We start from the raw sequence: 57,671 nt of genomic DNA, 5'->3' as shown, positions 1-57,671 counted from the left end.
TCCACAGTTTCTGCTCGATACCTTAAACCGTCTGGAACGTGCCTTGGGTAAACCACTCACCCAGGAAGGCCAGCATATTGAATCTCTGCTGGACTGTATTCACCCGGAATTCAAATTGCCGCAAGCACCCGGTCTGGAAAAATCAGGCTATGTACATCAGCTGTATAAACTGTCACTGTACAAGTTACTAAAGCAGGAAGAATCCGAGCTGGATCTGCAAGCCATGAAACTGGTCGGCACCTATTTAGCTGGTCTGTCTGCCCAGCATCCAAGCCAACAATACTGGAATCTGGTCTATGTGGCGTTAAACCAGATTGATAACCTGCTGCTGAATGAACCACGTTTACGCACCTTAATCAGTATTGAACTGAATATGCGTCAATACTTTGCCGCACCAGACAGCTTCCAGGCCCAGTTAAGTGATCTGGCCAACATCCTGAGCCTGTGCATTAGCCAGGAAGATCAGGTGGCCCAGCACATCCGCGAACAGCTGAATATTGGTGAAGACCTGCTGACTGACACCCAGTTACAGGTCTTCAGCCGTCATCTGTATGGTCCGGATTTTGAAACCATGCAGACCATCAGTGCTCTGGCGACCAGCGAAATGGCGCAGATTCGCAATGACATCGAATACAACTACCAGAACATGACCCCTGAAAAAACCCAGGAGTTGCAAGCCAAGCTCAAAGATCTGGCCAACATCTTTAAAGTACTGAACCTGAATGAAGCCCACCGTGATCTGCTGGTTCAGGCCGACGCCTTGAGTCAGGCCGAAGTGCTCAAAGAAGAAAGCTTTGCCCAGCAGCTGATGAACACCATTTTATCAGCGATGAACTCGATTGGGGTGCTGGAGCGTCATCATACCTCTAGCCGTTTACAGCTGCGCGTTAACAACATGCACATTTCGCTGGACCGTTTAGATGAAGCGCATGAAGTATTGCTGAGCGAAACCAAAACCTTAATTGATCTGGCCCAGCAGATTCTGGTGCAGCACGTTCAGGATCAGGATGTGCGTTTATTGGAAAACACCTGTACCCAGCTGCGTGAAGTGGCCGGTGCCCTGCTGTTCCTGAATGAAGAAAAAGGCCAGCAGGCCCTGCTGACTGCCGCTGACTTTATCTATCGTAAATGCGAAGCCAGTGAAACGCTCAGTAGTGACGAGCTGAATGCCGTGTTAGACACCTTGGCCGGTGCCGACATGCTGATTGACAATTTAAAAAACAAACAGCCTGTTTTACAGTCGATGTTTGATGTAGCATTGGCAAGTAGCGAAAAACTGAAAGCTGTAGCCTAATGTCTGAACTCTCACTTGCCTATATTTTTCACCAACAGCAACTGCTGGTCGATGAACAGTTTCAACTGCCCCGAGTTGAAAAATTAGCAAGTGACCTGTCTACGGGCAATCAGGTGATTGCCCGCGACTTACTCCCCGATGAGCCCATTCCTGAAGGCTATCAATTATTGCCAATTCGCCAGCTGTTACAGTTCTGGAACAGTGCCGAATTTGAACAGGCCAGCCGTGCAATCCAGTTGCTAGAATGGCGTCGTAATCACCGTTTTTGCAGCCACTGCGGCCATCCAACCGAAGCGCATGCCACCGAATATGCCATGGTTTGCCCGGTCTGCCAGTATCGCCAATATCCACGTGTACAACCCTGTGTCATTACCGTCATTACCCGCGGTGAAGATGAAATTCTGCTGGCCAAAAATGCGCGAAACACCACCAATATGTATGGCCTGATTGCCGGTTTTGTTGAGGTGGGAGAAACCTTGGAAGAAGCGGTACGCCGTGAAACCGCGGAAGAAGTCGGTATCCAGCTAAAGAATATTCAGTATCTGGCCAGTCAGCCCTGGCCTTTTCCAAGCAACCTGATGATTGCCTTTAAAGCCGAATATGCCGGTGGTGAACTGCAGTTACAGGAAGAAGAAATCAGCGATGCGCAATTCTTTAAATTTGATCAACTGCCGAATATTCCGTTCAAAGGCAGTATTGCCCATGCCATGATCAAACACGTGACCGAAGGCTCTGCCGTCGCCGACGACAGCAAAGCCTGGCTCTAAAGAGACGCTACTCAGGAACTTAGTGTTTCTTCCAGCGCCTGCATAATCGTGTGCTTGGTCTTAAAATAACGGCTAAACAGACTCGATACCGAGCCCATAATACTGACATGCCCGGTGCGTGGAATGGTGATCAGCTGACTATGATTGCCATGCTTGTTTAGCACATGATCAAAATCAACCGCATTACTCAAATGCACAATCTGGTCATTCTCAGCCACCAGCAAATAGTGACGAATGTGATTACTTTCCACAAAGTAATACGGCATCACATCATGATAAGGAATGGCCTGATCAAATGCATCGGCACAAAGCGGATCATCTTTATAGTCAAAATGATAGGGACCAGCCAAGCCAATCGCAGCCCGAATATTGTCTCGGCAGTTCAGCGCATAAGGCTGCGGATGATACAGCACCGACATGATATTAAATGCACCGGCCGAGTGCCCCATCAGGATAATCTGATCAGTGTTAATCCTTAACTCTGCCTGCTGATCATGCATATAGTTTAGTGCCAAAGTCAGGTCATCAATATAGACCGGAAAAATATTCTGCGGCGCCAGTTGATAATTAATGACGGCAACATCAAAACCCTGCTGGGCAAAAGCTTCGCCAACAAAGCGGTAGTCTTTTTTATCGCCCCGTGACCAGGCACCACCATGGACAAAAACAATTAACGGCTGCTGGGGACGTGGCTGGGCAGTCCGGTACAAATCCAGCTGATGGCGTTCATTCGCTCCATAAGCCAGATCGTTCTCTACCGTATAGCCCTGTCGTGGAGTCAAACGGTTCAGGGCATAACTGCCAAAATCATACAGGCGGAATTCCTGATATACACTTTTGGCCTGAACCAGACGATATTGCAGCTGCGTTTTAAACTGGAACAACTTAGAGCGCATTCGTTGGCTCGATCTGGTCCGGATCAATGGCGACCGGGGTTTGTACATCCGGCTGTACATTCATCATCGGGCTGGCAAAACCAGAAGATGTGGCCTGTGAGGCTTCAATATTGTCAATTAAGGTCACAATTTTGGTGACATTACCAACCTGCTGTAACACCTGATTTAAATCGGCGATTTCCGCATTATTCAAACGGCCCATCACATACAGCACGCCATCTTCGGTGTGAATTCGCACTTTACTGTCAGAAACCACCGGCGCTTTCATAATCAGGCCACGGGTATTGGCGGTCACGGTGGTGTCCTGCATGATGGTGCTATAACCAATCTGGTTGCCCACGGTAATATAGTTGTGTACGGTTTTAACATCGCTCATGGCGCGTACATTGTCTTCCGCCAACTGCTTCAGATGTGCATCTGGCACCTGACCGGTCAGCAATACATTGCCGTGGAAACTTTCAATATTAACGCGTGACTGTTTAAAACGGGCATCCAGCTTATATAAATTAATTTTTGCTGTACGTTCAATGGAGTTATCAATAAAGACCTGGCCAAGTGAGCGTGCGCCACTTTCCGTTCCTACAGGTGCAGAACCCGTACCACTGGAAATAAAGCTTGCACAGCCGGATAAACTTGCCACACACAGCACTGTGATTGCGATACGATTTAACACTCAGCAAGACTCCTCATTACTTATTCATTTCTGTTTTCAAGCATCTTTGCTTCAATTCTCTTCAAAGATTAATGAACTCTGAATCAAAAGTAAAAGCATTTTCAATCCATTGCAGATCATACGTGAAATTGGAAAAATCTTGCTGTACTGTTTTTGCAATTTGTTCAGTAAAATCAAAACAAATCACATCAAATCGACAATAAAAATCCTGTAATTGTGCAGAATTGCTCAAATAGGTCAGCGCAGTTTTAATCAGCTTTTGCTGCTTGGAGATAGAAACCACCTCCACCGCCCGGCCATAGTCGCTAAAAGATCGCGCCTTTACCTCCACAAACACCAGCTGCTGATCCTGCCGGACAATCAGGTCAATTTCACCATAACGGCAATGGTAATTGGCCGCCAGAATCTGATAACCTTGCTGCTCTAATAACACTGCGGCCTGCTGTTCGGCCCACTGCCCCAAACGCGCGCGCTGACTGGCCATTTACAGGATCTGTACCAGCTGTTTCTGCTGCACATAGCATTTCGGAATACGCTGAATCTGGTTGTCCTGAATCCGGATTAAACCAGTTCGCCCTTCAAACTCGATGCGGTTTAATTGCGGCTGCTTCAGATAATAATTGGCGATCTGCCAGGCATCTCCACCAAAGGCCACCAGCCGCTGAAAAGAAAAGTGTTCCGCCTTGGCCGCCTGAATCCCGGCCTGTACATCTGCCCATTGGGACTGATATAAAGCCGGCACATCACAAAACTGCAGGCCTTGCGGTAACTGCTGCTGTGACTCGACGGCATTGGCCAGACTGTATAAGCGCTTTTTGGGCAACCTGTTCTGGCGATTGATCCAGCCATTCGAACCCAGCAATAACACCCCCTGCTGACGTTTCAGCCACCTCGGCGGACTGTCTACCACCTCCACCGGATAATCCAGCTGCGACACCAGAGACATCAATAACAGCTCATGTTCAGCTTCGGTGCCGGGTTCACGCAGAATATACAAATGATTGATCTGATCTTTCTGGAACAGCTGTTTTAAGGTCTGCGCATCATCTTTTTTTGACAGGCTAAACTGTAACACCCGTGGATGCTGCTGGATCACCTCGTTTAAGGCCAGTGTACGCACTTTGGGCCGCAGTGCAACTAACTGTTCGACATCGGCACGTGCCAAAGGTCCAATCACCACCCGGGTCTTGGCATTGACATGCTGACGCAGCAAGGGACCAATTTTGCGCTGCTCGGAATTAATCAATTTAACCGGCATCTTCTCACCCGATGCCTGATAAGCGTGCATAAAACCCTGCTGAATACTGAAACCGGCTCGCGCCATAGGACCCGATTCAGGTAGAATGACCAGAATCTCGGCCTGGGCGACTGAAAGTCCCGCGCCCAACAGCGCCGTGGTGATAATTACTTTTTGAAGCTGTCTTTTATTGTTATTAATAATTTGCCTAAACATGGAGAAACCTAATGAGTGCTCAGTTATTTGTTGTAGCCACCCCAATTGGGCACTTAGACGACATGACCTATCGGGCGATTGATGTTCTAAAGTCTGTAAATATTATTGCGGCAGAGGATACTCGGACCTCCGCTCAATTATTAAAGCACTATAATATATCAACTCCGTTAACGGCGTGCCATGAACATAATGAAAGTAACAAAATTGATATATTGGTTCAGCGCCTGCTGAACGGCGAAAATATGGCCCTGATTAGTGATGCCGGTACTCCGCTAATTAGCGACCCCGGTTTTAAACTGGTCCGCGCCGCCCAAGAACACAATATCCGGGTGATTCCGGTTCCGGGAGCCTGTGCCGCAATTGCAGCGCTGAGTGCGGTTGGTTTACCGAGTGACCGCTTTAGCTTTGAAGGCTTTTTACCGTCAAAACAGTCACAGCGTATCTTGAGTCTGGAAAAACTTAAAGACCAGACTGCGACCCTGATTTTTTATGAAGCGCCACACCGGATTCTGGACAGCGTTAAAGATATGGCCAATATTTTCGGGGCCGAGCGCCCGGTCGGTTTTGCCCGTGAAATTACCAAAACCTTTGAAACCATCAAGAAGATGACGCTGGGTGAGCTGGTCAGTTTTATTGAAGCTGATCATCATCAGCAAAAAGGTGAAATTGTACTGGTGGTGGGTGGTGCAACCGCGGAAAAAGATCTGGAGCAGGAAAAGCTGGATCAGCTGCTAACCCGACTATTGCAGGATTTATCGGTGAAAGCAGCGTCACAGCTGGCCGCCGATTTAACCGGGATCAAGAAAAAAGTGGCTTATCAGCGTGCGCTGGAACTGAACCAGAACAATGATGACTGATTCTGGCTGTTGATTCGCAATAAAAAAAGCATCACCGGAGTGATGCTTTTTTCTTATTCGCGTGCAGCCTCATCTGGTGGGACTTCAGTAATTTTTCCCCCACGTGCCAAGAAGGCCGCAATTTCATCTTCTAACGCTTGGCGTTGCTTCTGTTTAGCGGTTACGGTTAAGGTTTCTGCTTCCGCCACATCACCATCGTTTACGGCATCTTCGCTGTCCAGTGCACCTTTTTCAGCCGCTTTTGCCTCATCGTCATCGACGGTGGTATCTTCTACATCATCATAATCGTTCATATCCGTCATTTTAATCTCCCCGCAAATGACCTCAATTGAGTCCTGGTGAACGTTGTCATGCAATTAGGAAGAAATTTATCAATCTCTGCGCCTTTCGCCTAGAGGTAAAGACGAAAAAATCGTGTCTTTTTTAACCAAATTCGTAATCATGTATTAATGAATGTTTAAAAAATAACTATTTCTAGCTAGACCGCATACCGCGTGTCTTTCAGCAGATGCAAACCATTGGCCTGCGCCATAAAAGCATCCTTTAACACCGGCAGCTGTTCAACCTGCTTCAAGCCAAAATTACGTCCCCAGACCAGCGGGAATAACTGGGTGGTTTCCAGCCAGCCAATTGCAGACATGCTGTGCATCATTGCGTCATTTTGACCTTTACGACGATGCTCATAACGCTTCAAGGTCTGCTCATGTGCCCAGACCCCACGTGCCCGGTCATGCAGCAAGACATCACACAAGACTGCGGCATCCAGACAGCCAATATTGACGCCCTGCCCGGCCAGCGGATGAATCACATGCGCTGCATCACCAATGAGTGCCAGTCCCGGCTCGACATAGTGCTGCGCAGCACGGGCTTTTAAAGGAAAACGGGCGCGTGGTGTAGCTTCCAGTACTTCACCCAACATATGATGGCTTTCACGGGTCAACAGCTGGGTAAATTCCTGATCGGATAACGCGGCATATTCTTCTGCATAATCCTCTGGTAGCGTCCAGACAATAGATTGCCAATGGCCATCCTGTTCAGGCTTGAGGCTGCTCATCGGCAGGTATGCCAGCGGACCGGTTTCCAGAAAAATCTGGCGCGCCACATGCTGATGCGGCTGGGCAGTTCGGATGGCACAACTGATGCCTGCCTGCTGATAATCCAGCACATCCAGATCAATAAAGGCCTGTTCGCGGACAAAGGAATTGGCCCCATCTGCGCCAATTAACAGTGTGGTCGTCAGTTTTGTGCCATCGGCCAGGAAAATATGCCAGACGCCAATGCCCTGCTCAATCCGGGTCACTTTGACCTGGGTACGATAATCCTGAATCTGCGTCAGCATGGTTTGCTGAATGGCCAGATTTAAAATACTCGGCTCCACCATTGAACCCAGCGCCTGATCCACTCCGGGTGTTTTTTCTGCCGGCTGACCAAAATTGATTTCGCCATAGCCATTTTTATTCCAGACCTGCATGCCGGTATAAGGTTGCTGACGCACCAGTTTATCCCAAACACCGACAGTTTTTAGCAGGTGGATGGTGGCTTGGCTTAAAGCCAGTACGCGCGGATTGGCCACGCTTAAGGTTTTTTCTGTATCCAGAATTGGTGCGGCATCCAGCACAGTGGCCTGTACCCCACCTTGGGCCAGTAATAATGCAGTTAAGCCACCGACCAAACCACCACCCACAATAACGGCATCTAATACGTGTGCTGTCTGGTTCATGCTTTTAGTCCCATGGCATAGTTGGCAACAAGTGGTTTAATTCCCGGAATGGTATCAAAGGCAATCAGACCGGTATTTCTGAGCAGTTTCAGCACCGGATTCTGGTTACTAAAGCCACGCACCACGCTATCACAGAATTTGATCACGCGCTGCTGATCGGTCAGACGGGATTTTTCATAATCTTGCAGCATGGCGGCATCGCCCAAATCGGCCTGTTGAGCCAGCTGTTCTTTTAAATAACGCACCAACACATAAGCATCGCGCATACACAGGTTAAAGCCCTGTCCGGCCACCGGGTGAATGGTATGTGCCGCATTACCCATCAGTACTACTCGGCCCACTGCCTGTTTTTCTGCCAGCACCTGCGAAAGCGGGAAGCTAAAACGGCGTCCGGTTTTCTGGAATTTTCCAGCCCGATCGCCATAAGTCTGCTGCAAGGCATTAAGGAAATGCTGGTCATTGTCTTCCCCCACCCATTCATGTTCCGTGCCTTTTTTCACCGGCCAGACCACCGAACGACGATATTCGCCCGGCAAAGGCAATAACGCCAGCGGACCTAAAGGACTGAAACGCTCAAAACCGACATGATTGTGTGGTTTAGAGGTTTGTACGGTGGTTACAATGGCGACCTGATCATAATCATGTTCATCCACCCCAATGCCTAGGGCTTTACGGCAGAATGAATCGCGGCCATCGGCAGCAATCACCAGTTTGGATTGCAGTTTTAAGACTTCACTTCCACGCTGCGCTTCCAGATAAGCCAGATCTGCATCTTGGTTCAGCGAGGTGACTTTTACCCCATCAATCAATTCAATGAGCGGTTCAGCACGTACCTGAGTCAGCAACACCCGGCCTAACCAGGCATTTTCAATCACCTGTCCAAAACTTTCGACTTTTTCCTGTTCGGCTTGTAGACGCGCCTTCCCAAAACTGCCCTGCTCGGTAATATGTACTTCCAGAATCGGGACAGCATGTTCCTGTAAGGCCTCCCATAGGCCCAGTTCCTGATAAATCTGTACGCTACGACGCGACAGCGCACTGTTTCGTGCATCAAAACTGGAGTGATACGGGGCAAGATTGGCATCATCATAATTCGGGTATTGAATTGCTTCGAGCAGTTTGACCGCAATATTGGCCTTGGCCAACATGAGCGCCAAACTCAGCCCCACCATACCGCCGCCCACGATGATGACTTCTTGTTGCATGCTTGAATCCTTATTTGTGGTATCTCAAAAGTTTAGATACATCTTAATCATGATTGATTTTATATTACATCAAGGGATTGGATTTTTATAATGATTCGTGTGGATGGCTGGAATTTCCGAGCTTCAACGCTTGCGTGTTCTGACCATAAATCCCGTTTAAAAGATGTTATTCCATAAGATGACACTGGAATGGTGTACAATATAACATCTATACAAAGCCCGGAGCGCCAGACTTAAGCTGACCAAGCGACAACCCTGACGTAGATAAAATAAATTAAAGAATTCGTATCAGCTGTATGCTATTCATTGTAGAAAATTTAAAACATGAAGAAATTAGAACTTATCTTTTTAGTCGTTTTAATCTTGGTTCTGTTGTGGGGCATACAATGGATGTTTCATGGTTTTCCGGCCGCACGTTAAATTTTCCATTATTCACTCTAAAAGCTATACTATAATTTCTTAAAATAATTAGAATGTTAGGATCATAAATGGATCATACTGAACGTTTTATTACAGCATTTTACTACGCTGTCGCCGGGATTTTTTTGGGGCTAGGGTTAGCAATTTTTTCATCCCTCTATCTCAGCCTTACAATAAGCTCAGCCCATATTGTAATTTTTACAGTCATTTGCTGTTTTGTTTTAGGCTATGTATTTCCTCATAGCGTTGGCAATATTTTTAAATGGGTTTGGCATATTTTCGTTCATTAGTCTGGATGTCTATCTCTATTTAACCCATTAACGCTAATTCAAAATCAAAAAAGCCGATCTTCTGACCGGCTTTTGAGCTGTACGGCTTTTATTGGGCCGCAGCCATCAACGCTTCAATCTCGTCTACAGTTTTCACTACTTTCGCAGTTAAGTTCAGTGGTCCATTTTTGGTCGCGACAATATCATCTTCAATCCGGATGCCAATGCCACGCCATTTTGGATCTACCGTTTCATCATCCGGGGCAATGTATAGACCCGGCTCAACCGTAACCACCATACCGGCTTCATAAGCACGCCATTCGCCATCAACCTTATAAGTTCCGACATCATGCACATCCATGCCCAGCCAGTGGCCTGTACCATGCATATAGAACTGACGATAGCTTTCTGACGCAATAATCTCGTCCAGATCACCCTGCATAATGCCTAAATCAAGCAGGCCCTGCACCAGAATACGTACCGCAACATAATGCGGTTCTTTGTAGGAGTTGCCAATCTGTACGGCATTAATTGCTGCAAGCTGAGCATCTAGTACAAGGTTATACAGCGCTTTTTGCTCGGGGCTGAATTTGCCATTCACCGGAAAGGTCCGGGTAATATCTGAAGCATAGAACTGATATTCACAGGCGGCATCAATTAACACCAAATCGCCATCTTTCAGTTCTTTGTCGTTCTCTACATAGTGCAGAATGCAGGCATTTTCACCACCACCGACAATACTGTTATAGGATGGAACACAGCCATTTCGGCCAAATACATAGTTCAGTTCGGCTTCCAGCGCATATTCCATCATACCTGGCTTAACCGTTTGCATGGCCCGGGTATGTGCTTCGGCAGAAATATCTGCGGCAATTTGCATCAGTTCCAGCTCGTTGGCGTCTTTGTGCAAACGCATTTCATCGACCAGCCGGTCGAGCTGCACCACCTGCGCTGGTGCCGAGGTACCACGGCGGCTTTCGCCATTGGCAGCTGCAATCCATTTGGCCACCCGCGCATCAAATTCGGCATTCTGTCCAATACGGTAAAAGAGCTGGTTTTTATCCAGCAGTTTTTCCAGAATTTCTTCATCGAGCAGGTCAATGGCATAGGCTTCATCGGCCTCATACTGTTCAATGGCGCCATCAATACCGGCGCGATAGCCATTCCAGATTTCCATCTCCCGGTTACGTTCGCGGCAAAACAGGCTATAGGTATAGCCTTCATCTATAGATTCATAGGTTTCAATGACCGCGACCGCTTCAGGTTCTGCAAAGCCGGTCAAGTAGAAGAAACTGCTGTCCGTTCGATATTTATAGTCAGCATCCCGGTTACGCATGGCCACCGGACTGGTGGCAATAATGGCAATACTGTGTGGTCCCATCAGTTCAGCCAGACGGTCACGACGTTCTTTAAATTCTACCTGGGTCAGTTTCTTCATTAATTTTTCTTCGCAGCCTAAATAAAGGGAGGATGGTATCGCCCGAATCAGCTCGGACGATGTGGGGTAAACATTTCAACAATACTGCCACTTTCTGGCGCAGCCACCTGACGTGACTTGGCATGTACGTTTTGTAACAAAGAACTTTCATCAACCGCTATTTTCTTGCGGCCAACCGACAGGCTGACCGGAATCAGGCGGACAAATTCATATAATTCCTGATAGCTTTCTTCGCCTTCTTCATCATTGTCCGAGTCTTCAAACTCGACTGCTGCCACATCTTGCAGATGTTCAATCAGCTCCAGCTCATCACTGCGGATATGTCCGGACGCCAGGCCAAAGCCCAGAACTACGCCGGCACACCAGTCGGCCAGCGCCTGTACCCGCTCCTGTAATATGTGTTCGTCATCCGGTAACAGGGGCAGATAATCCAGTTCATCTTCAGATAAAGCATGCGCTACATCTTCCGCTTCACCGGTTAAAATATCCAGCGCTTCCGGGCTAAGTTCGGGCACATTCAGGGTCGCCAGAATCTGTTGCCACTCGGTTTCAGTTGGTGCATTTGTCACACAAACTATACCGGTCAGTAAACCATGTAACTCACTTGGACTTGAAATTTCTTCAATCGTGAAAAAATTGCGGTACCATTCGGACCAACCTGAAATATCGTCTTGCATTCGCTTATCCAATCTCTATACTTCGTATATATTACCTTTGTTTGCAAGACTGTGCGACCACGATATGTTAGAAGAATTACAGCGTCTACAGGCGCATATTGGTGTTTTAAAAACACGACTTGCGCATTATGAGAGTGAAACTCAATCTTTAGCTGAAGCCAAGCAACAGGCTGAAGAGCAACATCATGCACAAATTGTGCAAAGAAATGGGGTGATTACCCAAAAACAAGAAGAAATTGAGTCTTTAAGTGAACAGCTCAGCACCAGTCAGGCCCAATTTCAGCAGTTAAATCAGGATGCGACCGCATTGGCGGACCGTTATAGCCGTCTGGAAAAAAGCTGCACCGATCTTAAAAACCGCTTTCAGGAATTGCTGGCCGAACGTAACGAGCTACGCGTCATTAAAGAAAAGTTGCAGAATGAACAGCGTCAGACTTTGCAGAATGTCCAATCTTTGCAGCAAGAACGTGAACGTTTATTGCAGAAGAATGAACATGCCAAAGCCAAAGTCGAGGCAATTATTCAGCGTCTGGCCATTTTAGGAACTGCACAAGACCAGAATGCCCAGGAAATTCAGCAATTGGCCCATCCAACTGATGTCAGCGAGGAAGCTTAAGCATGAGTGAACAAATTCCTGTAGATTTACGTGTTTTAGGACACAGTTTCAAGCTGGCCACGACTCTTGAAAAACGGGCGGATCTGGAACGTGCAGCAGAATTACTGAATGAAAAATATGATGAATTCCGTCGTAAAGCACCACGCATGGAACCAAGCAAGCTGATTATTATGGTGGCCTTAGAGCTGATGCAGGAAGTGCTGTCAATGAACAAGTCCCTGCAGGAATATGTCCATTGTGAACGCTTGCTGGCCACAATTCTGGAAGAAGTCGAAACACTGACCGAATAAGGCTTTGACTTGCATAAAGCCTGTGCAAATGACACTAAAATTTACAGTTCTGTAGGCCGATAGGTTTGCGTCTAAAGCTGAATCCTTTATACTGAGTCTAACTCTGAGGTGTTCGCCAGCAGGTCTATTCCCCTGCCGATACTTAAACTTATGGATTGCGTTCTGTATATTTAGAGTGCATGCCCACCCTGAGTGGGAAGCCCAGCAAGTATACGTCGCGTCCACCTTGAACTCATCGGGTTCAGGGTAACGACACATGCAGCGGCACCGTCGGAGGGTTTAGCTGATTTATCCTCTATTCAGTCCTCAGAATTTCTATATTTCCTCTTTTTTATAAGTAATGATTCTCTCGCTCTAATCTTTTAAAGCTTCCAACTAACCGTTAAGCCCTCTTGTAGATACAACCCATCTTAAAAGAACGCCATCCCGAATTAAATCAGTAAGATCGATTTGATTAACATCTTCACAAGATTGCAGTTCAGCAAAATTTTTAAGCAGACGACTTGACTGTAGAACGGATGCAATTCCGCCCACTATGTTTTGCTTCATAAAGTTTATTATCTGCAATTTTTAGTACTGCAGCCACATCGACGGCATCTTTTGGCCAGAACGCGATGCCAATAGAAATCGTGATTTGTCCCATCTGGTTAATCGTAGTTTCCTGCATGGTTTTTCTAAGCCGCTCTGCAGCTTTATACGCCACACTTGCATCTGCAGTCGTCATTAAAACCAGAAATTCTTCACCGCCACTACGACAGCAAATATCCTGTTCCCTAAAATTAGTTAGCATTAGTTGCGCGAGCGTTTTAAGTACCACATCACCCTGATCATGCCCGTACTGATCATTAATTTTCTTAAAAAAATCAATATCAATGGCTAATACTGCAAATTCGGTACGAGTCTCTAGCAGTTCATTTAAAAATAATTGCATACCACGACGGTTGTATAAACCTGTCAATGGGTCCGTATTGACATGATGTTTTAACTCCGCAATCCGATGACTAAAGGTTTCCGAACTCATTAATAATGAGGTTCTAAACTTTAAAACCTCGAAATACCATGGATCAACTTCTTTAATTTTATTTTCAATGTCCGCATGATTGAGCATACTTGCCATACGAGCTAAGCGGTTCAAAGGTGAAGAAATAAAGCTTGAGATATACCAAATCAATAAAAAAATAAAAAAGTAGAAAATGAAGATTCCAATCGATACTTTTGAAATCAGCGTATTCGCTTGTGCAAGTAAATCCTCTGTCGGTTGTTGAGAAACCACTATCCAATTTACACTTGGAATATGTGCAAAACCTGCCAAATTATCTATACCTAAACTATTTTTTAAACGGATTGAGCCATTTTTATGCTGATTAATAAAGTCTAAACCCGTATTGTTGATAATTTTTTCACCGATGCGATTTTTATCTGGATGGAAAATAATACGGTTATGTTGATCAATCACATACATATAACTTTTTTTATAGTCATATTGCGTATTAAGCATTGTATTTAATAAATTTATCCGTTGTAAATAAATCGAACCACTGATCATCCCTAAATAATTATCTTTGCCATTATAAATAGGCTGAGACATCATGACCAAAAGATTGTTTTTTACAGACCAGTAGGGTGTAGAAATATAAGTTTTCTTTTTTTCAATTGACTCTACTATACCCAATGAATTATAAGCTTGACCAAAATTAAAATTCAAACTACTGGGTGAAAATGCAAAAACATGCTTATTTTCCCCCACAAGTAAAACACTATTAAAGTTATCAGACTGATTCTTTAAACGCTCTACTTCTGATTTTCTTAAATCTATATTATAAAAATTTTTCTCTAATACTTTAGCGCTATATTCTAATTCTTTTAACATATCAGCAAAATGCTGATTAGTACTGGTGGCAATTTTCTCTGCATATCTTTCGTTCACAGAAAGTGAGTTTTGAATTAATTGTTGCTTAATTACATAATTTAAAATAAAAACACTTACGACAAATAAGCCGGATACACTTAAAATTGTAGAAATTAAAATAAGTTTACGCAGATCCAATCCGAGTCGTAGTAAAAAATGTTTCAACAGTTCCCACCCCAAAAAATTCAAAAAACTGCGACAAATTGTAATTTTAACACATAATTTTACAACTCAATCACATATTTGAAAGCAATACAGTTGAATTTTAGTTGTCTATTTTTGATGTTCAATTGCATAAATTAGATAGTTCGTTTGTTGCTGACCACCACCTAAATCAGAAATATATCCTCTAAATACAATTTCTAGCATACACTTCCTCAGAATGCACCGACTAATAACAAATAATGACAACTTGAGTTTTTTCGTACTTATTTTTTTGCTAAAAACCGTGTCTATTCGATAAATTTTTAGGGTCAATTACTCCTAAAATTACAAAAAATAAATATCTTTTCATGCTTAAAATTTATATAACCACTTAATAAATAGGTTTTTTTCATATATTAGACTTCTTGCGTTAGTCAAATTTTAAGCAGTAAAAAGCTATATTTTATAAGGTTTTAGCCAATTCAAAAATTAGATAAAACTATACTTTCGCAAGAGGTCTATTTAATCACTATTTTAATTTAAGCGGTTGCTCATTTTTTATTAGTCTTTCTTGTTGTGGACGCATTAGCATCAGGGCAGATTCCCATGATCATAACTCAACCTCAAACGGCTTTGTTGCACAAAGATTTCATAACTATATGATTTTAAAAGTTTTGATTATTTTTTGATCCAAAATTAAATTTATTTAAATCAGATGCTTACATATTTATGCAACAAAGCCACCTCAAACTCTACTCAGCACACCTGTAGAACGCGTTGCTCAACAAACCTTTATGTGCCAATATCTTGGTCTTATCCTACTAAAACATAGTAACAAAAAATTCAAAATTAAAACCTAAAATGGTATCTGCGTCGATTTTAGTTATAGAAATCAACGTAGCTTTCAGACTTCGCATTGTCATGATGCTACTCATCCGCATTTTATTTTCCATCCTGATCAAAACATTAGCGTGCAAGACAAATGTCTAGATGTAGCAGGAAAACAGAAACATGATGGTGCTGAAGTTATTGCTTATAACTTTAATGGACAAAGTAACCAAAATGGTATCTCGATAGTCAGTGTATTCGTAGTGCTGATACAGGCGAATGTTGAGACATTTATATCGAAAAATGAAAATGTATAGCTGCAATCTAAATCGTGGTCAGAAATTCAATTTTATTGCATCATAAAGGCTTTGTTGCACAAAGATTTCATAACTATATGATTTTAAAAGTTTTGATTATTTTTTGATCCAAAATTAAATTTATTTAAATCAGATGCTTACATATTTATGCAACAAAGCCCATCATAAATAAAAATCACTCATCCGATTAACCTAGTCTTTTCATTTAAAGATGGGGGAATTAGTGAATGATGATTTAAAAACAACTTTAAAAAAATTTAAACACAATTAATTAAGGATGCTGGCTAAACAAATCAAAAATCACTTTTCTTAACCACTGATGACAGGTTTGGTGATGACAAGACGTATGCCAATACTGTCGTACAGGATAAGTTGGAAAATTCAACGGCGCACTTACTACTTGTAAATTCCCACGTGCCAACAATACCTCACTTAAATAATAAGGTACTGTCGCAATCATATCGGTTTCTTGCACAATTAACCCAACGCCCAAATAACTTGGAATACTCATTAAAATATTACGTCTTAAACCGCGATTGCTTAATTCATTTTCAATATGGTAGTGACCTATACTGGTATCCACATCGACATGCGATTCACGAATATAAGCTTCAACATCTAAACTTTTTTCACAAATACGTGGATGATCTTTACGACTAATCACCACATAATATTGTAAAAATAATTGCTGCTGATAAAAACCCTGTTCTAATTCAGGTAAAAATCCAATCGCAAAATCAATTTCACCATTTGCCATTTGATAACTGGTTTCACGGGTAATAGGACGAATTTTAATCCGTACCGAAGGCGCATATTCTTTTAAAAACTTTGTCAGCTTTGGCAATAGAACCAAATGCGAAACATCGGTCATTGCCAAGGTAAATAATTGATCGGAATGGGTCGGATCAAAATCGACTTTAAAGTTATTAACCGTTTCAATTTTATTAAGAATTTCACTAATCGGTGAAAAAATCTGTTTCGCCAACTCTGTTGGCAACATTTCATTGCCCACCCTTAAAAATAATGGGTCATTAAAATGCTGACGAATCTTATTTAAACAGTTACTAACCGCAGGCTGACTCATGCCCAACGCATCTGCGGCAGCAGACACATTTTTTAATTTATACACATAATAAAAAATCTGTAGCAGTCTGCTATCTAACTTAAACATATCCATCTATCCTTAGAATCAGTTTCACTGCTCAGTTTTCATCCCTATTTAACGCCAACCTTTTAATTTTGAGCTATGTCCAATGCCCACATTAAAACAATTGGTCGGGTCCAATTTTTGATAATGCTGCTTCAGGGCAGGCTTCGCCACATATAAATGCCCAACATTATGTTCTGCAGGATACTCTGCCCCACGTGCATCTAGCAATGACCACATTTGATGTTCCATTGCCAATGGGTCTAGACCTTTTTTAATAATATAGTCCTGATGAAAGACATGACATAAAAAATGACCATAATACAACTTATGTATAATCGCCTGCTCCAACTCTTCGGGCAAAGTTTCAACCCATTGCTGATCATTACGTCTTAACGCAATATCTAAAGCAACAATGTCTTCCACTTCATTTCGATGTGTATCACGATAACGGATTGCAGCACCTGCCACTGCAAAGCGATGCAAAAAAGCCTTGCGACCTTCATCTTCATTACATAGAAAATAACTGCCGGAATTGCGCGTGATAAAATAATCCATTAAAAACTGCTGTACTGCCGGAACATCTTGCTGCTCAATGCGCAAAATTAAATGATGTTCATACAAATCACGAAATTGGTTCATGCGTTCAGGTAAATGATTTGGCAACAGTTTCGTGAACATTTGCAAAATTTTATCTGACAAGCCACGCATGCCCCAACGGGTCAGATAACCATCGACTTTGTCTTTCATGGCAAATGCGGCAGGTACTTTACTGGTGCCAAATTTCTCAATAAACAAGAAACTGTCTTTGCCGTATTCTGCACCAATGTCATAGGCATCTCGATGAATATACTCGCCTGCAATCGGTATACGCGGCAAACCACGCAATAAAAAACGGCGGATTGCGGTTAAATCATCCTGCTGATTGCTCCCGATATAAAACACCTGACTAGGGATTTTTTCAAAAGTATCCAAGCGCACGGCAAACACACGAACTTTTCCTGCAGAACCCGATGCTTCAAACAAACGGCTTGGATCAGCATTAAAACGTGCAGGGGTATCGGCATCAACTTGTGCAACATCATGCACATAACGCTGATCTGATGCACAGCAGTGTTCTGAGTATTCAATATCTTCTGCGGTATATTGTTGCTGTTCCAATCGGGTCAGAATTTCTTCTGGATTAGTCCCTAAATTTACCCCTAAATGATTAATCAGTACCAACTCGCCAGCAGCATTAACTTGAGCGTATAAGGCCAACTCGGTATAGGCAGGACCTCGTCTAACCAAAGCGCCCCCTGAATTGTTGCATATTCCACCCAAAACTGAAGCGCCAATACAAGATGAACCAATCACCGAATGTGGCTCACGTTGATGTGGTGCCAATTGCTGCTCCAATGCATCCAATGTTGCACCGGGTAAACAAATCACTTGCTTGGCATCATTAATCAGCTGAATGCCTTTTAAACGCTGAGTATTAATCAGAATAACAGGACGGTCATAATCATCACCAAAAGGGGTCGAACCACCGGTAAGTCCTGTATTGGCGGCCTGCATAATAATGATACAGTCTGCCACCACTGCCACTTGCAACACTTGCCACTGCTGCAACAGCGAACCTGGCGTGACTACAGCAAAAACCTTCCCCTCACCAAAACGTCGCCCTTGACGATATAAGCGGGTATCCAACTCATGGGTCAATACATTGGATTTCCCCACAATATCGACCAAGTTTTTGAGGGTTGCTGCAGCATCAAATTGTGTTGCAGAAGAAATTGTCTGTGGCATAGTGTACAAGTCCTGAAACAAGGTGAAAAATACAATTAAGCGATTCAGCCAAATGCATCGGTTGATGGATTGATCGCTCCTGTTGGCAATTTAGCCTTTCAGTTCACGCTCAAGTTGTACCAAGCAATCTGAGTTAATCGCTTGAATGTTTTTAGCACCCGTTAAGGTCATTGCGACTCGCATTTCTTTATCAATCAATTCGAGTAAATTACTCACACCCGCCCCACCTGCTGCACCTAGTGCATAAATAAAGGCACGTCCGAGCATACAAGTATCCGCACCCATCGCCAACATGCGCACCACATCTAGGCCATTACGAATACCTGAATCCACTAAAATTTTTAGATCCCCTTTCACTGCATCAGCAATTGATGGTAAAGCACGTGCAGTCGAGAGCACACCATCTAACTGACGGCCACCGTGGTTAGACACCACAATTCCGTCAGCCCCAAAACGAACAGCATCCTTAGCATCTTCTGGGTCTAAAATGCCTTTAATGACCATTGGGCCATCCCAGAATTCACGAATCCACTCCAAGTCTTTCCATGAAATAGATGGGTCAAAGTTATTGCCTAACCAACCAATATAATCTTCAAGTCCTGTTGGTTTGCCTAAGTATTTAGAGATATTGCCCAAGTCATGCGGACGACCAAGTAAGCCAACGTCCCATGCCCAGTTTGGATGCATCACTGCCTGCATATAGCGGCGCATAGCAGCATTTGGCCCACTCATGCCCGAATGTGCATCACGATAACGTGCGCCAGGCACAGGCATATCTACTGTAAAAACCAATGTTGAACAGCCAGCTGCTTTGGCACGTTCCAAAGCATTGCGCATAAAGCCACGGTCACGTAACACATAGAGCTGAAACCACATTGGGCGAGAAATGGCAGGTACCACTTCTTCAATTGGACACACCGACACAGTGGATAAAGTAAACGGAATACCTTTTTTATCAGCCGCAACTGCAGCCTGTACTTCACCACGGCGCGCGTACATGCCTGTTAAACCGACTGGCGCCAAAGCCACAGGCATCGACAAAGTTTCATTAAATAACGTGGTTTCTAAACTTAAAGCCGACATGTCATTTAATACACGTTGGCGCAAGGCAATTTGTGAAAGGTCTTCTACATTTCTTTTTAGCGTTTGTTCCGCATACGCACCTCCATCTATATAGTGAAATAAAAATGGCGGTAAACGGCGTTTAGCTGCTTCGCGGTAATCATTCGCAGAAGAAATAATCATGGCGCTATCCTGTTTAATCGACTCGCACGCTGACGACGCGCATCTTCCTCGTCTATCATGCGTACTTGTTGAACTACAAATTCAATATGTCCACACACTGCCGCACGGGCAGCTTCTGGATCCTGACGTTCAATTGCATCCATCACTTGAAAATGCTGATCATGCAACTGATCGAAACGGTGGGCTTCGGTATAAACTTTACGTCTGCCCAAAACTACGTTGTATTGCAACAAATCAAATAAGCCGCGCATCATTTGAATGAGCACCAAATTGTGCGATGCCTCGGCAATTGCCAAATGAAACTTGGCATCGGCAATTGCCGCCTGATCATCATCACCCAAAATTTGAAAATGGGCGATTTGCTCATAACAAGCACGGATTTTTTTCAAATCCTCAGCGGTTGCCCGCTGTGCGGCATACCATGCCGTACCACCTTCAAGCACCATTCGTGCTTCCTGCACATCAAAACGATAAGCAGGGTCTTCATCAATCAGGTTACTTAAAGGCTGCACAATTTGATATTGCGACCAATTGGTTGGCAGCTGTTGCAAAAAAGTACCCGCTCCAACTTTGCTGACCAGCATGCCCTGACTGGTCAATTGCTGAATAGCCTCACGCAAAGAGGAACGGGAAACCCCGAGTTGTTCACACAACTTTCTTTCGGCAGGCAATCGGTCTCCGACTTGCATCTGATTTTTTTCAACCAGTGTGCGCAGGTCTTGAACAACTTTGTCGGAAACTTTCATGCGGCTATCCTCTTGTGCATGTGGTTATGGAATCATCCATGGGAACACATAAGCTTGTAGAGTGATAATAATACCGATCATTACGGTGAACGTGATACTGTGTTTCACGGTAAAGCGGAATAAATCCGATTCTTTACCGACTAAACCGACTGCCGCACAGGCAATTGCAATCGATTGCGGCGAAATCATTTTGCCTGTAACACCACCACTGGTATTGGCAGCAACAAGTAACACTTCTGGCACACCAATTTGCTGTGCAGTTGTGGCTTGTAAGGCTGCGAATAACGCATTGGCTGATGTGTCTGAACCAGTCAGGAATACTCCAATCCAGCCTAAAAATGGCGAGAAGAAAGTAAATGCATTACCTGTATGAGCCAAAGCCAATGCCAAGGTCGCAGACATACCTGAATAATTGGCGATAAAAGCAAAGGCCAGCACCATACCAATGGAAAAAATCGGTGTTTTTAATTCATTGATGGTTTCTGCAAAGGTTTTGACAGCTTCACGTGGTTTCATTTTTAAATAAATGATGGTGATGAAAGCCGCAATCATAATTGCAGTACCCGTGGCACTCAGCCAGTCAAACTTAAAGATGGCATCGTAGTCTTTGACGTCTGCCACCACAGGCGGCATTTTTTGTACCAGTTGATGTAAAAATGGCACCTTGATGGAAATGACCCAATCATGCATTGCACCATCTTTAGCAAATAAATCTTTGAACGGTTTGATGCTCCAAATCGTAACCATCACCGTTAAAATTGCAAAGGGTGACCATGCTTTGACAATCTGCCCGATGCTGTATTTTTGCTGTTGTTCTGCAACTAAGTTGGCATCCACTTTTGTGTCTGCATCGCTAAAACGGAAAATGTGTTTTGGCTGCCAGAATTTAAACAGTACTGTTAAGCTCACCAACGATGCAATTGCAGCAGTAATATCTGGCAACTCTGGTCCAACAAAGTTAGAGGTCAGGTATTGTGCAATTGCAAAAGCACCACCACCCACCAATACCGCAGGCCAAGTTTCTTTCACACCACGCCAGCCATCCATAATTGCCATGATCCAGAACAGCACAATAGGCACCATAAATGGCAACTGACGTCCAACCATCTGGCTAATTTCCATGGTTTCTACACCCGAAACCTGACCCGCCACAATAATTGGAATCCCCATTGCGCCAAACGCAACAGGTGCGGTGTTCACAATCAGACATAAACCCGCAGCGTATAAAGGCTTAAAGCCCAAGCCCACCAATAAAGCTGCAGTAATTGCCACTGGCGCCCCAAAGCCCGCTGCACCTTCTAAAAATGTCCCAAACGCGAAGCCGACTAATAGCATCTGAAGACGCTGATCTTCTGTAATCGAAAGAATAGATGAGCGAATAATGTTAAATTGCCCTGTTTTTACAGAGATTTTATATAAAAATAATGCGCCAATAATAATCCATGCGATTGGCCACAAACCGTAGAAAAATCCATAGATCAATGAAGCAAAAGCCATTGGTGCAGGCATGCCATAGGCAAATAAAGACACTAATAACGCCAAAATCACCGTAATTGTTCCCGCAACACTTCCCTTTAAGCGAAATACAGCTAGTGCCAAAAAGAAAAAAATAATCGGGATTGATGCAATAAGACTCGAAATCCAAATATTTGCCATTGGATCATAGATCTGTTGCCAATGTTGAAGCATTGTCATCTCCTTGAAATGCTCACTCAAACGTAAACATAGGTCTAAGCGTAGAGGTAAAATTCTAATTTTGGTCTGACCAATATTGAAATAAAAATCAAAATACCCTCAATATTTGCAACAAATAATAGTTTTATACAAATAAATGTCAATATTGGTCTGATTATTTATTTAAATGGTCATACCAATTTAAATTAAGATGATCTATGTTTGCAGCATAAAAAATGCGGTGAAGAAAAATTTAAACTTTGTTTTTTCTGTAGTTTTTAAAAGGAGGGAAAAACCAAATTTATTTCGCACAGCTTTATACAACTTTAGTCCAATACAATGGAATCAGTGTGCTTTCTTCTAAGATGAATTGAACGCTTGATAAAATGAATCGTAGATAAATTCAGCTCAAGTGGCCGCTATTCGGTTTAGAAAACATGTTGGTTAAAGAATATTTTAGACAAAAAAATAACGCCATTGTTGACTGCAACAATGGCATTATCGTGTATTTATAACAGCAGATCATAAGCTTATCTGTGGGCTTAGCCTGTCACCCCACGTTTAGACGTTTTAAACGCGAAATATGCAAATCAATTTGCCCTGCAATTTCAGGTAAAATTTGCTTTAAGAACTGGCTATAGTTCATTGCATCTTCTGCTCTTAATACGCCTGCTTGTACCAATTGTTCCTGCTGTAGCAACATACTTTGTACACGGTTTAAATCAGGTTTTTGCCCTTGGCTTAACCCTGTACTAATTTGCTCAAAGCCTAAATACAACTGATCACGTTGCTGGATTAATTGCTGCATTTCAACTGCAGATACCGCAGCACGCTCTAGCATAGCGTTTGTTTCAATTACATTTTCAGATTCATCTGAAAATAGACTTTGCGTTGTTTCTATCTCTGTGGAAGCTGCGTTCGGTTTCACCCATACTGTTTCCGAAACAGTCTTATTCGGCGGTTGAAACATATACACCACGGTAAACAACACCGCGACAGCCAAAACAAAAAAGCCAATACCGAGCCATCGAGTCCCTTTCATGTGCATGCTCCATAGGTAAACCATTCTAAAATGCGCTCATTTCAAATATCGTCTTGAGCGCTTTAGTATGTTTTGCCTGTTATGATCGGCTTAAAAATTACGGCGTCGACCAATCGCTTGGTGCATAACCCAAACGTACTCGCTGTGGGTGATTCCCTACTGGCACACTGCGGACTTTTTCTCCTGTAGCGAAGTCAATCACCGTGACCACATCGGTTTCACTTTCTGAAATCACACAGCTTTTTCCATCTGGACTACGGGTTGCCCAATATGGTTTACCTGCAGGAATCAGTTTGCCAGCTTTTAAACTCTGACGGTCTACAATGGTCGCGTAATCATCCATCGTACCTGCCACACAGAGTTTTTCGCCATCGGCACTAATGGATAAACCATGATGACGTGAATCATTTACCCATTTGCTGCGGTCTTTTGGAATTGTACTGCTGCCCGGTAATTGTCCAATACGGGTGACTTTATCGGTTTTTAAGTCATATTCCACCAAACCATTAAAAAATGAAACCTGTGCATAAAGTTTGCTTTCATCTTTACTTAACACCATAGGACGTACTGAATTGGATAAATCTTTACGTCCAAAGGCATCTAAAGCAGGTCGGAAATCAATTTTTTTCAGCACCTTATAGGTATTGGCATCGGCGATGGTAATATAGCGTTTGCCCTTGGTGAAATCCTGCCATTGAGCATCCATGGAAGTTTCCACATTGCCAATTGCCGAGTTCAGAATTTTACTGCCATTAGCAAAATAGATATTTTCATGTGGCTTATCGCCCGTTGCAAAACGGCCCAGCTCTTTCCCGGTATGAATGTCCAAGACATGCACCACATTACCTGAAGATGCAGATACGGCCACACGCTGCCCATCTGGTGAAACCGCCATGTGGTCTGCACGGAAACCTTCGACTGGCGTACGCCAATTAATTTTGCCCGTTTTAATGTTGATGGATACCACATCGGCAAAACTTGGACGTGAAGCTACAATGGATTGTCCATCTGGGGTGGAATACATATCATCCACCAACTGGTCATTGCCCTCACCTGCAGTTTGTTGAATGTAAGTGTAGGCAATTAATTTCACTGGATTTAAATGAATTTCTAATAAGCGTTCTTTGCGGTCCGGAATCATATTCACCACCCCAATCTTGCCAAAATCACCGGAAGGACGAATCACTGTGACCGTTCCATCCCAGTTATTGCCCACAAAGAAAACCTGTTTGGAATTGGCCGGTGCAGGCATTTCTGTAGAGGCTGCCTGAGCAACGCTAGCGCTGAGTGCCGTGACAGCACAAACGGCCGGCAGCAGATATTTACGCAGGGTATTTTTATAGTCCATGTTATTGTTTTCCTAACCATGTGTTCATTTTTAATTTGTTCTTGTCATACTCACGTCTCAACACTGCATCAGCATAAAGACAACAGGCCCTAGAAATCTATCCGCTTGCTGTAAAATCCGACGGAAGTCCATCTGATCTTGCAAATTGAGCATCAATAAGCTCCGGTTTTTGCAATACATCTTATTAGTGCAAATCCGTAGCAGCCGTGTGCCCTTTGCAAGTTGTGCAGAAAGGATTAAACTGCGGGCACCACTTGCTTTTATGCCCTGTTCTGTGACCCACGACCTGATCCAGCTCCGTAAACAGCTGCGCAAACAACGCCGCCAGTTAAACCGCTTTCAGCAGCGTCAGACTGAACAGCAGGTATTGCAGCGGTTACGCGCCTGGCCGGCGTATCGACAGGCTCAGAAAATTGGCGTGTATTTACATGCCTTTGGTGAAATTCATACCACTAAAATCATTGAACTCTGTTTTGCCCAAGGTAAACAGGTGTATTTACCAATGATCTGTAATATGAATGACCGGCTGGTCTGGGTGCGTATTCAGCAGGGTCAATATCGCCATAAACGCTTTGCTCACCATCGTTTGGGTATGCAGGAACCGATGGCCAGTCGTGGCCGACATGTGTCCGAACTTGATCTGCTCTTGATGCCTTTACTGGCCTGTGACCGACGCGGCACCCGGATTGGGATGGGCGGCGGCTATTATGATAAAACGCTGGCCAGCGCCCCGACCACACCGCTGCGGGTCGGCCTGTGTCATGATTTCCAGATTGTGGATGTCCCTTTGGCGCGTGAAGCCTGGGATCAGCCGTTAGATGCCCTGATCAGTCCACATTTCCAGTATTCTTTTAAGCGCAAGTTTGCGATTTATAATCATTAACAATAAATTAAAATCATTAACTTAGCTAAATTTCCAACAATTTATAGACTTCGGCCCTTGTAATTTTTAAATTACCCATCACTATAAAAAACATGGCAACACCGTTGTCACTCATTAGGAGTGCCCATGTCTGAAATTATTATGAATGAACAAACCTTAGAGCCTCAGGTTCCAAGTGTATTACCGCTTTTAGCGCTACGTGACGTGGTGGTTTATCCGCACATGCAAATTGCGCTATTTGTAGGTCGTGAAAAATCGATCAATGCAGTTGATGTGGCTCGTAACAGTGACAATCTAGTATTTGTAGTTGCGCAAAAAGATTCGCTTACAGAAGAAATTGATCACGACAATTTATATCAATACGGTACTGTCGCGAAGATTGTGCAAGTTGTGAATCACGAAAATGATGAGAACTGCATCAAAGTCCTGATTGAAGGTCTGCATCGCTCGAAGCTGGTCGAAATTATCGAAGAAGAGGACCATCTAAAAGCAGAACATCAGTTAAGCCCAATGACAGTTGCGGTAGACAGTGAGGTTCAGGCCACACGTGTGCTCGAATTGCGTGCCCTGTTTGCACAATATGCCGAAGCAAAATTACGGAATGCACGTGAACTGATTGCCGCGGTCAACAAAATTGATGACCTGCTGCAATTGCTGTTTTTCGTGGCGACCCGCGTTCCACTGAATATCGAAGTGAAACAGAAATTCCTGGAACACGATGAGTTTGAAGCACATTTACAGGAACTCATGACCTATTTGCTGCAACAGTCTGAAGAACAGCAGATTGAGCAAACCCTGCATGATTCTGTCAAACGCCAGATGGAAAAAAACCAGCGCGAATACTTCCTAAATGAAAAAATGAAAGTCATTCAGCGCGAACTTTCCGATATGAATGGCGGTGCGGAAGATGACGTTGCGGAAATTGAAAAACGTTTGGCCGAAGCCGATTTACCGGAACACGTGCGTAAAAAAGCCGAGTCTGAACTGCGCAAGTTAAAAGCCATGCAACCGGCATCAAGTGAAGCGGCGGTGGTCCGCAACTATCTTGAAGTGATTCTGGATACGCCGTGGAACAAGGCCAGCAAAGTCAGCATCAACCTGAATAAAGCGCAGGAAATTCTGGATGCCGATCATTATGGTCTGGACGAAGTCAAAGAACGCATTGTGGAATATCTGGCTGTTCAATCACGCGTGAAAAAACTGCGTGGTCCTATTCTGTGTCTGGTAGGTCCTCCGGGTGTTGGTAAAACCTCTTTGGGTGAATCAATTGCTAAAGCCACTGGCCGTGAATTTGTACGTATGGCGCTGGGCGGCGTACGTGATGAAGCGGAAATCCGTGGTCACCGTCGTACCTATATTGGCGCGATGCCAGGTAAAATTGTACAGTCTTTAACCAAGGTTGGCGTCAAGAACCCGCTGTTCCTGCTCGACGAAATTGACAAGATGGCACAAGATTACCGTGGCGATCCTGCCTCGGCGATGCTGGAAGTACTCGATCCATCACAGAACAACAAGTTCAATGATCACTATTTAGATCTGGACCTGGACCTGTCTGAAGTGATGTTTATCTGTACTGCCAACAGCATGAATATTCCCGAAGCGCTTCTGGACCGTATGGAAGTGATTCGTCTTCCGGGTTATACCGAAGAAGAAAAAGTGAATATCGCCGATCGCTATCTGGTGCCAAAAGCCATCAAGAATAACGGTTTACGTGGCAAAGAACTGACCGTACATGAAGAAGCAATTCGTGACATCGTACGTCGTTATACCCGTGAAGCCGGTGTACGTAGCCTGGAACGTGAAGTCTCTAAAATTGCACGTAAAGTGGTCAAAGAAGCGGTCAGCAAAAAAGCCAAAAACCTGCAGGTTGAGGTCAACGCGGGCAACTTGCCAGACTACTTGGGTCCACACAAATTCGACTTCGGCATGGCGGAAGAAGAAGCAGAAGTGGGTCGCGTAAATGGTTTGGCCTGGACCTCTGTGGGCGGTGAATTACTGACCATTGAAGTGGCGACCATGAAAGGCAAAGGCACTTTCATTACCACCGGTTCACTCGGTGATGTCATGCAGGAGTCGATTAAAGCAGCCATGACTGTGGTGCGTACCCGTGCCGACTCTTTAGGCATTGAGTCTTCAGTCTTTGCTGAAACTGATGTACACGTGCATTTACCTGAAGGTGCTACACCAAAAGATGGTCCATCGGCAGGTCTGGCGCTGACTACCGCGCTGGTGTCGGCCTTTACCGGTATTCCAATCCGTCCGGATATTGCCATGACCGGTGAAACCAGCTTGCGTGGTCGTGCTATGCGCATTGGTGGCTTGAAAGAGAAACTGTTAGCCGCACACCGTGGTGGTATTAAACTGGTATTTATTCCACAGGAAAACGTCCGTGACCTGGCGGAAATTCCGGATAACGTCAAAGACGGTCTGGAAATTAAAGCAGTGAAATCCATTGATGAGATTTTACCGCTGGCATTAACCTCAATGCCAAAACCGCTGGTGAAAGCACCGATTGTAAAACCGGTAGAAGAGGGTAAGGCTGCACGTCACTAAGTGGTGCCTTCATATCTTCTCCACAAAAGAGAGCTTCCGCTCTCTTTTGTTGTTTTCGGGTGATGAAATGTTCCACTTGAAAAATTTCCGTTCATCTCCATCTATAATAATACAGAGCATATTGCTGTAAGTTTCTTTTTTTATTCCTGCTCATCGTATGGCCATTCAAACTCCAGATGAATGGCCTGTTTGACCGCAGTCCTACTCTATTTCAGGGCTGCGTTTTTTATGGCCGCTTATGGCGTCACCCCGAGCAGTTGATGAATCAGCCCATCAATCACCTGGCCCATTTTGGTGACATTTAAAGTATCCAGCGTATCCTTTTCGGTATGATAATTCGGATTACGATAATGCGAAGTATCGGTAATCAGCAGTGCTGGAATATCATGCTGCCAATAACTGCGATGATCCGAAAACCCGGCTGCACTGACAAACGCCGGCATCACCAGCCGTTCACACTGCAATTTATCTAACAGGCGCATCTGCTGACAGTATTGCTCACCCAGCGCATTGGACTGAAAATTACTGATCGCGGCAATATAATTGCCATGACTTGGATAAATCCATTTTAACCCCATCGGATACTGCTGGATTAAACGCGAATCATAGTAGCCAATCATTTCCAGCACATAGACTGCCTGAATATGCTCTTTTTCGGCCAGAATAGATTTGGCATGTACCTGACTGCCCATAAACTCGGTCTGATAATACGGTGCTTCTTGCAGGGTATAAAAAACAAACTCGACATTATGCGGCAGCTTGGTTTTTTCCTGGCTTAAGATACGCGCTATTTCAATTAATCCGGCCACACCGGAAGCATTGTCATCGGCGCCCTTCTGGTTGCCATGCACATCATAATGCGCACCTAAAATCACCCGATCTGAACGGCCCACCTTTAAATGACAGACCACATTGCGATAACTTTTTCCATTGACCGGATAAGTCTGGTACTGGCATGGAATGCCGAATAAACGCATCTGCTCTTTAATCCAGGCCGAAACCCGGTTCAATTCTTCAATATTTTTATGATTGCGGTACACACCCGGCGGCCCGATAATCTGCTGCAAATAGACTTTCAAGTTTTGTGGATCGGCCGGTTCATATAATGAAATGGCGGCGGATAGCGGCTGCATCCAGCCCAGCAGCAAAGTACAACCCAATATCCCTAAACCGTTTTTAATCTGTTGAAATAACCACATTTATTATTGTTCCATACAAAAGCAGGTTTTATTGTCCTGTGGCTCATTAAAGCAACAGCAGCATACAGATTACAATTTCAAATTGTGTCTTTTCTCCTGCACAAGCGGCTTTCAAGGTTATAATTACTTTTCATTTTCTTGCCTGTTTTATTATGAAAATCCGTATTCTGACCATTGGTCAAAAAATGCCGGCTTGGGTACTGACTGGTTTTGAAGATTATTTCAAACGTATACAGCCTTTTGTACAAACCCAGATTATTGAATTGCCGATGGCCAAACGTGGCAAAAATGATTCAGAAGCCGATATTTTAAAATACCGGCAGATTGAAGGTGATAGCATCTTAAATGCCCTGAAAGCCAATGAAACCCTGATTGCACTGGAAGTGGGTGGGCGTGAATTCAGCACCGAAAAACTGGCTGAAACCATGAAAGGCTGGATGCTGGAAGGCAATGATATTGCCCTGGCCATTGGCGGCCCGGATGGTCATTCGGAAGCAGTGCGTAAAGCTGCAGCATGGCACTGGTCCTTATCCAAACTGACCCTGCCGCATCCACTGGTGCGAGTGATGCTGATTGAACAGCTGTACCGGGCCATGAGCATTAACCATAATCATCCTTATCATCGGGCGGGTTAAGAAAACCCTACCCATTGTTTCGTATTTAGAACATTCTGTTGAACCCGACCCGGTTTAATAAAGCATGTCGCTTTGACATGATAGGACCAGAATCGTGACATAGGCTTTCATTATGAATTTACAGACCCTTCCCGGCTTATTTATATCGCATGGTTCGCCTATGCTCGCGCTCAATCCTGAACAGGTCGGGCCGGCACTTGCCCGTTTAAGCACCAATCTGCCGAAACCGCAGGCGATTGTGGTGATGTCGGCGCATTGGGAAAGTCGCAGTCTTGAAGTCAACACCGGTATTCGTCCAGAAACTTGGCATGATTTCCGCGGCTTCCCGGAAGAGCTGTACCAGATTCGCTATCCGGCGCCAGGACAACCGGAACTGGCCGAAGAAATATTACAGCTACTGGCCAATGCCGGTTTTAATGCGCATGCCAACAGCACCCGCCCGCGCGATCATGGGGTATGGATGCCATTGCTGCATATGTATCCTGAAGCCGACATTCCGGTAATTGAAGTGTCGTTGCCGATGCATCTGCAAGCTGCAGATCTGTACAAGATTGGCCAGACCTTGGCGGTGTTACGTGAACGCCAAATTCTGCTGATTGGTTCAGGCAGTATTACCCATAATTTAAGAGAGTTATCTTGGGACAACCAGCACAGCGCGGTGCCAGAATGGGCTTCGACCTTCCGTAATTATGTGGTCAGCAAACTGGCGCATCAGGACTATGATGCGGTACTGGACTGGCCGACCATTCCGTATGTCAATCGCAACCATCCAACCATCGAACATCTGGCCCCCCTGTTTTTTAGCATGGGCACCGGTTATCGTTTTAGTATTGTGCATAGCAGTTTTACCATGGGTGCACTGGGTATGGATATTTACCGTTTTGACTAAAATCTAGCGCGACCAAACATAACTTTTTATTATTTATTAACAAAAAATTATTTATGGATACATTTTGCAACCGGAAAGGGGCAAATGTATCCATTTTTTTAAATAGCAAATCGGTTATATTCTGATGAATTTCCGATAAGTGCTTTATTTATAAAATGAAACTCAAATATTTAGCTATTTTACTTTTCCCTTTAAGCTTGGCCGCTTGCCAGAGTAGTGATCTGCAACGTGCGGGAGATCTTGCAGTGTCTGTATTACAACAACAAAATACCGATAAGATTGTCAGCGCTTACCAATGGTCTTTAGATACCGGCACAGCCAAACCCTTGACCCTGAATTTTAATGACAATGGCCGTTTAAGTATTGGCACCAGCTGTAACCAGATGGGCGGTAACTGGCAGATTAACAACAACCAGTTGCAGGTCGGTATGTTAATCAGTACCGAAATGGCCTGTGAAGCCAGCGCCATGCAGCAGGAACGTTTTGCCGCTGCCCTGTTCCAGAAACCTGTCAGCGTGCAGCTGGACATGAAAGATACACAGCAACCGAGCTTGATCTTGACCGCTGCAGATGGCCAGCAACATACTTTTCAGGGCAAAATGACGCCGGAAACCAAATACCAGTCGGCCGGTGAAACCATCTTCCTGGAAATTTCCCCGGAAACCAAAGCCTGTACCGGCGTTGCTCCACAAACCTGCTTGCAGGTACGCGAAGTCAAATACAATGAACAGGGTCTGAAAACCCAAGTTGATCAGGACTGGACTTTATTCTATGACCAAATTGAAGGCTTTCAGCACAATCCGAATGAACGCCAGATTATTAGGGTCAAGCGTTATGAACTGAAAAACCCGGCGGCTGATCAATCCAAATATGCCTATGTACACGATATGACGGTTGAAACTGGCCGGATCAATTAACAGCAGATCTTAAAAAAATAACCCATAAAAAAACCGAGGTCAGTGCCTCGGTTTTTTTCAGCTTATACGCAGTTAAAACTTAGTATACGCCTTGAGCCAGCATTGCATCAGCAACTTTTACGAAGCCTGCAATGTTTGCGCCGTCTACGTAGTTAACAGTACCATCTTCCTGAGTACCGTATTTCACGCAGTTACGGTGAATTTCTTTCATGATTGCGTGTAAACGCTCATCTACTTCTTCAAACGTCCAGCCCAAACGTAATGCGTTTTGAGACATTTCCAGACCAGAAGTCGCTACACCACCAGCATTTGATGCTTTACCTGGTGCATACAGAATTTTCGCCTCAACGAATTTCTCAACTGCGTCTAAAGTAGACGGCATGTTGGCACCTTCAGCCACACAGATTGCACCGTTAGCCAGTAATACCTCAGCATCTTCACCGTTTAACTCGTTTTGAGTTGCACATGGCAGCGCGATGTCACACTTGATACCCCAAGGACGTTTGCCTTCCAAGTATTCAAAACCGTGTTTAGACGCAAATTCAGAGATACGGCCACGTTTGATGTTTTTCAGATCCATCACTTCTTTCAGCAATTCGTCTGTGAAACCATCTTTCACATACACAGTACCGTTAGAGTCAGACAGTGAAACCACTTTCGCGCCCAGGAACATGGCTTTTTCAGCAGCGTATTGCGCGACGTTACCTGAACCAGAGATTGCTACGACTTTGTCTTTGAAGCTGTCGCCACGAGTTTTCAGCATTTCCTCAGCGAAATAAACTGTACCGTAACCTGTTGCTTCTGGACGTGCCAAAGAACCACCAAATGTTAAGCCTTTGCCCGTGAACACACATGAAGTGTCATTGCTCAGCTTTTTCATCATACCGGCCATATAGCCAACTTCACGGCCACCTACACCAATATCACCCGCCGGGATATCTGTGTCTGAACCTAAATGACGATAAAGCTCGATCATTAACGCCTGGCAGAAACGCATGATTTCGCCTTCAGATTTACCTTTAGGGTCAAAGTCTGAACCGCCTTTACCGCCGCCCATTGGCAAAGTAGTTAAGGCATTTTTGAAAGTCTGTTCAAAACCTAAGAATTTCAGGATAGACAGGTTCACTGACGGGTGAAAACGCATACCACCTTTGAATGGACCAATTGCCGAGTTGTATTGAACACGGAACGCACGGTTCACATGAGTTTGACCCTGATCATCTACCCAGGAAACGCGGAACTGGATCGCACGTTCTGGCTCGACTAAACGCTCTAACAGACCATGTGCAGCGTATTGAGGATTCTTTTCAATGAATGGCCACAGGCTGGTCATCACCTCTTCTACTGCTTGTAGAAACTCTGGTTGATAGGCATCACGTGTTTTAACGTAATCTAGGAAATCGTTAAGGCTGTTATATTTCAACGCTTAATCCTCAGCAGAATGTTGGATCAAAATTGGGCAAAATTTCAATCAATGATTTATTTTGGCGCAAAATATTAAATATCTTTTGTTAACAATCTACAATAGTTTTTTTCAAAAAACTTTATTTAATCCATATTTTCAATAAATTAGATTGATCAAAATTGAAAAATTATTCCATTTTTTGTAAGCAAATATGTATTTAAAATTGGCCATTTTGCCCAAAAATAAAGCAGATTATGGTCCAACTTTGTACACAAGCTTAATGCTTGAAAACATGCTAGAATCTGCGGCTCAGGTTTATTGTTCGCTTTCTCTGCGCCCTTCGCAGCCGTGGTTTTTACATGAATTCGCAAATTGCTCTCATCCAGAATATTGATGCCTTGCTTCCTCAAACCCAATGCGGTTTATGTGGACATCGGGATGGATGTTTACCCTATGCAAAGTCGATTGCCGAAGGTGAAGCCGCCAATAAATGTGTACCGGGCGGTCAACCGGTTGCCGATGCGCTGGCCAAACTGCTAGGCAGAGAACGCTTAACTGCCGAAGCCAGTGTCTGGCCCATTCAGTCCGATGGCCGTCCGCAGCGTATGAAAGCGGTGATTCGTGAAGATGAATGTATTGGCTGTACCAAATGTATTAATGCCTGCCCGGTCGATGCCATTTTAGGTTCCGGCAAACTGATGCACAGCATTCTGACCGACCTGTGTACCGGCTGTGAACTGTGTATTCCACCCTGCCCGGTGGACTGTATTGATCTGGTTGAAGATGTCAAACCCGTACCCACAGACGCGGAACGGATGAGCGAGCAGAAGGATTTACGCCAGCGCTATTATGCGCACATTCAGCGTGAAGAGCTGCGCCGCCTGCACCGTAAAGGGCCCGTGGTGCGTGCTGAAATTGATACCGCGCTGTTTGCCCAGTTCTCGCAGCAGACCGATGCCGTACCGGAAATCCAGATGGTTGAAAAAGCCGATCATCCGGCTGTCACCCACGATGCCAAAACCACCATTGAGCTGGCCAAGCTCAGAACCCAGATCAAAAAATTAGAAAAACAGCTGAATGTGCGTGAAGACGCCAACAAGCGCGCGCAACTGGCGCAGCTTCAGCAACAATTACAGCACTTACAGGGAGAGGCCTAATTCATGAGCAGCGCAATCAAACCGGTAAAAAACTTGACCCGAAAGCAGGTCTATACCTTTTTTGAGCGCTTGCGTGAACAACGGCCGCATCCAACCACCGAACTGAATTTCTCCTCACCGTTTGAATTACTGGTGGCAGTGACCTTATCGGCGCAGGCCACCGACGTCAGCGTGAACAAAGCCACAGATAAGTTATTTCCAGTAGCGAATACTCCGGAAGCGATTTATGCACTGGGGGTTGATGGGCTAAAGGACTATATCAAGACCATTGGCCTATATAATTCCAAAGCGGAAAATGTGATTAAGGCCTGTAAAATCCTGATTGAAAAGCATAACAGCCAGGTACCGGAAAATCGGGCCGATCTGGAAGCCTTGCCGGGTGTGGGGCGTAAAACAGCCAATGTGGTGCTGAACACAGCGTTTGGTCAACCGACCATGGCAGTTGATACCCATATTTTCCGTGTCGGCAACCGGACCGGTTTAGCCGTGGGTAAAAATGTGCTGGAAGTGGAACACCGTCTGGTGAAAGTGATTCCGAAAGAATTTATCGTTGATGCACATCACTGGCTAATTCTGCATGGCCGCTATTGTTGCATTGCCCGCAAGCCTAAATGTCATGAATGTGTAGTGGCCGATGTCTGTAACTGGCCAGACCGGTTTGAGTTTGGAGCTGCGCGCCAGATTGCAGTCAAAAATATTGAAGCTGAATCCTGAATTCAGCTTTTTTTATACTTGAAGATGACCTGCGCTGCATATTCGAGGTAGATCATTCAATAATGCTGACCTAAGCCGGGCGACCAAAAGCCGCTTAGTCTTGTGCGTCTTTATCTTGCGCTTTTTTCTGCTGCTCTAATTGCGCCTGCAATTTAGGATGCAATTGACGTTGCTGTGGCTGGTTGGCATTTTCAGCACGTTCTTCCTGACGCACTTTCAGCAGCATTTTATAGCTGATATAAAACAGACCCACCAACATGGCCAGGAACAGCACCATTAAAATTAACACACCAATTTTCACCGAGGCAGTTTCCTTATACGCACGCAAATAAAAAAGGAGCCCTACTATGACCGAGGACTCCCTTAAAGTCAAAACAATCAGCGGGTGATTATTTTGCCTGATCTAAAATTGCGAACAGATCCGCTTGTACGTCTTCAATTGGACGCAGACCGTTAAGTTTGTCATACGTCGGTGCATTTTCACCTGTCGCTGCGCGGCCTTGGTAGAAACCAACCAGCTGCTCAGTTTCAGTGTGGTAAGACGCTAAACGCTTACGAATGGTTTCTTCCTGGTCATCTGGACGTTGTACCAGATCTTCACCCGTTTCATCATCTTTACCTTCCACTTTTGGCGGATTGTAAACGATGTGATAAACACGACCAGAAGCCGGGTGCTGACGGCGACCAGACAGACGCTGTACGATTTCTTCGTCCGGTACATCAATTTCAATCACGTGATCAATGTTGATACCTTCTTTTTCCAGCGCTTCCGCTTGTGGAATAGTACGCGGGAAACCATCAAAAATGCAGCCATTGGCACAATCAGGTTGAGCAATACGCTCTTTCACTAAACCGATGATCAATTCATCTGAAACCAGACCACCGCTTTCCATTACGTTTTTAGCCTGTAGACCTAATTCAGTACCTTCACGAATCGCAGCACGGAGCATATCACCGGTTGAAATTTGTGGGATATTGTAGCGCTTACAGATCAACTGAGCTTGTGTACCTTTACCTGCTCCAGGTGGTCCGAGTAAGATAATGCGCATAAAAAAACATCCTCATTTTTAACAATGTACATGACACTTTGTTCATGACGAACTCAGGTTCGACATGCTGTCCAGCATCCAATTATAAGAAAGCGACAAACAAATGTATTAAACCAGCAATAAAACCGGTTACCCCTCCCAATACAATCAAGATCCATTCATCTTCCTGAAAGGCAGGACGCAATAAATTTTGAAACTCTCTTGGTGTAAGTTCAAGAATACGTTCTCTAAACATTTGATAGATTTTCTGTGCACGGCTCGCATTAAAGGCTGGGTCGCATACAGGCACCATCGTAATTTCAATTGAGCGATCGATCAAGTCTGTCTTGAGTTTTGCGTATTCTTTTGGCCCTAAAGACAATTGTAAAGAGGTTCTGACCAGTGGGGTTTCCATAATTTCATTAATATGGCGTTTAACAATCCGACGGGTCTTGTCTTTTTTACTGCCATACATCATTTCGGTCATAATGGATTTTAAAGTAATTAAATCTTCGGTGACCACACTGGCAAATACATCAGACACCTCTTCCTGGCGCTTCATAAAGGCACCCTGAACATTATAGGTGCCAATGCGCGGAATAACAGGTTTAATCCACGGAAATTTGCGACTCTGTGTTCGCGTAAAAAATTGCGGATACTTCACATAATGCGGTTCAATCGGGTTGAATACCATCCAGATTGCAATCCAGTTGGTTAAAAAGCCCCAGATGGCGGCCCAGAATGGTACGGTCCAGTGCCATGGCACAATAAACCAGACAATCATCTGGAATATACCAAAGAACATCCCGATTAACGCACTGATATGCCAGATAAAGTTAATTTCTTTCTGGCCCACTTTCAGGAACATGCGCACCATTAAACGGCGGTCACCTTCCATCTGGCGTACCACCATTTCGCGCATATCGACCAGTGACTCGACATTCAAAGTCAGTTCAGTGACCAGTTCACGCAGCACCGCAGGCAGCTGTTTATGTGCCTGGGCATAAATGCGGCGTTTAATTGAATAGGGCAGGTTTTCCCACAGCACAGCATTGCGGTCGATCATCACCTCATCAATTAAATGCTCCAGCTCAAAACCGACCTGCTCGCCAATAATCCGTGCCATATCTTCCGGGTCCATGGCATCCAGAAATTCGCGCAATGAGCCCAGTTTAGACAAGGTATTGTCGGTAATAATGCCTGAAATACGCCCGGCCTTTCTCGGCACAATCCCCTGCCAGCCCACCGGCAACGGCCCCAGATGGAAGCCCCAGAAATTAATGGGATAGAACACCATTTTCAGTGCCATCCACACGTGGGCCCAGGTCACAAAAGCGGTGACAGGGATAATGCTGAGCACAGCCCAAAAATCCGGGCGATTCAAAAAGGTTTGCCACAACTGATTGATGTACTCAAGCATGCATATTTTCCATATTTATTTCTAATTACCGGATTCTAAAAGCATTTAACTCGCTATTCTGGCTATAAACCCACACTTAAAGTATAGGAAAATTGTAGTTTTGGCTCGGTTTCTGCAATCACCCGACCGGCCCGATCTTCCAGTTTTTCACCTGCACCAATCCCCACACTAAAGGTACTGATCCGTTCACGGCTCAGCAAGACATAAGCAAGATCTACACCAGCGCCCAGACGTGCTTTCTCTTTCTGGTCGACCACTTTGGATTCAAGATGACCCGCATAAGCTCCGATATAATAACCATTTTTATCTTTGCCGGTGAAATGATATGGCAAGCGAAAGCCAATTTGTCCACCCGGTTCATGATCCCCATTTAAAAATGCCCCGGCTTTGGCATAGGCAATGCCGTAGGGATTGACCCATTCTGCATTTAAATGAAGTAATTTTTGTGTAATTCCTGCCCCGACATTCCAGGTTTTTGTATCTTCCCCGGTCAATTTTGCCTGTGGGAAAAAAGAAGATTCTTCGGCATAGGCCACATTGCACAGCGCAATACATACCACTAAGGAATATACTTTTTTCATTATTTTCACCAAGTTCCTTAATTCTAATTGTAAAACAATCCTGTTTTATTTTTTTGACTGTAGCAGATTTACCCAGATTCTTATATACAGCAGCCGATCTTTTTATTGTCGCAAAAGTCAAAAACCTAAATCACATTATTTGTGTCGAATCGGTCATGCAGGCATACGCAAAGCACTGTGTTATCGGCTAGAATAACAGCCCTATTCTCATCTCCTTGATCTGTTTAAGCCGATTGCATATGAAACAGCACTTTCCTTTAAAAAACGTTCAGCAAGAAAAGCGCATTTTTCGCAATCGGGTATTCATCTCTATCGGGCTGGTCAGTTTCTTTTTACTGCTGCTGGTGGTACGTTATGCCTATCTGCAAATCAGTAGCTTTGATGAGTTTGCCACCGCATCTGACAAAAACCGGATTCGCCTGCAACCCTTAGCGCCCGCACGCGGTTATATCTATGACCGTAATGGGGTGTTGCTGGCCGATAACTATCCGGTCTTTACCGCGACCTTAAGCCGGGCCGATGTCGAAGATATTGATGCCACCATCGAACGGCTGACCCCGATTCTGGAACTGACTGAAGAAGATATTGAACGCTTCCAGAGCCGGATTAAAACCGCGCGTAAAACTGAACGGGTCTCCATTAAACTGAATCTGAACGAAACCGATATTGCCCGTTTCAGTGAAGTAAAATTCCAGTTTCCCGGGGTGAATATTGAAACCCAGATGACCCGTTACTATCCACATGGTGAGCTGTTTGCGCATGTGATTGGTTATGTGGGCCGGATCAATGACAAAGAGCTGAAAGAGATTGATAAAGATGCCTACGCCGGCACCAACCTGATTGGTAAAATTGGCGTAGAAAAATCATATGAGCATTTACTGCACGGCGTACCGGGTAATGAATCGGTCGAGGCCGATGCACACGGTAATGTACTGCGTCATTTGGGCCGTAAAGATCCGGTTCGCGGTAATGATCTATACCTGTCCTTAGATTATGGCCTGCAAGTGGTGGCCTCTGAACAGCTGGCCGGCCGCCGTGGTGCGATTGTCGCGCTTGATCCACGTACCGGGGAAATTCTGGCGCTGGTGTCAAGCCCCAGCTTTAACCCGAACCTCTTTGTCACCGGCATCAGCCATACCAACTATGCTGCCCTGCGCGACAATATTGACCAGCCGCTATATAACCGTGCCGTACAAGGGGTCTATCCGCCCGGCTCGACCATTAAGCCGATGTTTGGTTTAGGCGGAATTCATTATGGTCTGGTCGACTGGAGCACTGCGATTCAGGATTATGGCTATTTCACCTTACCAGGCGATAGCCACCGCTTCCGTGACCATAAAAAATCGGGGCATGGCATTGTCAATATGCACACTGCTCAGGTGGTGTCCTGTGATACCTATTTCTATGTACTATCCTACCGGATGGGCATTGAAAAGATGAATGACTGGATGCGCCAGTTTGGTTTTAGTGAGCGCACTGGTGTCGATTTACCAAGTGAAAGCACCGGCCTATATCCAAGTCCGGAATGGAAGATGCGTACCCGCAATGCCAAATGGATGCGCGGCGAAACCATTTCGGTCAGTATTGGTCAGGGCGCCTTTACCGCGACGCCATTACAACTGGCCATGGCCACTGCCATTACCGCCAACCAGGGCTTTAAAGTCACGCCACACGTGCTGCGTGAAAGCCGCGGTGCGCGTCCATTTAAGGTGCATAATGGTACCAATGGCCGCATTGAATTTAACGGGACCGACGAAGACTGGATTAAAATGCGCGATGCCATGGTGGATGTCATTCAATCAGGCACCGGTAAAGGTATTAAAGGCGGCCTGCAATATTCAATTGCCGGAAAAACCGGGACCGCGCAGGTCAAAAGTATTGCCCAGGGCAAACGCTATAATGAAGCACTGCTCACCGACCGCCAGCTTGACCATGGCTTATTTGTCGGCTTTGCCCCGGCAGAAAAACCTGAAATTGCCATTGCGGTGATTCTGGAAAATGGCCGTGGCGGGAGTGCTGCCACGGCCCTAGCCCGTCCAATTCTGGATTACTGGCTACTCAACAAAGACAAGAATCCGATTCGCCCATCTGCGGCCCAAATTAGTGGTGGCCTGATGACCGCCGGCCTGAAGCCAAGTGAACTGCCAAGTGCCGAAGGTGCACGTGGTACTACTAATTCCCCGGCTCAGGACGCTGCTGCATCTGCGCCAGCAACACCGGCTGCTGCCCCATCTGCCACAATAGAGAGTGACTAAACCATGAAAAACCAGCTACGAATTATTGGTGGAGACTGGAAACGTCGCCAGTTGGCCTTTGCCAGTATTGATGGTTTACGCCCGACGCCGGACCGGGTGCGTGAAACCCTGTTTAACTGGCTGATGTGGGATGTGCAAAATGCCAAAGTGCTGGACCTGTGTGCTGGCTCGGGTGCGCTTTCCTTTGAAGCGCTATCACGTGGTGCTGCACAGGTCACCATGATTGAACCGGACCGCACTCAAGCCCAGTTCCTGACCCAGAACCTAGAACTGTTAAAAGTCACCAAAGCCCGGGCCCAGTTAAAAATCAGTACTGCACAGCAGGCGCTGGCCAGTCTGAAAGACAGCTATGATCTGGTGTTTCTTGATCCGCCTTATAGCCTGGATTTATGGGAACAGCTGGCACAACTGGCTGATCCATTAATTCAGGATAAAGGCCTGATTTATGTCGAAGCCGACCGTGATCTAAAACAGCTAAAACTGCCGGCCTCCTGGCAGCAAATAAAGGAAACCAAAGCCGGTACGGTCCGCGCCGGACTGTATCAGAAATCACTTTAACGTTTGATTGAACGGTTATAAAAAAAGGATTCCAGATGGAATCCTTTTTGATTTATATGCCAGGTCGTAATGGACGCTGCACCCCAGAAGTCGGCGGCAAAGCCGTCACTGGTTTGGCCTTAGCGGGATTACTCGCCTGTGGTTTTTTCGCTGGCGGCTTGTTGGCCACCGGACGATTTGGCTTTACCGGTTTGCTTTGTGCAGGTTTACTCTGTGTCGGTTTATGTGCAGGACGGTTGGCCTGACCCGGTTTTTGCCCATGCGGACGTTGAGCATGTGGACGATTCACTGGCTTAACCGATGGGCGCTGCTGAATATACATCGGACGGCGTTCATGTTCCCAACGCGACACGGTATATGGATAAGTTGAATAGCCTCGATCATATCCGGTATAGACGCTATGTCGTGGACCATTCTCATACGGCGTGACCACACACCCGGTAAGCGCCACCGCCACCAGCGACACAAAAGCCAGCTTTTTCATGCAATTTATCCCCTGTTCAGATGGCTGCATTTTCAGCAATCAGCATGAATTTACTGGCAATTTTTTGTTGTGTTCCTGTATGTACAAGTTCACATTTCATCCATATCTTGGCTATTTTTCTGGTGGATAAAAGAAAAGACTGGCCGAGCTTCTGTCCAGTTAAGGTTTTATCTGCCCTGCCCAATCTAATATTTAAATATAGATATAGAAGTAACTTAGGATAGATGAGCTTTTGATTCGATATTCAAGCAGTGCAAACGTTAAATGCTCACAAGAAAAAAGACAGCCGTAGCCATCTTTTTAGAATTAGGGAAAATTGGTTATATTGCTTAGGCTATTTAGTTTTTAAACAGACCCTGTTTTTCAATAAACTCAATAATCTGCTCCAAACCATCTTTGGTTTTCATGTTAGAGAATAAAAATGGTTTATCACCACGCATGCGCTTGGCATCCTGATCCATTACTTCCAGGCTGGCGCCGACCATCGGGGCTAAATCGGTTTTGTTAATAATCAGCAAATCAGATTTGGTAATGCCCGGCCCACCTTTACGTGGAATTTTTTCACCACCGGCCACATCAATCACATATAAAGTCAGATCGGATAATTCCGGACTAAAGGTTGCCGCCAAGTTATCGCCACCACTTTCAATAATGATCAATTCCAAGCCATCGAACTTTTCACACAAGTCGTCAATCGCTGCCAGGTTAATCGAAGCATCTTCACGGATGGCAGTGTGCGGACAGCCACCTGTTTCGACACCGACAATCCGGTCTGGGCTCATGGCTTCGTTGCGGGTAAGAAAGTTGGAGTCTTCCTTGGTATAAATGTCATTGGTGACCACTGCCATATTGTATTTTTCACGCAATGCCTGACATAAATTTAAAGTGAGTGCAGTCTTGCCTGAACCGACTGGACCACCGATGCCGAGACGTAATGGAGAACGTTCTGTCATGTTGATTTTCCTTATAAATGCCCTCTCCTTCTAGGAGATGAGCAGTAATACTGTGCAAGGGTGAGGTAATTTCCCTCTCCCTTACCCTCTCCCATAGGGAGAGGGAATATTGATTAATTTTTTAATTCCTCTAAAAGAGAAATTAAGGATTTTTTAAGATCTAAATAATCGTGAATACTGAGTTTCATGCGCCATACTCAGCATGGCGTAATTGGGTAAAGCGCTACTGAGCTGCTCATCTTCCAGCATTAATGCTTTTTCGATGGCTGCCGGAACCTGCTCATGTAAATGCCATAAGATCCGTTGCCCACTCATCTGCCCGAGCGGAACGGTTTTCACAGCCGCCAGCACCTGATTTTCCAGCACAGTAAAGGTATAAGCAGTTAATACATCTGCTTCGTTTAAACCTAGCTGGCCGCAGAGCTGAGCATAAACCGGCACAAAACCCAGCTGTTTTTTCACCGTCACCGCCATTTTCAGTACATCTTTAATCCATGCATTGAGGGAAAATGCCAGCTGTTGTGATTCTGCCAGCAGCTCACGACTTTCCCGACTGGCACGATAAATCTGCGCCCAATAATCAAACTGTGCGTCATCATCATAAAATTGCATCAGCCGTTTTAAGACCGGTAATTCAAAACGTACCAGTAGCATCTCCAAGACTTCTTCAAAGTAGGCGATGCTACTGCTTTCATCTTGAATCAGGCCCTGATCAATCGCACTTTCTACCCCTTGCGAATAGCAATACGCTCCGACCGGTAACGCTGTCGAAGACAGAGTCAGCAGTTTGAGCAGTTGCGCTGCATTAGTAATGGGCATGGGCGTGAATGGCCTTGATCGGGCTTAAACGATGATCATGACTGTGCTGTGCGTATGCGCCGCTTTCCGGTTCAAAGGGATGCTCGACTTCATTCACAGTCAGGCCCAGCCCAATGACCATTTCAGCCAGCACATGATCTGGTTCAAAATACAGTGCAGTTGGCGTGAGCATCAGCGGTACATGGCGGTTGCCGAGGTGATACGCCGCTTTCAATAAATCAAAATCGGTTTGGGCGACCACTTGCATCAGGTGTTCAGGTTTTGCATCGACCCGGAGTAAATCGCCTTGTTCAGTGGCAATAAATGAGCCGCTACGCAAAATGCCGGTACGCGGCAGGTCTGCACCAATATCGGCACCAGATTTTAATGTTGCACGAAATCGGCTCTTTTGGCGGGTGTCAAAACTGAGTTCAACGGTTTCAAAAGTGCTTCCCTCTGAAATGTGTTCTATTCGTTGAGTGTAGATGTTCATGCTGTTCCTTTTGTCACGAAGATGTTCTGCTTTGATTTATGTTTTTCAATTTCAAAGCAAAATATCTGTAAATTTACGCATCAAAAGTAAGCAGTTTTTATGCCAATTATGAGTTTTCTTGGTGCATTTCCAGCTCTATAAAATATAATTCTCAAGCTTTTTTCACTTCTAGAAAATCATATCTTTTTAATTTACCTGTTTTAGTTTTAATAGGTATCACTGTAATTTCTAATTTTCCTTTATTAATATCCTTCAATGATTCATGTAATGACCATACCAATAGTTCTTGCTCATATTGGGTCAGTGCTTCAGAGTGAAAAGATTCCGTTTTATCTAATTCTTCATCATAGTAGCGCCCTATGTAACTAATATTACTAAATTTAGTAACATTACCTTTTCTTACTTCAATCTTTTGAGAGGTGCTAGATGAAATTTCTCTTAATGTATTTTTATCTAGTTTTATAACACCTTGTTTACGCCCCGAAGTTATTTCTATTTCTATCTCATCATCATTTACTATGGGACGATGAGCCTCTTGTAAAGGTGTTTCTAATGCTTGATGTAAATCATCTAAAATTGGTTCGATTCTATCCATTATTTTTTTAGGTGGTTTTGGTTGTATAACACCAAGTACACCACCAAATACGTACTTTATTCCATCCCATAAAGCCGAACCTGAAGCTCCCAATACAATTGTCGAAGCCGTTAAAGACGGATTATCAATAATAATTGTAATAAACTGCTCAAAACTGCCTTTTTTTGAGGTATCAAGATAAACTTTAAATCCACCACTCTGATTACCTTTAACTTTTACTTGCTTATTTAGAATAGCATTTACTGTGATATTGATAGCTTTAGCAAATCCTAAATATGAAATTGCTGCATCATACATATCAAGGTGATGGTCATCAGCTGTACCATTTTGATAAGAAAGCTTAAATTTAATAGATTGAGCATTATCAGTCATTAGTTTACTTCTTCATCATGTGTCATAAGGATTAATGTAATATAGTTATAATCTTACATATATTTTAATTTAAATTAACTCCCTTATCCTAATCTTCTCCCAAAGGGAGAAGGAGCAAAGCTGCAATTAAATTAATAACTTCTTTCCCTCTCCTTTTAGGAGAGGGTCTGGGAGAGGTCAATTAAAATAAGAAGTAACGCTGTGCCATTGGCAACACTTCCGCAGGCTCACAAGTCAGTAACGTCCCATCCGCCCGAACTTCATAAATTTCAGGATCAACTTCCATCACAGGACAGTAGGTATTCAGCTTCATATCTTTCTTCTGAATATCCCGTGTACCTTTACATGGACTAATCAACTTTTTCAGACCCAGCTGTTCATGCACACCTGCCTCGATTGCCACTTGCGACAAGAAAGTAATACAGGTGTTATGTACACCACGCGCATTGGCACCAAACATCGGACGATAGTGCACAGGCTGTGGGGTTGGAATTGAGGCATTAATATCGCCCATTGGCGCTGCCGCAATCATCCCGCCTTTAATAATCATCGATGGTTTTACACCAAAAAATGCAGGCTTCCACAACACTAAATCGGCCAGTTTACCGACTTCCACCGAGCCAATTTCATGACTTAAACCATGGGTAATCGCAGGGTTAATCGTATATTTGGCGATATAACGCTTCACACGATGATTGTCATGCGTGGCATTGTCACCTTCTAAAGGACCACGTTGCACTTTCATTTTGTGCGCCGTTTGCCATGTGCGAATCACGACCTCACCTACACGCCCCATCGCTTGCGAATCCGATGACATCATGGCAATTGCGCCTAAGTCTTGCAAAATATCTTCCGCAGCAATGGTTTCACGGCGAATACGACTTTCCGCAAACGCCACATCTTCCGAAATTGCAGGATCTAAATGGTGACAGACCATCAACATATCCAAATGTTCATCAATGGTGTTGATGGTATAAGGACGGGTTGGATTGGTCGACGAGGGCAACACATTCGGCTGACCAATGGCTCTTAAAATATCAGGCGCATGTCCACCACCGGCACCTTCGGTATGATAAGTGTGAATGGTACGGTTTTTAAATGCCGCCAACGTTTCTTCCAAGAAACCACTTTCATTTAAAGTGTCGGTATGAATTGCGACTTGCACGTCAAATTCATCTGCCACAGTCAAACAGTTATCAATCGCTGCAGGTGTCGAGCCCCAATCTTCATGCAGTTTTAAACCCACTACACCTGCACGAATTTGCTCGGCAATCGGTTCAGGCTGACTGAGGTTACCTTTACCCAATAAACCAATATTCATGGGTAAATCGTCAATGGCTTGCAGCATGGTGGAAATATGCCAAGGACCCGGAGTCACCGTCGTTGCCGATGTGCCTGCTGCAGGACCTGTACCGCCACCAATCATGGTGGTGACGCCTGACATGAGTGCAGTTTCCACTTGTTGTGGGCAAATCCAATGAATATGGGTATCGACACCACCTGCCGTTAAAATTTGTCCTTCACCTGCAATCACTTCAGTAGCAGCACCAAGTGGAATGGTAATATCCGGCTGAATATCAGGGTTGCCGGCTTTACCAATTTTCCAGATACGTCCGTTCTTTAAACCGACATCAGCTTTAACAATGCCCCACCAATCTACAATTAAAGCATTGGTAATGACGGTATCGGCAACGTCATCAGCCAAAAGTTGTGACTGCCCCATCCCATCACGAATAACTTTACCGCCACCAAATTTAACTTCTTCACCATAAGTCGTGAGGTCTTGTTCAACTTCAATAAACAGTTCGGTATCAGCTAGACGAACCCGATCACCTACCGTTGGACCAAACATTTCCGCATAGGCACGGCGTGACATTTTCATGTTTTTATATTCCTTTTAGTCCAATTTACCCATGACACGGCCTGCAAAACCGTACACTTCCCGTTTACCTGCCAAAGCGACCAGTTCAATATCACGGCTTTGACCCGGCTCAAAACGTACCGCAGTCCCTGCTGCAATATTTAGACGAAAACCTCGTGCCGCTTCACGGTCAAACTGCAAGGCATCATTGGCCTCATAAAAATGAAAATGTGAACCGACCTGAATCGGACGGTCACCGGCATTTGCCACGGTCATTTTTAAGGTCTGACGCCCCACATTCATTTCAATATCTAAATCAGGGGTAATCACTTCTCCAGGTATCATGTTTGACTCCTAGACAATCGGTTGATGCACAGTGACGAGTTTTGAGCCATCTGGAAATGTCGCTTCGACTTGGACTTCAGCAATCATTTCCGGAATGCCATCCATCACATCTTCACGTTTTAATAATGTGGTGCCGTAATGCATCAGCTCACTGACGCTCATGCCATCACGTGCGCCTTCTAACAACGCGGCAGAAATATAGGCAATCGCCTCGGGATAGTTCAGTTTTAGCCCACGTGCTTTACGGCGTTCGGCCACCAAGCCCGCAGTAAAAATCAGCATTTTGTCTTTTTCAGTGGGATTGAGTTCCATATCTCGTTCCTAAGTTTGTTCTAAAGGGTGTAATGCAAAATATGTGCTCAAAAAATTAAATTCCCTCTGCTTTCAGGAGATGAGTAACACTGCTACGCAAGGAGGGATTAATCAATCTCCCTAAATCCCTCTTTAAAAAGAGGGACTTTTATGTCCGCCAAATCCTCGGAAATTCTTCATCTAAATCAAACCAGTAACGGCGCAGCTTGGCACGTATTGCGGCAAAGGCATCATGACACTGGCGTACGTCATCCCCCAGATAACGTGCTGTCACCACATCATCCAGCAGGGTTAACGTCACCTTAATATCCATGCGCATAATCAGCTCACGGATTTGATCAATCTGCTGATCTAAATAGAATTTTGAGCGGAATTTTTCTGGCGGCACTGCCCAGAAGCTAGCCATGACTGCATGACCGTTCATTCCCAAACAGGAGCTGAGCCAGCGGTCATTGCCACTAAAACTCAAACGGTCAGTGACCAGTAATTTATTGTTCCGGTACAGCTGAAATCGATTTTGATAACTGCCCTCGATAAATGTTTCATGGCGCGCCTGACGGCCCAGTACCAACATATCCCAACCAATAAAACTGGCGGCATCCTCCAAAATAACTCTGGTTTCAGAATTGGCATGTGCACCATTAAAGAGCATGGTTTCTTGTGGTAGCCATTCAAAAATAGAGGCATCTTTAACTGTAATATCAATATGTTGGAAAGCCTGTTTTTGATTGGTCTTGTACCATTTTCCTGCACCCGGCGTGGTCACCAAGGCATGTGCGGCCTGCTCTGCCGACATCTGAAAGGTTAAATGATCACCCCCGGCAATGCCTGCCGGTGGATGCACAATAATGGCGTGGCACACCCCGGTTTTTTCCGGCCACAGCATTTTTTGCACCCGAACAGGACCATGATGTTTACGATGTTCCAATACGGTGCGATTTTCTGCGCCTTTAAAGCCAAGTTCGAGCTGTGCAAACCAATATTGCACCGCAGGCTTCACTTCTGTTGCCACCAGCTGATTCATTTTGCTCAATTCGTATCTTTTTGAAGTCTATGCCCTGGCATTAAGCAATAACTGCACCAGTTTCTATCGGCGCAGATTTCGCTTTGGCTGACTGCCATTTCTTGCTATGGTGCATCTGCATAGGGAATGAGGATGTGAACAATATGCAAATTCGTGATCAAATTGTTTTAGTGACTGGCGGCGCACGCGGTTTAGGCCTGGCGATTACCCGAACCTTATTGGCGCAAGGGGCGCGTGTAGTGGTAAATTATTTAAACAGTGCCGCTGCTGCCGAGCAACTGGTGCAACAGTATCCTGAGCAGGTCTTTGCCTATCAGGCCGATGTCACTGACAAAGCCCAGGTGCAGGCTCTCTTTGCCGCAGCCAAGGCGCATTTTGGTCAGGCCATTCATAGTGTCATCAACAATGCCTTAATCAACTTTGAGTTTAATGGTGATGCCCGTCCCAAAGTTGAAGACCTGACGCCGGCCATCATGCAGCAACAGTTTGATGGCGCTGTTGTGGCTGCCCTCAATACCACCCAAGCAGCGCTTGAGGATATGAAAACTGCGGGATTTGGCCGTATTGTGAATATTGGTACCAACCTCGTGCAGAATCCGGTGGTGCCTTATCATGACTACACCACCGCCAAAGCCGCACTGTTGGCCTTTACCCGTACTGCAGCGCATGATCTGGGCCAATATGGTATTAACGTGAATATGTTGTCTGGCGGGCTGCTCCAAACCACCGATGCCAGCAAAGCCACGCCAGATGCGGTATTTGATTTAATTGCTGCCTCGACGCCACTACGCCGCGTTACCACCCCGGAAGAATTTGCTGCTGCCATTATGATGTTCCTGTCACCGTATTCGCGTGCAGTCACCGGGCAAAACCTGATTGTCGATGGCGGTCTGGTCAAAGGTTAACTGCAGTTTTGTGTGACTTTTATCACAATAAACTAATTTTTAAGCAGTTAAACCGGTTTGTCATGCTAGAGGTGGGCTGAATTCGCTAGACTATGGCCTATCCTCTCTTCACTATTTTGCTAACATGAAACCCCTGTTTGCTTTGGCCTGCTGCACCCTGCTGAGCGCCTGTATGTTCGGTAACTCCCAAGAATTAAAACGCGCTGAACAATTGCTGGCGCAATTTGAATGCCACAATATTGAAACCGCGCTAATGACCCATAGTGCCATTAACAGCTATCACGAACATGCACTGGTTGCCGCCCGGCAAAAAGCCAGCCGTTATGTGGAACAGTATCGGGAAGGTGAACAGCAATCCAGCCTGGCGGTGGATGAAATTGTGCAGCAGCAATATCAGCTTTATACCGCAGCCTGCCAATCGTTGGGCGGGATTTTTCCCAAAGCAGAACAGCCTTAAATCAGAATCAAATATTTAGAAAGCTAATCAAGCGAAACAACGGATCAGAGATTGCATCTCGCATCTTGATGTACGGCCAATGTTGATATTGAAAGTGCATAAATGAAAAGACAGGGTCGATGCCCTGTCTTCTTTTTTTAACGATGAACGATTATTCAGCCGGTTCTGCATAGTAACGGGTATCGACACTAAACTGTTCCGGGAATTTGGCGGCAATGCTGGCATAAAACGCCATGATTTCGGCCATGTCTTTTTCCATATCTCCCGATGGATAGACAATTTTACCTACCCCACATTTTTTCTGGGCGTAGTCCATATAGGCCAGTGCAATTGGCACGCCAGCCGTTACCGCCACATGATAAAAACCGGTTTTCCACTGTTCCTGTTTGGCGCGTGTACCTTCTGGCGTAACCAGCATCACCAGCTTGGGATGCTGCTTGAACAAATCGCTCATCAGCTGCACCATACTTGGACGCTGCTCACCGGCTGCCTTCGGACGACGGTCAATGCCAATTCCTCCCATCGCACGGACAAAGGGCCCGAACGGGAATTTCATATAACTGTCTTTAATGGTCAGGCGAACATTCACACCCAAGGCTTTAAGCGCCAAACGCGCATATAGTGCATCCCAGTTACTGGTATGCGGCGCGGCAATCATTACACACTGGTCCAAATCCAGCGGCCAGTGATTGTCAATTTCCCAGCCCATCAACCCCAAGCTCTGTTCTGCCAACTTCTCAAACACAAGCACAATCCACACAATAAAAATTGCGCGAAGTTTAACAACTCAACAGATTTAAAAAAGAGCAGATTGCTGAATATTTAAGCAATTAATATATAAGTGTATACAATTAGCCAAACCGTCAATCGCCATTCCTGCCAATCTTTCGGGTTTTTCTTAAATAAACCGGATGCCGGAAACTGAAAATAAATACTCACAGAAACCCAACAGGGCAATTTTTACAATCAGGCTATGCTGACCCTATCTGTCCTGTCAGGAGATTGATCGGTGAAAATAAAAATTTTGAGCCTTGCCCTCACGGCGCTGTTACTGGCCGCCTGTGATAACAATAAAACCCCTGAAACCGCCCGCGATGCAGAAACCACCTCGCCTGCCGCAGCCACTGACATGAGCGCCAATGATACAGCCGCCACCGCACTGGACTGGCCGGGAGAATATAAAGGGGTCTTGCCGTGTAGCGACTGCCAGGGCATTGAAACCGAGCTTGAGCTAAAAATGGATAAAACCTATGAGCTGAGTGAAGAATTCCTGGGCCGTGCCAATGGTCAGGAGTCCAAAATTACCGGTACGTTTGAATTTGACCCGAATGATCCTGCCGTTATTATTCTGGATCAGGCTGCCAATAACCGTAAATTCTTTGTCGGTGAAAACTTTATTGAAGCGCGTGATGTCAATAATGGCGACAATATTGATGCCAGCCAGAATTATCGTCTGCAAAAAGATCTGCAATAAAGCACAAGATCTAGCACTGCTAAAAGTCACCGCTTTGGTGGCTTTTCTTGTTTTAAAACGGTTTTTTGCCCGCGATAAAATTTGCTACAAAACAGCGGTCCAATTTAGCCCTCTGCTCTAGGCGAATATGCCCGAAAAGTTTATGTTTAATACCTTATCCAAAGATTGATCTGTTGCCATGTTATCTCGTCCTCTTCTTGCAATTAGCACCTTGTCCTTGTGTTTAAGTGGTTGCGGTGGGCAAGCTGAAAAAAGCAGTACCATGAGCAATGCCCAGGCCCAAACTGAAATCCAACCGCAAGACAGCCTAATGCCTGCTGCTGAAACAGCAGCACCACAGCCGGAGCCGCTGGCCGGTCACTACAAAACCATCCTTGACTGTGATGATTGCCAGCAGCGTATTCTTGAGTTAAAGATTCATCCGGATCAGAGCTACAGCCTGCAAGATACCCGTATCTATGCTCGCCGTCAGCGTAGCCAGAATACACAAGGTCAGGTCAGCTATACCAATGAACAGACTGCCCAATTAATCAGTACCGATCAGCAGATTCAACAATTGCAGCCCACAGCAAACGGGCTGGAACTTGTAGATGCCTCATCCAAACAGCCAGCACTAAAACTGGAACGTGTTGCGACCATTGAAGTCAGCAATGCGCTGAAACATGCCGACATTCAGGCCGAACATATTGATAGCTTAAGCTTTCGCGATATTACCGATACCGTCAAAGCGCATGACTACTATATGCGTATTCATAACCAGTCAGATCAGCCGCTAAAACTGAAAGTCAGCGATATTATTCTGGTCGATCAAAACTATCAGGAATATAACGCGCTGGTTGATGAAAGCTTTTTAGAACCTATTCCGGCCCAGCACACCCGCTACAATAAAATCAGCTTTAATTATCCGGACAATGCGGTGGCGGACTATATTAAGGTGAAATAGCTTTTCTTTTTTCTTTCATTTTCTATTCTGCCGTTTCTTTTTATCTTGCTGTACTGATCTTCTTTTTTCTTTCTTATTTATTCTTTTTATTCAAGCATAAAAAAACCCTGCAGATGCAGGGTTTTTTCTAAACCGTCTAACGATTAGCCGTTGAACTGGTTCATTGTGTTTTTCGCATCGTCACCCGCTTTAAGCGCGTTGTCACCAGCGAAGATTTCTTTGTGGTCATCACCGATATCAGAACCCGCCATTGCTTGGTGTTTCACACAAGCGATACCGCCACGGATTTCTTTACGTTGTACGCCAGCAACATAAGCCAACATACCTTCAGAACCGAAGTAACCTTGAGCAAGCTCGTGAGTAGAAAGAGCAGCTGTGTGGTAAGTAGGCAGAGTGATCAAGTGGTGGAACACGCCTGCTTCACGAGAAGCGTCTGCTTGGAATGTACGTACTTTTTCGTCAGCTTCAGCAGCCAATTCAGAATCGTCGTACTCAGCGCTCATTAATTTAGCGCGGTCGTATGCAGATACGTCTTTACCTTCAGCAACCCAACGGTCGTACGCTTGTTGACGGAAGTTCAGTGTCCAGTTGAATGATGGAGAGTTGTTGTAAACAAGTTTCGCATTTGGCACAACTTCACGTACACGGTTAACCATGTGAGCGATTTCTTCAACGTTAGGCGTTGCAGTTTCGATCCAAAGCAGGTCAGCACCGTTTTGTAAGCTAGTTACACAGTCAAGTACAACGCGGTCAATTTGAGTGCCTTCACGGAACTGGTACAAGCCAGAAGCTAAACGCTTAGGACGGTGTAATTTACCATCACGCTTGATTAGGATTTCGTCTTCTTTCGCTTCAGAGATGTCAATTTCTTGAGTGTCTAAGTAGCTGATGTATTGAGAAGCGATGTCGCCTGGCTCTTTAACTACTGGGATTTTTTGAGTTAAGTCAGCGCCTTCAGAGTCAGTACGTGCAACGATGATACCGTCGTCAAGACCCATTTCTAAGAACGCATAACGTAACGCGTGGATTTTCGCGATGAAGTCTTCGTGTGGAACAGTTACTTTACCTGCTTGGTGACCACATTGTTTCGCATCAGAAACCTGGTTTTCGATTTGCAGTGCACAAGCACCCGCTTCGATCATTTTCTTCGCAAGTAAGTAAGTTGCTTCTTCGTTACCGAAACCAGCGTCGATGTCGGCAATAATTGGCACAACGTGAGTTTCAAAGTTGTCGATTTGAGCAGTGATTTCAGCTGCTTTAGCAGTATCACCTGCGTCTTGTGCTTTTTTCAGTGCACGGAACAAATCGTTTAATTCTTTTGCGTCAGCTTGACGTAAGAAAGTGTAGATTTCTTCGATCAATGCAGGAACAGAAGTTTTTTCGTGCATAGATTGGTCAGGAAGTGGACCGAATTCTGAACGAAGTGCAGCAACCATCCAGCCAGACAGGTAGATATAACGCTTAGAGGTTGTACCGAAGTATTTTTTGTTCGCAATCATTTTTTGTTGCGCAACGAAACCGTGCCAGCAACCTAATGATTGAGTATACTTGCTGCTGTCTGCATCGTATTCAGCCATATCACGACGCATAATCGCAGCTGTATATTTAGCAATGTCTAAACCAGTTTTGAAACGGTTTTGCATCTGCATACGCGCAGCATCTTCAGGACTGATGTCTGCCCAAGTGTTACCGAATTTCGCTTTCAATTCGCGGATTGCATCAATCGCTGTTTGGTATGTAGTCATGATATTTTCCTGTATTAATTTTAGGATTTTCTCCAACGAAATGACTAAAATCATACCTCTGGATGTGTTCAGATTTAGAGCACTTCGTCGTGTTAAGTACAGATTAGAGTGAGTTAGAAAATTAATCCAATATCCTCAAAGAATCTTCACTATTTATTTAAAAAATATGTAGATCAAAGTCGTATCCGAAAATTTATATTACAAAACAAATATTTGATTTTTATTAAATAAATTTTATTTTACAATTCAAATAACCGATTAAAAAACACACCATTTGCTTTTTTTATATTCATTATACTTAAGTCGGGTACGGCTTTTTCCGTACAAAATCAAGGCAATATCCGGCTTATTTTTAGCCTGGTAGACCCAACCTGACAGTGAATAGAAGAAGACCATGCTTGTGTTGAGTCGCTCAACTCAAGCATTTCTGCAGGTGGATGCGATGAGGTTTGGATCAACCCGACACGCGCTGATTTAAGCCGCTTAAACCCCGCGCGAATTGGGCCGAAAAACCCGGTAAATATGCAGGAATTGATCCGATCAGGGAACAGGCTTTTTCGGTAATTGTTCTACCCAAGCCTTCAGGCTTATGGCATAATCCAAATAATTTCTTGGGTTTATTTTCGGTATTTTTTTTATGAATCTGGAGCGGGTCGATCTCAACCTACTAATTTACCTGGACGTATTACTTCGCGAAAAAAATGTCACTCGAGCAGCTGAACAATTGGGCGTTACCCAACCCGCCATGAGTAACATTTTACGTCGTCTACGTAACTTATTTAATGATCCCCTGCTCATCCGTTCATCTGAAGGGATGACCCCGACCGAACGCGCACTTGAATTACAACCGCGTATTCGTGATGCCCTGTCCGATTTATCCATGATTCTGGAACCCCGTACCGAGTTCCGCCCGTATACCTCTAATCGCGTATTCCGGATTATGACTTCAGACTATGCCGAAGCCACTCTGGTGCCGCGTCTGGTCAAAGCCTTGCGTTCTGAAGCGCCAAATGTGGTGCTCGACTTTCTGACCCCAAGTGATGTCTCCTATCGTGACATGGAACAAGGCAAGGTAGACCTAGCCATCAACCGCTTTAATGAAATTCCGCAAAGTTTCCACCAGGTACTGGTCTGGCGTGACAGTTTTTCCTGTCTACTCAATCAGAAACACCCGGCGGCCGGCAACCTGAACCTAAAAAGCTATTTAGATGCACAGCATATCTGGGTCTCTAAAACCGGTATGGGCGTTGGCTTTGGCGTTAATCCTGAAAAACAGGCCGGATTAGGCTGGATTGATCAGGCACTGGAGCGGATTGGTCAAAAACGCAAGATTTCGGTATTTACCCGTCATTATCAGATGCCGGCACTCTTGGCATCCAATGTGGATCTGGTGGCCACCTTACCGACCCGAATTGCCCGTTTACAGGCCAAAAGCCAGAATCTGCTGATTAAAGACCCGCCGTTTTATATTCCGGAATTTGAATTGAAGATGGCCTGGTGTCCGTTACTGCATCATCATCCGGCGCATCGCTGGTTACGTCAGCTAATTCTGTATGTAGCCCGTCAAATGATTGAAGAAGAAAACCGTGAGTTTTTAATGAATAACTCACAATTTTCTCAATTTTGACAAAAAACGCTCATAAATCTCTCTTTTTAAAGCTTATACTAAGATGAACATGAGTAGTGCCCGGTGCACTACTCGATGTTTTTGACGTTAAAAATATTCAGAATAAAAATCCGCAGGTGGATTCGTGAGCCTCTTCCAGAACATTGTTATTATTTTCATACTGATTGCAGGAGCAGGTTTTTTATCACTGACCGAGATCGCCCTGGCCGGTGCGCGTAAGGTCAAATTAAAAATTCTGGCTGAAGCCGGAGATGAACGTGCGCAAAAAGTGCTGGATTTACAGGAAAACTCGGCAGACTTTTTTGCCGCCTCGCAAATTGGCTTGAATGCGATTGCCATTTTAGGCGGTATTTTAGGTGAAGGTGCTTTTCGCCCGTATTTCTACGATTTTGTCACCCGCTTCTATACCGGATCGTGGGCCGAAACCCTCAGCTTCGCGCTGTCTTTTACCTTAGTCACCTCTTTATTTATTCTGTTCGCCGACCTGATGCCGAAACGCCTGGCCATGATTGCACCAGAGAAAATTTCTATTTCCGTGATCAATCCAGTACAGGTATTTATTACCGTCTGCAAACCGCTGGCCTGGTTTATTAATGCCATCGCCAATATGCTGTTCCGGCTGTTTAAGGTCAATACCATCCGCGATGACAATATTACCTTTGATGATATTTCCGCAGTGATGGATGCCGGCGCCCAAGCGGGTGTGTTGCAAAAACAGGAACATCACTTTATTGAAAACGTGTTTGAACTGGAAGAACGTAATGTCCCATCCAGCATGACCACGCGTGAAAATGTGGTGTACTTTACCCTAAATGAAGCCGAAGACAGCATTCGCCAGAAACTGGCCGAATTTCCCTATTCCAAATTTCTGGTCTGTAATGAAAATATTGATCAGGTGATTGGCTATGTTGATGCCAAAGATATTCTGGTGCGGATTCTGAATAACCAGAAAATTAACCAGCTGAATGAATCAACCATTCGTAATGTACTCACCATCCCCGATACCCTGACTCTGTCTGAAGTGCTGGACCGCTTCCGCTCGACCAAAGAAAAATTTGCGGTGGTGATTAATGAATATGCACTGGTGGTCGGCGTCATTACCCTGTCCGATATTATGATTACCGTAATGGGCGACTGGGTAACCCCTATTGAAGAAGAACAGCAGATTATTAAACGTGATAATAATTCATGGCTGATTGATGGCAGTACTCCAATTGAAGACATGAAACATGCGCTTGAAATTGAAGAGATGCCCGATGAAGAAAACTATGAAACTCTGGCCGGTTTTATGATGTATCAACTGCGCAAGATTCCGCGTCCAGCCGATACCGTGTTATATGGCGGTTATAAATTTGAAGTGGTCGATGTCGATCATTTTAAAATTGACCAGCTGTTGGTGACACGTTTACTGGAAAATAACCAACCGCCGGAACAGGAATAATCTATCTTTCTCTAATCAAGAGCGATAAAAAAACCTTCTAGACTCTAGAAGGTTTTTTTCATGCAGCAATTCACTTAAAACTGACGCAGCAATTCATCCAGCACCGCCTGATAGTGAATGGCAATGTCATCTTCCAGAATTTTATAGGCGCTGTCGAACTGTACCATTGGCCAGCCTTCTTTCCAGAACGGGAAAATATTGTGCAGGTCATGGGTCACAATCGCATCTTCACGGACAATAGCTTGTGCAATTTGTGCCAGTACCTGGGCGGTTTCTGCGCCATCAATGGCCAGATAATCAATCTGACGGGCTTTTAAAATACGAATCCGGTCTTTTTTATAGCGGATTTTTTTGGCTTGGGCTTCATTTAGGCTCAATGCCAGCGTCACCGCTTCAACAAATTTTTCTTCAAAAGATTGATGCAATGCCACCAAGGCCTGTTTATGCGCTTCCTGACGTCCCACTTTTCCACCTTTGCGGATAATCTCTTTGGCTTCGCTATTGAGCACATCATTCTTCATACTCTGAAGGATGTCTATAATTTCAATATCGCTTAAAGATTCAGGAGACTGGTCAATCATGAAATAGCCTTGGGCAAAAAGTAAAAGACTATTTTCGCATAATTTCGCTTAAAGCTCGACAGATTCCGTAGCAATTATGACAGGAATAAGGGGGCCAATTTTAATGGTCATCAAAACTCAAATGTACACCCACAACACGAATTAATGCAGATAATGGCTAAGGCTCTGCTCCAGCTCGGTTTGTAAATGCAGCGGCGCTACAATTTTGACATAGGGAATCCAGTAGCGCACCAGCGGATAAAGCTGAATATGATGGCGAATCTGGCAGGAAATCAGCAGGCTGCCACACGGCTTTTCTTCCAGG

General features: G+C 44.8%; 57 protein-coding genes and 1 other RNA gene (2 of these 58 running past the window's edge). 22 read left to right on the top strand and 36 right to left on the bottom strand.

What is annotated here, in order from left to right:
- Both FTU69_RS01355 and nudC read left to right on the top strand, forming a co-directional pair.
- Positions 1-1,294: the 3' portion of a chemotaxis protein gene (locus FTU69_RS01355; RefSeq protein WP_168382199.1), read on the top strand. The gene continues 350 nt to the left of window position 1, outside the view; only the last 1,294 of its 1,644 coding nucleotides appear in the window; its start codon lies beyond the left edge, outside the window; it ends in the stop codon at positions 1,292-1,294.
- The gene (gene nudC / locus FTU69_RS01350; protein ID WP_075167710.1) at positions 1,294-2,061 is read left to right on the top strand and encodes an NAD(+) diphosphatase; all 768 of its coding nucleotides are present in this window, start codon (positions 1,294-1,296) and stop codon (positions 2,059-2,061) included. Before FTU69_RS01355 ends, nudC begins: the two co-directional genes overlap by 1 nt.
- 11 nt (positions 2,062-2,072) lie before the next feature.
- Here the strand turns inward: nudC and FTU69_RS01345 are convergent, their stop codons facing one another.
- The 4 genes from FTU69_RS01345 to FTU69_RS01330 all read right to left on the bottom strand — a co-directional run bounded on the left by FTU69_RS01345 (position 2,073) and on the right by FTU69_RS01330 (position 5,083).
- A complete protein-coding gene (locus FTU69_RS01345; RefSeq protein ID WP_168382200.1) occupies positions 2,073-2,957 on the bottom strand; it encodes an alpha/beta hydrolase in 885 nt (294 codons plus the stop codon).
- Positions 2,947-3,630, bottom strand: a complete 684-nt coding sequence (locus tag FTU69_RS01340; RefSeq protein WP_016659235.1) for a BON domain-containing protein — start codon at positions 3,628-3,630, stop codon at positions 2,947-2,949. The genes FTU69_RS01345 and FTU69_RS01340 overlap by 11 nt, the downstream gene beginning before the upstream one ends.
- A gap of 61 nt (positions 3,631-3,691) precedes the next feature.
- Positions 3,692-4,114, bottom strand: coding sequence for a YraN family protein (locus FTU69_RS01335; protein WP_016659236.1), 423 nt, complete (start codon positions 4,112-4,114; stop codon positions 3,692-3,694).
- Complete coding sequence (locus FTU69_RS01330; protein WP_168382201.1) at positions 4,115-5,083, bottom strand: penicillin-binding protein activator; 969 nt, start codon at positions 5,081-5,083, stop codon at positions 4,115-4,117. It abuts the gene before it with no gap.
- 11 nt (positions 5,084-5,094) lie between these two features.
- Here FTU69_RS01330 and rsmI point away from each other — a divergent pair, with 11 nt between their 5' ends.
- Complete coding sequence (gene rsmI, locus FTU69_RS01325; RefSeq protein WP_104470024.1) at positions 5,095-5,940, top strand: 16S rRNA (cytidine(1402)-2'-O)-methyltransferase; 846 nt, start codon at positions 5,095-5,097, stop codon at positions 5,938-5,940.
- A gap of 53 nt (positions 5,941-5,993) precedes the next feature.
- On the opposite strand, the gene FTU69_RS01320 is transcribed toward rsmI, so the two are convergent.
- The 5 genes from FTU69_RS01320 to FTU69_RS01300 form a co-directional block, all read right to left on the bottom strand.
- Positions 5,994-6,242, bottom strand: a complete 249-nt coding sequence (locus tag FTU69_RS01320) for a hypothetical protein (protein ID WP_016659239.1) — start codon at positions 6,240-6,242, stop codon at positions 5,994-5,996.
- Positions 6,243-6,418: 176 nt separating this feature from the next.
- Positions 6,419-7,660, bottom strand: coding sequence for an FAD-dependent monooxygenase (locus FTU69_RS01315; protein WP_180103378.1), 1,242 nt, complete (start codon positions 7,658-7,660; stop codon positions 6,419-6,421).
- A complete protein-coding gene (gene ubiH, locus FTU69_RS01310; protein WP_180103377.1) occupies positions 7,657-8,865 on the bottom strand; it encodes a 2-octaprenyl-6-methoxyphenyl hydroxylase in 1,209 nt (402 codons plus the stop codon). Before ubiH ends, FTU69_RS01315 begins: the two co-directional genes overlap by 4 nt.
- Before the next feature lie 798 nt (positions 8,866-9,663).
- Positions 9,664-10,992, bottom strand: a complete 1,329-nt coding sequence (pepP, locus tag FTU69_RS01305) for a Xaa-Pro aminopeptidase (protein WP_127798884.1) — start codon at positions 10,990-10,992, stop codon at positions 9,664-9,666.
- A 47-nt stretch (positions 10,993-11,039) separates the two neighbouring features.
- Complete coding sequence (locus FTU69_RS01300; protein WP_168383199.1) at positions 11,040-11,669, bottom strand: UPF0149 family protein; 630 nt, start codon at positions 11,667-11,669, stop codon at positions 11,040-11,042.
- 64 nt (positions 11,670-11,733) lie between these two features.
- Between FTU69_RS01300 and FTU69_RS01295 the strand changes: the two genes are divergently transcribed.
- From FTU69_RS01295 to ssrS, 3 genes are all read left to right on the top strand, one after another.
- Positions 11,734-12,285, top strand: a complete 552-nt coding sequence (locus FTU69_RS01295) for a hypothetical protein (protein WP_005179239.1) — start codon at positions 11,734-11,736, stop codon at positions 12,283-12,285.
- Positions 12,286-12,287: 2 nt separating this feature from the next.
- Positions 12,288-12,575: a cell division protein ZapA gene (locus FTU69_RS01290; RefSeq protein ID WP_104487367.1), complete on the top strand. Its 288-nt coding sequence runs from the start codon at positions 12,288-12,290 to the stop codon at positions 12,573-12,575.
- A gap of 97 nt (positions 12,576-12,672) precedes the next feature.
- Positions 12,673-12,856: non-coding RNA, 6S RNA (gene ssrS / locus FTU69_RS01285), on the top strand.
- Positions 12,857-13,065: 209 nt separating this feature from the next.
- On the opposite strand, the gene FTU69_RS01280 is transcribed toward ssrS, so the two are convergent.
- A complete protein-coding gene (locus FTU69_RS01280; RefSeq protein WP_257223571.1) occupies positions 13,066-14,649 on the bottom strand; it encodes a sensor domain-containing diguanylate cyclase in 1,584 nt (527 codons plus the stop codon).
- A gap of 845 nt (positions 14,650-15,494) precedes the next feature.
- Between FTU69_RS01280 and FTU69_RS14910 the strand changes: the two genes are divergently transcribed.
- The gene (locus tag FTU69_RS14910) at positions 15,495-15,773 is read left to right on the top strand and encodes a hypothetical protein (protein ID WP_373685072.1); all 279 of its coding nucleotides are present in this window, start codon (positions 15,495-15,497) and stop codon (positions 15,771-15,773) included.
- Positions 15,774-16,044: 271 nt separating this feature from the next.
- On the opposite strand, the gene FTU69_RS01275 is transcribed toward FTU69_RS14910, so the two are convergent.
- The 7 genes from FTU69_RS01275 to FTU69_RS01245 form a co-directional block, all read right to left on the bottom strand.
- Positions 16,045-16,944: a LysR family transcriptional regulator gene (locus tag FTU69_RS01275; RefSeq protein ID WP_168384602.1), complete on the bottom strand. Its 900-nt coding sequence runs from the start codon at positions 16,942-16,944 to the stop codon at positions 16,045-16,047.
- A gap of 48 nt (positions 16,945-16,992) precedes the next feature.
- Positions 16,993-18,708, bottom strand: coding sequence for a D-lactate dehydrogenase (gene dld, locus FTU69_RS01270; RefSeq protein ID WP_180103375.1), 1,716 nt, complete (start codon positions 18,706-18,708; stop codon positions 16,993-16,995).
- 90 nt (positions 18,709-18,798) lie between these two features.
- Positions 18,799-19,953: an FMN-dependent L-lactate dehydrogenase LldD gene (gene lldD, locus FTU69_RS01265; RefSeq protein ID WP_180103374.1), complete on the bottom strand. Its 1,155-nt coding sequence runs from the start codon at positions 19,951-19,953 to the stop codon at positions 18,799-18,801.
- Positions 19,950-20,699 carry a transcriptional regulator LldR gene (gene lldR / locus FTU69_RS01260; protein WP_005179260.1) on the bottom strand — a complete coding sequence of 250 codons (750 nt, stop codon included), beginning with the start codon at positions 20,697-20,699 and terminating at the stop codon, positions 19,950-19,952. The genes lldD and lldR overlap by 4 nt, the downstream gene beginning before the upstream one ends.
- Positions 20,700-20,723: 24 nt before the next feature.
- Entirely contained in the window at positions 20,724-22,394 is a 1,671-nt protein-coding gene (gene lldP, locus FTU69_RS01255) for an L-lactate permease (RefSeq protein ID WP_180103373.1), read from the bottom strand.
- Between the two features lie 529 nt (positions 22,395-22,923).
- Positions 22,924-23,415 (bottom strand): hypothetical protein, encoded by a 492-nt coding sequence (locus FTU69_RS01250; protein ID WP_228278776.1) that lies wholly within the window; start codon positions 23,413-23,415, stop codon positions 22,924-22,926.
- Positions 23,416-23,512: 97 nt separating this feature from the next.
- Complete coding sequence (locus tag FTU69_RS01245) at positions 23,513-24,763, bottom strand: YncE family protein (protein ID WP_180103372.1); 1,251 nt, start codon at positions 24,761-24,763, stop codon at positions 23,513-23,515.
- A 274-nt stretch (positions 24,764-25,037) separates the two neighbouring features.
- On the opposite strand from FTU69_RS01245, the gene FTU69_RS01240 reads away from it, so the two are divergent.
- Together FTU69_RS01240 and lon are read left to right on the top strand one after the other, a co-directional pair.
- Complete coding sequence (locus FTU69_RS01240; protein WP_168384622.1) at positions 25,038-25,646, top strand: 5-formyltetrahydrofolate cyclo-ligase; 609 nt, start codon at positions 25,038-25,040, stop codon at positions 25,644-25,646.
- Between the two features lie 126 nt (positions 25,647-25,772).
- Positions 25,773-28,199 carry an endopeptidase La gene (gene lon, locus FTU69_RS01235; protein WP_016659256.1) on the top strand — a complete coding sequence of 809 codons (2,427 nt, stop codon included), beginning with the start codon at positions 25,773-25,775 and terminating at the stop codon, positions 28,197-28,199.
- A gap of 236 nt (positions 28,200-28,435) precedes the next feature.
- Here the strand turns inward: lon and FTU69_RS01230 are convergent, their stop codons facing one another.
- A complete protein-coding gene (locus FTU69_RS01230; RefSeq protein ID WP_180103371.1) occupies positions 28,436-29,398 on the bottom strand; it encodes a M28 family peptidase in 963 nt (320 codons plus the stop codon).
- 152 nt (positions 29,399-29,550) lie between these two features.
- Here FTU69_RS01230 and rlmH point away from each other — a divergent pair, with 152 nt between their 5' ends.
- The 3 genes from rlmH to FTU69_RS01215 all read left to right on the top strand — a co-directional run bounded on the left by rlmH (position 29,551) and on the right by FTU69_RS01215 (position 31,839).
- A complete protein-coding gene (rlmH, locus tag FTU69_RS01225) occupies positions 29,551-30,033 on the top strand; it encodes a 23S rRNA (pseudouridine(1915)-N(3))-methyltransferase RlmH (RefSeq protein ID WP_005179274.1) in 483 nt (160 codons plus the stop codon).
- Positions 30,034-30,145: 112 nt separating this feature from the next.
- Positions 30,146-30,922: a dioxygenase gene (locus FTU69_RS01220; RefSeq protein ID WP_180103370.1), complete on the top strand. Its 777-nt coding sequence runs from the start codon at positions 30,146-30,148 to the stop codon at positions 30,920-30,922.
- Positions 30,923-31,077: 155 nt separating this feature from the next.
- Entirely contained in the window at positions 31,078-31,839 is a 762-nt protein-coding gene (locus tag FTU69_RS01215; protein ID WP_168397555.1) for an META and DUF4377 domain-containing protein, read from the top strand.
- Between the two features lie 79 nt (positions 31,840-31,918).
- Here FTU69_RS01215 and gdhA read toward each other — a convergent pair whose 3' ends face one another.
- Complete coding sequence (gdhA, locus tag FTU69_RS01210) at positions 31,919-33,262, bottom strand: NADP-specific glutamate dehydrogenase (protein ID WP_005179279.1); 1,344 nt, start codon at positions 33,260-33,262, stop codon at positions 31,919-31,921.
- Between the two features lie 341 nt (positions 33,263-33,603).
- On the opposite strand from gdhA, the gene FTU69_RS01205 reads away from it, so the two are divergent.
- Together FTU69_RS01205 and nth are read left to right on the top strand one after the other, a co-directional pair.
- Positions 33,604-34,401 carry an RnfABCDGE type electron transport complex subunit B gene (locus FTU69_RS01205; protein ID WP_180103369.1) on the top strand — a complete coding sequence of 266 codons (798 nt, stop codon included), beginning with the start codon at positions 33,604-33,606 and terminating at the stop codon, positions 34,399-34,401.
- A gap of 3 nt (positions 34,402-34,404) precedes the next feature.
- On the top strand, positions 34,405-35,115 hold the full coding sequence (nth, locus tag FTU69_RS01200; RefSeq protein ID WP_180103368.1) for an endonuclease III: 711 nt from the start codon (positions 34,405-34,407) through the stop codon (positions 35,113-35,115).
- A 94-nt stretch (positions 35,116-35,209) separates the two neighbouring features.
- Here nth and FTU69_RS01195 read toward each other — a convergent pair whose 3' ends face one another.
- From FTU69_RS01195 to FTU69_RS01180, 4 genes are all read right to left on the bottom strand, one after another.
- Positions 35,210-35,416 carry a hypothetical protein gene (locus FTU69_RS01195; protein WP_104487352.1) on the bottom strand — a complete coding sequence of 69 codons (207 nt, stop codon included), beginning with the start codon at positions 35,414-35,416 and terminating at the stop codon, positions 35,210-35,212.
- Between the two features lie 88 nt (positions 35,417-35,504).
- Positions 35,505-36,164, bottom strand: a complete 660-nt coding sequence (adk, locus tag FTU69_RS01190; protein ID WP_005179287.1) for an adenylate kinase — start codon at positions 36,162-36,164, stop codon at positions 35,505-35,507.
- A gap of 82 nt (positions 36,165-36,246) precedes the next feature.
- Positions 36,247-37,563, bottom strand: coding sequence for a hypothetical protein (locus FTU69_RS01185; RefSeq protein ID WP_005179289.1), 1,317 nt, complete (start codon positions 37,561-37,563; stop codon positions 36,247-36,249).
- Positions 37,564-37,625: 62 nt separating this feature from the next.
- Positions 37,626-38,144: a hypothetical protein gene (locus tag FTU69_RS01180; protein WP_180103367.1), complete on the bottom strand. Its 519-nt coding sequence runs from the start codon at positions 38,142-38,144 to the stop codon at positions 37,626-37,628.
- A gap of 239 nt (positions 38,145-38,383) precedes the next feature.
- Between FTU69_RS01180 and mrdA the strand changes: the two genes are divergently transcribed.
- Positions 38,384-40,399: a penicillin-binding protein 2 gene (mrdA, locus tag FTU69_RS01175; protein ID WP_180103366.1), complete on the top strand. Its 2,016-nt coding sequence runs from the start codon at positions 38,384-38,386 to the stop codon at positions 40,397-40,399.
- A gap of 3 nt (positions 40,400-40,402) precedes the next feature.
- A complete protein-coding gene (gene rsmD, locus FTU69_RS01170; RefSeq protein ID WP_016659264.1) occupies positions 40,403-40,957 on the top strand; it encodes a 16S rRNA (guanine(966)-N(2))-methyltransferase RsmD in 555 nt (184 codons plus the stop codon).
- A 52-nt stretch (positions 40,958-41,009) separates the two neighbouring features.
- On the opposite strand, the gene FTU69_RS01165 is transcribed toward rsmD, so the two are convergent.
- The 9 genes from FTU69_RS01165 to FTU69_RS01125 all read right to left on the bottom strand — a co-directional run bounded on the left by FTU69_RS01165 (position 41,010) and on the right by FTU69_RS01125 (position 48,194).
- Positions 41,010-41,441, bottom strand: a complete 432-nt coding sequence (locus tag FTU69_RS01165; protein ID WP_168370655.1) for a hypothetical protein — start codon at positions 41,439-41,441, stop codon at positions 41,010-41,012.
- A gap of 338 nt (positions 41,442-41,779) precedes the next feature.
- Positions 41,780-42,394, bottom strand: a complete 615-nt coding sequence (ureG, locus tag FTU69_RS01160) for an urease accessory protein UreG (RefSeq protein ID WP_180103365.1) — start codon at positions 42,392-42,394, stop codon at positions 41,780-41,782.
- Positions 42,395-42,547: 153 nt separating this feature from the next.
- Positions 42,548-43,213: an urease accessory protein UreF gene (locus tag FTU69_RS01155; protein ID WP_168393740.1), complete on the bottom strand. Its 666-nt coding sequence runs from the start codon at positions 43,211-43,213 to the stop codon at positions 42,548-42,550.
- The gene (ureE, locus tag FTU69_RS01150; protein ID WP_180103364.1) at positions 43,200-43,685 is read right to left on the bottom strand and encodes an urease accessory protein UreE; all 486 of its coding nucleotides are present in this window, start codon (positions 43,683-43,685) and stop codon (positions 43,200-43,202) included. The genes FTU69_RS01155 and ureE overlap by 14 nt, the downstream gene beginning before the upstream one ends.
- Positions 43,686-43,836: 151 nt before the next feature.
- Positions 43,837-44,652 carry a hypothetical protein gene (locus tag FTU69_RS01145; protein ID WP_168397552.1) on the bottom strand — a complete coding sequence of 272 codons (816 nt, stop codon included), beginning with the start codon at positions 44,650-44,652 and terminating at the stop codon, positions 43,837-43,839.
- 181 nt (positions 44,653-44,833) lie between these two features.
- Positions 44,834-46,534: an urease subunit alpha gene (gene ureC / locus FTU69_RS01140; RefSeq protein WP_180103363.1), complete on the bottom strand. Its 1,701-nt coding sequence runs from the start codon at positions 46,532-46,534 to the stop codon at positions 44,834-44,836.
- Between the two features lie 15 nt (positions 46,535-46,549).
- Positions 46,550-46,858, bottom strand: coding sequence for an urease subunit beta (locus FTU69_RS01135; RefSeq protein ID WP_180103362.1), 309 nt, complete (start codon positions 46,856-46,858; stop codon positions 46,550-46,552).
- Positions 46,859-46,867: 9 nt separating this feature from the next.
- Positions 46,868-47,170, bottom strand: coding sequence for an urease subunit gamma (ureA, locus tag FTU69_RS01130; protein ID WP_045796076.1), 303 nt, complete (start codon positions 47,168-47,170; stop codon positions 46,868-46,870).
- 148 nt (positions 47,171-47,318) lie between these two features.
- On the bottom strand, positions 47,319-48,194 hold the full coding sequence (locus tag FTU69_RS01125) for an urease accessory protein UreD (protein WP_218946397.1): 876 nt from the start codon (positions 48,192-48,194) through the stop codon (positions 47,319-47,321).
- Between the two features lie 143 nt (positions 48,195-48,337).
- On the opposite strand from FTU69_RS01125, the gene FTU69_RS01120 reads away from it, so the two are divergent.
- Together FTU69_RS01120 and FTU69_RS01115 are read left to right on the top strand one after the other, a co-directional pair.
- Positions 48,338-49,099 (top strand): 3-oxoacyl-ACP reductase, encoded by a 762-nt coding sequence (locus FTU69_RS01120; RefSeq protein WP_168405554.1) that lies wholly within the window; start codon positions 48,338-48,340, stop codon positions 49,097-49,099.
- A gap of 124 nt (positions 49,100-49,223) precedes the next feature.
- The gene (locus tag FTU69_RS01115; RefSeq protein ID WP_005179319.1) at positions 49,224-49,556 is read left to right on the top strand and encodes a hypothetical protein; all 333 of its coding nucleotides are present in this window, start codon (positions 49,224-49,226) and stop codon (positions 49,554-49,556) included.
- A 151-nt stretch (positions 49,557-49,707) separates the two neighbouring features.
- Here FTU69_RS01115 and FTU69_RS01110 read toward each other — a convergent pair whose 3' ends face one another.
- Positions 49,708-50,301 carry a 1-acyl-sn-glycerol-3-phosphate acyltransferase gene (locus tag FTU69_RS01110; RefSeq protein WP_127800579.1) on the bottom strand — a complete coding sequence of 198 codons (594 nt, stop codon included), beginning with the start codon at positions 50,299-50,301 and terminating at the stop codon, positions 49,708-49,710.
- A 264-nt stretch (positions 50,302-50,565) separates the two neighbouring features.
- Between FTU69_RS01110 and FTU69_RS01105 the strand changes: the two genes are divergently transcribed.
- Both FTU69_RS01105 and FTU69_RS01100 read left to right on the top strand, forming a co-directional pair.
- Complete coding sequence (locus FTU69_RS01105) at positions 50,566-51,030, top strand: copper resistance protein NlpE (RefSeq protein ID WP_005179322.1); 465 nt, start codon at positions 50,566-50,568, stop codon at positions 51,028-51,030.
- A gap of 178 nt (positions 51,031-51,208) precedes the next feature.
- Entirely contained in the window at positions 51,209-51,973 is a 765-nt protein-coding gene (locus tag FTU69_RS01100; protein WP_180103361.1) for a copper resistance protein NlpE N-terminal domain-containing protein, read from the top strand.
- 143 nt (positions 51,974-52,116) lie between these two features.
- Here the strand turns inward: FTU69_RS01100 and FTU69_RS01095 are convergent, their stop codons facing one another.
- Positions 52,117-53,718, bottom strand: coding sequence for an isocitrate lyase (locus FTU69_RS01095; RefSeq protein ID WP_127800575.1), 1,602 nt, complete (start codon positions 53,716-53,718; stop codon positions 52,117-52,119).
- A 637-nt stretch (positions 53,719-54,355) separates the two neighbouring features.
- Between FTU69_RS01095 and FTU69_RS01090 the strand changes: the two genes are divergently transcribed.
- Together FTU69_RS01090 and FTU69_RS01085 are read left to right on the top strand one after the other, a co-directional pair.
- The gene (locus FTU69_RS01090; protein WP_005179328.1) at positions 54,356-55,345 is read left to right on the top strand and encodes a LysR family transcriptional regulator; all 990 of its coding nucleotides are present in this window, start codon (positions 54,356-54,358) and stop codon (positions 55,343-55,345) included.
- Positions 55,346-55,469: 124 nt separating this feature from the next.
- Positions 55,470-56,786, top strand: coding sequence for a hemolysin family protein (locus tag FTU69_RS01085; RefSeq protein WP_104487336.1), 1,317 nt, complete (start codon positions 55,470-55,472; stop codon positions 56,784-56,786).
- Positions 56,787-56,860: 74 nt separating this feature from the next.
- Here the strand turns inward: FTU69_RS01085 and FTU69_RS01080 are convergent, their stop codons facing one another.
- A complete protein-coding gene (locus FTU69_RS01080; RefSeq protein WP_016659280.1) occupies positions 56,861-57,367 on the bottom strand; it encodes a hypothetical protein in 507 nt (168 codons plus the stop codon).
- A 141-nt stretch (positions 57,368-57,508) separates the two neighbouring features.
- Positions 57,509-57,671 carry the final stretch of a YafY family protein gene (locus FTU69_RS01075; protein ID WP_104487334.1) on the bottom strand. The gene runs 734 nt beyond the window's last position, so the window shows 163 of its 897 coding nt (coding positions 735-897); the start codon falls outside the window, past its right edge; its stop codon occupies positions 57,509-57,511.

Source organism: Acinetobacter sp. YH12134 (assembly GCF_013418555.1).
Taxonomy (GTDB): Bacteria; Pseudomonadota; Gammaproteobacteria; order Pseudomonadales; family Moraxellaceae; genus Acinetobacter; species Acinetobacter indicus.
This window is presented reverse-complemented; position numbering and strand designations above follow the sequence as displayed.

Bases quoted from the DNA above. Each gene is read 5' to 3' on its own strand.
- nudC (WP_075167710.1), top strand. From the start codon at position 1,294: ATGTCTGAACTCTCACTTGCCTATATTTTTCACCAACAGCAACTGCTG.
- FTU69_RS01345 (WP_168382200.1), bottom strand. From the start codon at position 2,957: ATGCGCTCTAAGTTGTTCCAGTTTAAAACGCAGCTGCAATATCGTCTG.
- FTU69_RS01335 (WP_016659236.1), bottom strand. From the start codon at position 4,114: ATGGCCAGTCAGCGCGCGCGTTTGGGGCAGTGGGCCGAACAGCAGGCC.
- FTU69_RS01330 (WP_168382201.1), bottom strand. From the start codon at position 5,083: ATGTTTAGGCAAATTATTAATAACAATAAAAGACAGCTTCAAAAAGTA.
- rsmI (WP_104470024.1), top strand. From the start codon at position 5,095: ATGAGTGCTCAGTTATTTGTTGTAGCCACCCCAATTGGGCACTTAGAC.
- FTU69_RS01320 (WP_016659239.1), bottom strand. From the start codon at position 6,242: ATGACGGATATGAACGATTATGATGATGTAGAAGATACCACCGTCGAT.
- FTU69_RS01315 (WP_180103378.1), bottom strand. From the start codon at position 7,660: ATGAACCAGACAGCACACGTATTAGATGCCGTTATTGTGGGTGGTGGT.
- ubiH (WP_180103377.1), bottom strand. From the start codon at position 8,865: ATGCAACAAGAAGTCATCATCGTGGGCGGCGGTATGGTGGGGCTGAGT.
- pepP (WP_127798884.1), bottom strand. From the start codon at position 10,992: ATGAAGAAACTGACCCAGGTAGAATTTAAAGAACGTCGTGACCGTCTG.
- FTU69_RS01300 (WP_168383199.1), bottom strand. From the start codon at position 11,669: ATGCAAGACGATATTTCAGGTTGGTCCGAATGGTACCGCAATTTTTTC.
- FTU69_RS01295 (WP_005179239.1), top strand. From the start codon at position 11,734: ATGTTAGAAGAATTACAGCGTCTACAGGCGCATATTGGTGTTTTAAAA.
- FTU69_RS01290 (WP_104487367.1), top strand. From the start codon at position 12,288: ATGAGTGAACAAATTCCTGTAGATTTACGTGTTTTAGGACACAGTTTC.
- FTU69_RS01275 (WP_168384602.1), bottom strand. From the start codon at position 16,944: ATGTTTAAGTTAGATAGCAGACTGCTACAGATTTTTTATTATGTGTAT.
- dld (WP_180103375.1), bottom strand. From the start codon at position 18,708: ATGCCACAGACAATTTCTTCTGCAACACAATTTGATGCTGCAGCAACC.
- lldD (WP_180103374.1), bottom strand. From the start codon at position 19,953: ATGATTATTTCTTCTGCGAATGATTACCGCGAAGCAGCTAAACGCCGT.
- lldR (WP_005179260.1), bottom strand. From the start codon at position 20,699: ATGAAAGTTTCCGACAAAGTTGTTCAAGACCTGCGCACACTGGTTGAA.
- lldP (WP_180103373.1), bottom strand. From the start codon at position 22,394: ATGACAATGCTTCAACATTGGCAACAGATCTATGATCCAATGGCAAAT.
- FTU69_RS01250 (WP_228278776.1), bottom strand. From the start codon at position 23,415: ATGAAAGGGACTCGATGGCTCGGTATTGGCTTTTTTGTTTTGGCTGTC.
- FTU69_RS01245 (WP_180103372.1), bottom strand. From the start codon at position 24,763: ATGGACTATAAAAATACCCTGCGTAAATATCTGCTGCCGGCCGTTTGT.
- lon (WP_016659256.1), top strand. From the start codon at position 25,773: ATGTCTGAAATTATTATGAATGAACAAACCTTAGAGCCTCAGGTTCCA.
- FTU69_RS01230 (WP_180103371.1), bottom strand. From the start codon at position 29,398: ATGTGGTTATTTCAACAGATTAAAAACGGTTTAGGGATATTGGGTTGT.
- rlmH (WP_005179274.1), top strand. From the start codon at position 29,551: ATGAAAATCCGTATTCTGACCATTGGTCAAAAAATGCCGGCTTGGGTA.
- FTU69_RS01220 (WP_180103370.1), top strand. From the start codon at position 30,146: ATGAATTTACAGACCCTTCCCGGCTTATTTATATCGCATGGTTCGCCT.
- FTU69_RS01215 (WP_168397555.1), top strand. From the start codon at position 31,078: ATGAAACTCAAATATTTAGCTATTTTACTTTTCCCTTTAAGCTTGGCC.
- FTU69_RS01205 (WP_180103369.1), top strand. From the start codon at position 33,604: ATGAATTCGCAAATTGCTCTCATCCAGAATATTGATGCCTTGCTTCCT.
- nth (WP_180103368.1), top strand. From the start codon at position 34,405: ATGAGCAGCGCAATCAAACCGGTAAAAAACTTGACCCGAAAGCAGGTC.
- adk (WP_005179287.1), bottom strand. From the start codon at position 36,164: ATGCGCATTATCTTACTCGGACCACCTGGAGCAGGTAAAGGTACACAA.
- FTU69_RS01185 (WP_005179289.1), bottom strand. From the start codon at position 37,563: ATGCTTGAGTACATCAATCAGTTGTGGCAAACCTTTTTGAATCGCCCG.
- FTU69_RS01180 (WP_180103367.1), bottom strand. From the start codon at position 38,144: ATGAAAAAAGTATATTCCTTAGTGGTATGTATTGCGCTGTGCAATGTG.
- mrdA (WP_180103366.1), top strand. From the start codon at position 38,384: ATGAAACAGCACTTTCCTTTAAAAAACGTTCAGCAAGAAAAGCGCATT.
- rsmD (WP_016659264.1), top strand. From the start codon at position 40,403: ATGAAAAACCAGCTACGAATTATTGGTGGAGACTGGAAACGTCGCCAG.
- FTU69_RS01165 (WP_168370655.1), bottom strand. From the start codon at position 41,441: ATGAAAAAGCTGGCTTTTGTGTCGCTGGTGGCGGTGGCGCTTACCGGG.
- ureG (WP_180103365.1), bottom strand. From the start codon at position 42,394: ATGACAGAACGTTCTCCATTACGTCTCGGCATCGGTGGTCCAGTCGGT.
- FTU69_RS01155 (WP_168393740.1), bottom strand. From the start codon at position 43,213: ATGCCCATTACTAATGCAGCGCAACTGCTCAAACTGCTGACTCTGTCT.
- ureE (WP_180103364.1), bottom strand. From the start codon at position 43,685: ATGAACATCTACACTCAACGAATAGAACACATTTCAGAGGGAAGCACT.
- FTU69_RS01145 (WP_168397552.1), bottom strand. From the start codon at position 44,652: ATGACTGATAATGCTCAATCTATTAAATTTAAGCTTTCTTATCAAAAT.
- ureC (WP_180103363.1), bottom strand. From the start codon at position 46,534: ATGAAAATGTCACGCCGTGCCTATGCGGAAATGTTTGGTCCAACGGTA.
- FTU69_RS01135 (WP_180103362.1), bottom strand. From the start codon at position 46,858: ATGATACCTGGAGAAGTGATTACCCCTGATTTAGATATTGAAATGAAT.
- ureA (WP_045796076.1), bottom strand. From the start codon at position 47,170: ATGGAACTCAATCCCACTGAAAAAGACAAAATGCTGATTTTTACTGCG.
- FTU69_RS01125 (WP_218946397.1), bottom strand. From the start codon at position 48,194: ATGAATCAGCTGGTGGCAACAGAAGTGAAGCCTGCGGTGCAATATTGG.
- FTU69_RS01120 (WP_168405554.1), top strand. From the start codon at position 48,338: ATGCAAATTCGTGATCAAATTGTTTTAGTGACTGGCGGCGCACGCGGT.
- FTU69_RS01115 (WP_005179319.1), top strand. From the start codon at position 49,224: ATGAAACCCCTGTTTGCTTTGGCCTGCTGCACCCTGCTGAGCGCCTGT.
- FTU69_RS01100 (WP_180103361.1), top strand. From the start codon at position 51,209: ATGTTATCTCGTCCTCTTCTTGCAATTAGCACCTTGTCCTTGTGTTTA.
- FTU69_RS01095 (WP_127800575.1), bottom strand. From the start codon at position 53,718: ATGACTACATACCAAACAGCGATTGATGCAATCCGCGAATTGAAAGCG.
- FTU69_RS01090 (WP_005179328.1), top strand. From the start codon at position 54,356: ATGAATCTGGAGCGGGTCGATCTCAACCTACTAATTTACCTGGACGTA.
- FTU69_RS01080 (WP_016659280.1), bottom strand. From the start codon at position 57,367: ATGATTGACCAGTCTCCTGAATCTTTAAGCGATATTGAAATTATAGAC.